Origin of the sequence: Pseudoalteromonas sp. NZS71, assembly GCF_015864715.1 — a bacterium.
Taxonomy (GTDB): domain Bacteria; phylum Pseudomonadota; class Gammaproteobacteria; order Enterobacterales; family Alteromonadaceae; genus Pseudoalteromonas; species Pseudoalteromonas arctica.
In genome coordinates this window covers 57,672-115,342 of the sequence record NZ_JADYWS010000010.1, presented here as the reverse complement: position 1 = coordinate 115,342, position 57,671 = coordinate 57,672, and the positions used below count along the sequence as shown (strand labels likewise).

54 protein-coding genes, 1 other RNA gene, 1 pseudogene and 1 other annotated feature (2 of these 57 cut by a window edge) are annotated in these 57,671 nt (G+C 38.8%); of the genes and pseudogenes, 29 read left to right on the top strand and 27 right to left on the bottom strand.

Translation table 11 applies throughout. The annotated features are described in order from the left end of the window. Positions 1–84: the start of an acetyl-CoA C-acyltransferase FadI gene (gene fadI, locus I6E85_RS08735; protein WP_004335629.1), read on the bottom strand. It extends 1,227 nt beyond the left edge of the window; 84 of the gene's 1,311 nt are visible here — the first part of the coding sequence; the start codon lies at positions 82–84; its stop codon lies off the left edge, out of view. Between the two features lie 306 nt (positions 85–390). Between fadI and I6E85_RS08730 the strand changes: the two genes are divergently transcribed. From I6E85_RS08730 to I6E85_RS08690, 9 genes are all read left to right on the top strand, one after another. Continuing rightward, positions 391–1,347 carry a MoxR family ATPase gene (locus I6E85_RS08730; RefSeq protein WP_004335627.1) on the top strand — a complete coding sequence of 319 codons (957 nt, stop codon included), beginning with the start codon at positions 391–393 and terminating at the stop codon, positions 1,345–1,347. A gap of 3 nt (positions 1,348–1,350) precedes the next feature. Beyond that, positions 1,351–2,295: a DUF58 domain-containing protein gene (locus tag I6E85_RS08725; RefSeq protein ID WP_010554656.1), complete on the top strand. Its 945-nt coding sequence runs from the start codon at positions 1,351–1,353 to the stop codon at positions 2,293–2,295. A 2-nt stretch (positions 2,296–2,297) separates the two neighbouring features. Next, positions 2,298–2,732, top strand: a complete 435-nt coding sequence (locus tag I6E85_RS08720) for a DUF4381 domain-containing protein (protein WP_004335624.1) — start codon at positions 2,298–2,300, stop codon at positions 2,730–2,732. Then, positions 2,725–3,711, top strand: a complete 987-nt coding sequence (locus I6E85_RS08715) for a VWA domain-containing protein (RefSeq protein ID WP_101164078.1) — start codon at positions 2,725–2,727, stop codon at positions 3,709–3,711. Before I6E85_RS08720 ends, I6E85_RS08715 begins: the two co-directional genes overlap by 8 nt. Next, positions 3,711–5,651, top strand: coding sequence for a VWA domain-containing protein (locus I6E85_RS08710; RefSeq protein WP_101164077.1), 1,941 nt, complete (start codon positions 3,711–3,713; stop codon positions 5,649–5,651). The genes I6E85_RS08715 and I6E85_RS08710 overlap by 1 nt, the downstream gene beginning before the upstream one ends. Then, positions 5,645–7,303, top strand: coding sequence for a BatD family protein (locus tag I6E85_RS08705; RefSeq protein ID WP_197236851.1), 1,659 nt, complete (start codon positions 5,645–5,647; stop codon positions 7,301–7,303). The genes I6E85_RS08710 and I6E85_RS08705 overlap by 7 nt, the downstream gene beginning before the upstream one ends. 60 nt (positions 7,304–7,363) lie before the next feature. Then, complete coding sequence (locus tag I6E85_RS08700) at positions 7,364–7,921, top strand: sigma-70 family RNA polymerase sigma factor (protein ID WP_032827217.1); 558 nt, start codon at positions 7,364–7,366, stop codon at positions 7,919–7,921. After that, positions 7,921–8,673 carry a DUF3379 family protein gene (locus I6E85_RS08695; protein ID WP_024608912.1) on the top strand — a complete coding sequence of 251 codons (753 nt, stop codon included), beginning with the start codon at positions 7,921–7,923 and terminating at the stop codon, positions 8,671–8,673. The genes I6E85_RS08700 and I6E85_RS08695 overlap by 1 nt, the downstream gene beginning before the upstream one ends. A gap of 164 nt (positions 8,674–8,837) precedes the next feature. After that, positions 8,838–9,698 carry a Tim44 domain-containing protein gene (locus I6E85_RS08690; RefSeq protein WP_197236850.1) on the top strand — a complete coding sequence of 287 codons (861 nt, stop codon included), beginning with the start codon at positions 8,838–8,840 and terminating at the stop codon, positions 9,696–9,698. Positions 9,699–9,746: 48 nt separating this feature from the next. Here the strand turns inward: I6E85_RS08690 and ggt are convergent, their stop codons facing one another. Together ggt and I6E85_RS08680 are read right to left on the bottom strand one after the other, a co-directional pair. Next, complete coding sequence (gene ggt, locus I6E85_RS08685) at positions 9,747–11,420, bottom strand: gamma-glutamyltransferase (protein WP_197236849.1); 1,674 nt, start codon at positions 11,418–11,420, stop codon at positions 9,747–9,749. Positions 11,421–11,512: 92 nt separating this feature from the next. Continuing rightward, positions 11,513–12,055 (bottom strand): GNAT family N-acetyltransferase, encoded by a 543-nt coding sequence (locus I6E85_RS08680; RefSeq protein ID WP_024608915.1) that lies wholly within the window; start codon positions 12,053–12,055, stop codon positions 11,513–11,515. Positions 12,056–12,106: 51 nt separating this feature from the next. On the opposite strand from I6E85_RS08680, the gene I6E85_RS08675 reads away from it, so the two are divergent. Beyond that, positions 12,107–12,472, top strand: coding sequence for a hypothetical protein (locus I6E85_RS08675; RefSeq protein WP_024591652.1), 366 nt, complete (start codon positions 12,107–12,109; stop codon positions 12,470–12,472). A 103-nt stretch (positions 12,473–12,575) separates the two neighbouring features. Here I6E85_RS08675 and fabB read toward each other — a convergent pair whose 3' ends face one another. Then, a complete protein-coding gene (gene fabB / locus I6E85_RS08670; RefSeq protein WP_007582000.1) occupies positions 12,576–13,787 on the bottom strand; it encodes a beta-ketoacyl-ACP synthase I in 1,212 nt (403 codons plus the stop codon). A 178-nt stretch (positions 13,788–13,965) separates the two neighbouring features. Here fabB and mnmC point away from each other — a divergent pair, with 178 nt between their 5' ends. From mnmC to I6E85_RS08655, 3 genes are all read left to right on the top strand, one after another. After that, the gene (gene mnmC / locus I6E85_RS08665; protein WP_197236848.1) at positions 13,966–15,975 is read left to right on the top strand and encodes a bifunctional tRNA (5-methylaminomethyl-2-thiouridine)(34)-methyltransferase MnmD/FAD-dependent 5-carboxymethylaminomethyl-2-thiouridine(34) oxidoreductase MnmC; all 2,010 of its coding nucleotides are present in this window, start codon (positions 13,966–13,968) and stop codon (positions 15,973–15,975) included. Positions 15,976–16,042: 67 nt separating this feature from the next. Further along, entirely contained in the window at positions 16,043–16,366 is a 324-nt protein-coding gene (locus I6E85_RS08660; RefSeq protein ID WP_197236847.1) for a hypothetical protein, read from the top strand. Between the two features lie 183 nt (positions 16,367–16,549). Then, positions 16,550–17,185 (top strand): NAD(P)-binding oxidoreductase, encoded by a 636-nt coding sequence (locus I6E85_RS08655; protein WP_101164070.1) that lies wholly within the window; start codon positions 16,550–16,552, stop codon positions 17,183–17,185. Between the two features lie 179 nt (positions 17,186–17,364). Here the strand turns inward: I6E85_RS08655 and I6E85_RS08650 are convergent, their stop codons facing one another. After that, a complete protein-coding gene (locus I6E85_RS08650; protein WP_169059928.1) occupies positions 17,365–18,123 on the bottom strand; it encodes a sulfite exporter TauE/SafE family protein in 759 nt (252 codons plus the stop codon). Between the two features lie 186 nt (positions 18,124–18,309). Between I6E85_RS08650 and I6E85_RS08645 the strand changes: the two genes are divergently transcribed. The 5 genes from I6E85_RS08645 (at position 18,310) to I6E85_RS08625 (ending at position 22,583) form a co-directional block, all read left to right on the top strand. Continuing rightward, a complete protein-coding gene (locus I6E85_RS08645) occupies positions 18,310–19,314 on the top strand; it encodes a YHYH protein (protein WP_024591658.1) in 1,005 nt (334 codons plus the stop codon). 35 nt (positions 19,315–19,349) lie between these two features. After that, positions 19,350–19,637: a hypothetical protein gene (locus I6E85_RS08640; RefSeq protein WP_197236846.1), complete on the top strand. Its 288-nt coding sequence runs from the start codon at positions 19,350–19,352 to the stop codon at positions 19,635–19,637. 156 nt (positions 19,638–19,793) lie between these two features. Then, complete coding sequence (locus I6E85_RS08635) at positions 19,794–20,903, top strand: hypothetical protein (protein WP_308807817.1); 1,110 nt, start codon at positions 19,794–19,796, stop codon at positions 20,901–20,903. A gap of 305 nt (positions 20,904–21,208) precedes the next feature. Next, the gene (locus I6E85_RS08630; protein WP_197236844.1) at positions 21,209–22,084 is read left to right on the top strand and encodes a hypothetical protein; all 876 of its coding nucleotides are present in this window, start codon (positions 21,209–21,211) and stop codon (positions 22,082–22,084) included. A gap of 40 nt (positions 22,085–22,124) precedes the next feature. Continuing rightward, positions 22,125–22,583: a hypothetical protein gene (locus tag I6E85_RS08625; RefSeq protein ID WP_197236843.1), complete on the top strand. Its 459-nt coding sequence runs from the start codon at positions 22,125–22,127 to the stop codon at positions 22,581–22,583. Between the two features lie 66 nt (positions 22,584–22,649). Here the strand turns inward: I6E85_RS08625 and I6E85_RS20975 are convergent. Both I6E85_RS20975 and ssrA read right to left on the bottom strand, forming a co-directional pair. Then, a pseudogene (locus I6E85_RS20975) lies at positions 22,650–22,781 on the bottom strand (tyrosine-type recombinase/integrase); the annotation flags it as partial. A 174-nt stretch (positions 22,782–22,955) separates the two neighbouring features. After that, positions 22,956–23,312: a transfer-messenger RNA gene (gene ssrA / locus I6E85_RS08620) on the bottom strand. Positions 23,313–23,575: 263 nt separating this feature from the next. Here ssrA and I6E85_RS08615 point away from each other — a divergent pair. Further along, positions 23,576–25,201: a DUF342 domain-containing protein gene (locus tag I6E85_RS08615; RefSeq protein ID WP_197236842.1), complete on the top strand. Its 1,626-nt coding sequence runs from the start codon at positions 23,576–23,578 to the stop codon at positions 25,199–25,201. On the opposite strand, the gene rnt is transcribed toward I6E85_RS08615, so the two are convergent. Continuing rightward, a complete protein-coding gene (gene rnt / locus I6E85_RS08610; RefSeq protein ID WP_121954295.1) occupies positions 25,185–25,883 on the bottom strand; it encodes a ribonuclease T in 699 nt (232 codons plus the stop codon). The genes I6E85_RS08615 and rnt overlap by 17 nt on opposite strands. Positions 25,884–26,085: 202 nt before the next feature. Here rnt and I6E85_RS08605 point away from each other — a divergent pair, with 202 nt between their 5' ends. Then, positions 26,086–26,964, top strand: a complete 879-nt coding sequence (locus tag I6E85_RS08605; protein ID WP_024589405.1) for an OmpA family protein — start codon at positions 26,086–26,088, stop codon at positions 26,962–26,964. 68 nt (positions 26,965–27,032) lie between these two features. On the opposite strand, the gene I6E85_RS08600 is transcribed toward I6E85_RS08605, so the two are convergent. Then, on the bottom strand, positions 27,033–27,926 hold the full coding sequence (locus I6E85_RS08600) for a DMT family transporter (RefSeq protein WP_197236841.1): 894 nt from the start codon (positions 27,924–27,926) through the stop codon (positions 27,033–27,035). A gap of 215 nt (positions 27,927–28,141) precedes the next feature. Between I6E85_RS08600 and I6E85_RS08595 the strand changes: the two genes are divergently transcribed. After that, a complete protein-coding gene (locus I6E85_RS08595) occupies positions 28,142–29,344 on the top strand; it encodes an aromatic amino acid transport family protein (RefSeq protein WP_197236840.1) in 1,203 nt (400 codons plus the stop codon). 84 nt (positions 29,345–29,428) lie between these two features. Here I6E85_RS08595 and I6E85_RS08590 read toward each other — a convergent pair whose 3' ends face one another. From I6E85_RS08590 to I6E85_RS08575, 4 genes are all read right to left on the bottom strand, one after another. Further along, the gene (locus I6E85_RS08590) at positions 29,429–30,619 is read right to left on the bottom strand and encodes an amino acid aminotransferase (RefSeq protein WP_024593589.1); all 1,191 of its coding nucleotides are present in this window, start codon (positions 30,617–30,619) and stop codon (positions 29,429–29,431) included. Positions 30,620–30,699: 80 nt separating this feature from the next. Then, complete coding sequence (locus I6E85_RS08585; RefSeq protein WP_197236839.1) at positions 30,700–31,359, bottom strand: GAF domain-containing protein; 660 nt, start codon at positions 31,357–31,359, stop codon at positions 30,700–30,702. A 56-nt stretch (positions 31,360–31,415) separates the two neighbouring features. Beyond that, complete coding sequence (locus I6E85_RS08580; protein WP_024589408.1) at positions 31,416–33,065, bottom strand: SpoIIE family protein phosphatase; 1,650 nt, start codon at positions 33,063–33,065, stop codon at positions 31,416–31,418. Continuing rightward, the gene (locus I6E85_RS08575; RefSeq protein ID WP_002962948.1) at positions 33,065–33,370 is read right to left on the bottom strand and encodes an STAS domain-containing protein; all 306 of its coding nucleotides are present in this window, start codon (positions 33,368–33,370) and stop codon (positions 33,065–33,067) included. Before I6E85_RS08575 ends, I6E85_RS08580 begins: the two co-directional genes overlap by 1 nt. A 135-nt stretch (positions 33,371–33,505) precedes the next feature. Between I6E85_RS08575 and I6E85_RS08570 the strand changes: the two genes are divergently transcribed. Continuing rightward, positions 33,506–33,835: a translation initiation factor gene (locus I6E85_RS08570; RefSeq protein ID WP_007581414.1), complete on the top strand. Its 330-nt coding sequence runs from the start codon at positions 33,506–33,508 to the stop codon at positions 33,833–33,835. A 12-nt stretch (positions 33,836–33,847) separates the two neighbouring features. Here I6E85_RS08570 and I6E85_RS08565 read toward each other — a convergent pair whose 3' ends face one another. Further along, complete coding sequence (locus I6E85_RS08565; RefSeq protein WP_024589409.1) at positions 33,848–36,862, bottom strand: EAL domain-containing protein; 3,015 nt, start codon at positions 36,860–36,862, stop codon at positions 33,848–33,850. A 192-nt stretch (positions 36,863–37,054) separates the two neighbouring features. Continuing rightward, positions 37,055–37,172, top strand: a sequence feature (Phe leader region). A gap of 44 nt (positions 37,173–37,216) precedes the next feature. On the opposite strand from I6E85_RS08565, the gene I6E85_RS08560 reads away from it, so the two are divergent. Continuing rightward, positions 37,217–38,374: a chorismate mutase gene (locus I6E85_RS08560; RefSeq protein WP_007581410.1), complete on the top strand. Its 1,158-nt coding sequence runs from the start codon at positions 37,217–37,219 to the stop codon at positions 38,372–38,374. A gap of 125 nt (positions 38,375–38,499) precedes the next feature. Here the strand turns inward: I6E85_RS08560 and tyrA are convergent, their stop codons facing one another. The 6 genes from tyrA to ffh form a co-directional block, all read right to left on the bottom strand. Beyond that, positions 38,500–39,633: a bifunctional chorismate mutase/prephenate dehydrogenase gene (gene tyrA, locus I6E85_RS08555; protein ID WP_101164063.1), complete on the bottom strand. Its 1,134-nt coding sequence runs from the start codon at positions 39,631–39,633 to the stop codon at positions 38,500–38,502. Positions 39,634–39,867: 234 nt separating this feature from the next. After that, the gene (rplS, locus tag I6E85_RS08550; protein WP_007581406.1) at positions 39,868–40,227 is read right to left on the bottom strand and encodes a 50S ribosomal protein L19; all 360 of its coding nucleotides are present in this window, start codon (positions 40,225–40,227) and stop codon (positions 39,868–39,870) included. Between the two features lie 33 nt (positions 40,228–40,260). Next, complete coding sequence (gene trmD / locus I6E85_RS08545) at positions 40,261–41,028, bottom strand: tRNA (guanosine(37)-N1)-methyltransferase TrmD (protein ID WP_007581405.1); 768 nt, start codon at positions 41,026–41,028, stop codon at positions 40,261–40,263. After that, entirely contained in the window at positions 41,028–41,564 is a 537-nt protein-coding gene (gene rimM, locus I6E85_RS08540) for a ribosome maturation factor RimM (RefSeq protein WP_010554631.1), read from the bottom strand. The genes trmD and rimM overlap by 1 nt, the downstream gene beginning before the upstream one ends. A 17-nt stretch (positions 41,565–41,581) precedes the next feature. Then, a complete protein-coding gene (gene rpsP, locus I6E85_RS08535) occupies positions 41,582–41,830 on the bottom strand; it encodes a 30S ribosomal protein S16 (protein WP_002962192.1) in 249 nt (82 codons plus the stop codon). Positions 41,831–42,090: 260 nt separating this feature from the next. Then, complete coding sequence (gene ffh, locus I6E85_RS08530; RefSeq protein WP_007581399.1) at positions 42,091–43,470, bottom strand: signal recognition particle protein; 1,380 nt, start codon at positions 43,468–43,470, stop codon at positions 42,091–42,093. A gap of 252 nt (positions 43,471–43,722) precedes the next feature. Between ffh and I6E85_RS08525 the strand changes: the two genes are divergently transcribed. Then, positions 43,723–44,529: an inner membrane protein YpjD gene (locus I6E85_RS08525; protein WP_024589411.1), complete on the top strand. Its 807-nt coding sequence runs from the start codon at positions 43,723–43,725 to the stop codon at positions 44,527–44,529. Between the two features lie 61 nt (positions 44,530–44,590). Continuing rightward, complete coding sequence (locus tag I6E85_RS08520; protein WP_007581396.1) at positions 44,591–45,859, top strand: HlyC/CorC family transporter; 1,269 nt, start codon at positions 44,591–44,593, stop codon at positions 45,857–45,859. Positions 45,860–45,907: 48 nt separating this feature from the next. Here the strand turns inward: I6E85_RS08520 and I6E85_RS08515 are convergent, their stop codons facing one another. Both I6E85_RS08515 and gshA read right to left on the bottom strand, forming a co-directional pair. Then, positions 45,908–46,519, bottom strand: coding sequence for a transglycosylase SLT domain-containing protein (locus I6E85_RS08515; RefSeq protein ID WP_010554629.1), 612 nt, complete (start codon positions 46,517–46,519; stop codon positions 45,908–45,910). A 144-nt stretch (positions 46,520–46,663) separates the two neighbouring features. Next, complete coding sequence (gene gshA, locus I6E85_RS08510) at positions 46,664–48,241, bottom strand: glutamate--cysteine ligase (protein WP_024589412.1); 1,578 nt, start codon at positions 48,239–48,241, stop codon at positions 46,664–46,666. Between the two features lie 588 nt (positions 48,242–48,829). On the opposite strand from gshA, the gene I6E85_RS08505 reads away from it, so the two are divergent. Further along, entirely contained in the window at positions 48,830–50,377 is a 1,548-nt protein-coding gene (locus I6E85_RS08505; RefSeq protein ID WP_024589413.1) for a PAS domain-containing methyl-accepting chemotaxis protein, read from the top strand. A 52-nt stretch (positions 50,378–50,429) separates the two neighbouring features. On the opposite strand, the gene clpB is transcribed toward I6E85_RS08505, so the two are convergent. The 3 genes from clpB to rluD all read right to left on the bottom strand — a co-directional run bounded on the left by clpB (position 50,430) and on the right by rluD (position 54,811). Beyond that, entirely contained in the window at positions 50,430–53,006 is a 2,577-nt protein-coding gene (gene clpB / locus I6E85_RS08500; RefSeq protein WP_007581388.1) for an ATP-dependent chaperone ClpB, read from the bottom strand. A 96-nt stretch (positions 53,007–53,102) separates the two neighbouring features. Further along, on the bottom strand, positions 53,103–53,834 hold the full coding sequence (gene pgeF, locus I6E85_RS08495) for a peptidoglycan editing factor PgeF (protein ID WP_024589414.1): 732 nt from the start codon (positions 53,832–53,834) through the stop codon (positions 53,103–53,105). Beyond that, on the bottom strand, positions 53,834–54,811 hold the full coding sequence (gene rluD, locus I6E85_RS08490) for a 23S rRNA pseudouridine(1911/1915/1917) synthase RluD (protein WP_002962209.1): 978 nt from the start codon (positions 54,809–54,811) through the stop codon (positions 53,834–53,836). Before rluD ends, pgeF begins: the two co-directional genes overlap by 1 nt. Before the next feature lie 141 nt (positions 54,812–54,952). On the opposite strand from rluD, the gene I6E85_RS08485 reads away from it, so the two are divergent. Then, on the top strand, positions 54,953–55,717 hold the full coding sequence (locus I6E85_RS08485) for an outer membrane protein assembly factor BamD (RefSeq protein ID WP_007581382.1): 765 nt from the start codon (positions 54,953–54,955) through the stop codon (positions 55,715–55,717). A 47-nt stretch (positions 55,718–55,764) separates the two neighbouring features. Here I6E85_RS08485 and glnB read toward each other — a convergent pair whose 3' ends face one another. Continuing rightward, positions 55,765–56,103, bottom strand: coding sequence for a nitrogen regulatory protein P-II (glnB, locus tag I6E85_RS08480; RefSeq protein ID WP_002962211.1), 339 nt, complete (start codon positions 56,101–56,103; stop codon positions 55,765–55,767). Positions 56,104–56,263: 160 nt separating this feature from the next. Between glnB and I6E85_RS08475 the strand changes: the two genes are divergently transcribed. Together I6E85_RS08475 and I6E85_RS08470 are read left to right on the top strand one after the other, a co-directional pair. Then, the gene (locus I6E85_RS08475) at positions 56,264–56,815 is read left to right on the top strand and encodes a GspH/FimT family pseudopilin (protein ID WP_007581379.1); all 552 of its coding nucleotides are present in this window, start codon (positions 56,264–56,266) and stop codon (positions 56,813–56,815) included. Between the two features lie 79 nt (positions 56,816–56,894). After that, on the top strand, positions 56,895–57,425 hold the full coding sequence (locus tag I6E85_RS08470; RefSeq protein WP_024589415.1) for a GspH/FimT family pseudopilin: 531 nt from the start codon (positions 56,895–56,897) through the stop codon (positions 57,423–57,425). Between the two features lie 6 nt (positions 57,426–57,431). Here I6E85_RS08470 and I6E85_RS08465 read toward each other — a convergent pair whose 3' ends face one another. After that, positions 57,432–57,671 carry the 3' portion of a type IV pilin protein gene (locus tag I6E85_RS08465; protein WP_024589416.1) on the bottom strand. It continues 177 nt past the right edge of the window, so only the last 240 of its 417 coding nucleotides appear in the window; its start codon lies beyond the right edge, outside the window — the gene reads right to left on this strand; the stop codon is at positions 57,432–57,434.

Below are 57,671 nucleotides of genomic sequence, written 5' to 3'. Positions count from 1 at the left end.
TTGCTTTGCAAAAGGTGTACGTAAGCCGCTGACTATGGCAATACGGTCGCCCTTTGGTGTTTTTAGTATGTTTTGCTCAGACATTTATGCTCTCCCGCTGACAGGTCTGACCTGTTTGTTTTCCTCGATTCTAAACAACCCGTGTACTAAAGCCAATAGATAAACACAAATTTATATAAATAGTGTTTAATTACGACTATCACAATAGGCTTTTTTAGACGCATTTACAAAGTTTTGTGGTACGCTAAAAATCGTTAAAAAATAACGAACTATTTTAAAAAATACAGTCTAACTCTTGAGTTACCCAATTATAAACCTTATAAATAGGTCAGTATTTATCACCTAACACTATTAGGTACAAACCCAGCTGACGAGGACAGTCCACTTATTATGGCAGCTAACGCATTTTCACAATTAAAAACGTACTTAGATACACAAATCATTGGCCAGCCAGAGCTTACACAAGCGCTACTTATTGCTATTTTAGCTGATGGTCACTTATTAGTAGAAGGCCCTCCTGGGCTTGCAAAAACACGTGCAGTTAATGCACTTGCTAAAGGTATTGAAGGATCGTTTCAGCGCGTACAGTTTACGCCAGACTTATTACCGGCTGATGTAACAGGTACCGATATTTACCGCCAACAAACTAGCGAGTTTGTATTTGAAAAAGGCCCTCTTTTTCACAACCTAATTTTAGCTGACGAAATTAACCGTGCACCAGCCAAAGTACAATCAGCACTATTAGAAGCCATGGCAGAGCGACAAGTGACCGTGGGTAAAAACACTTATCCGCTTAGCGAACTATTTTTAGTTATGGCAACACAAAACCCGCTAGAGCAAGAAGGGACTTACCCGTTACCAGAAGCCCAGCTGGATCGCTTTTTACTGCACCTAAGTATTGGCTACCCTGGCGCAGAGCATGAGCTTGATATACTACGTTTAACACGTGGCGAAGCGCTTAACGAGCAACAACCAGTAATGCAAAAAATTAGTCAAAGCGATTTATTTGCAGCTCGTAAAGAAATATTAGGCCTTTATTTAGCAGAGCCGCTTGAGCAATATTTAGTACAACTTATTATTGCCACTCGTGAAGGCGCTAAATTAGATGCGCAACTAGGTAGCTGGATTGAATTTGGTGCAAGTCCGCGTGCAACAATAGCACTTGATAAATGTGCTCGTGCTCATGCATGGCTTCAAGGCCGTGACTTTGTAGCACCTGATGACATTCAAGCTGTTGTGCATAACGTACTGCGTCACCGCATTATTTTAAGTTACGAAGCCCAAGCCGATGGCATTACTAAAGATCAAGTAATAAGCCGTATAGTTGAACTTGTAGCCGTACCATAAGTTATGCAAAAACAATTAGAATCCCAAGCATGGCTCAAACAGAGCCATAGCCACGGTGTTAATTTAGCACTCAAAGAGCTGATGTATTACAAAGCCAAAGCGCAATTGCTCGAACTTGCCCCTAAGGTAAAAATAAAAAACACCTTAACAGGGCAATACCTTGCACCGCACAAAGGTCGAGGAATGGAATTTGCCGAAGTGCGACATTATCAGCAAGGTGACGATATTCGTTCTATTGATTGGCGAGTTACTGCGCGTACCGGCGAGACTCACACAAAGCTCTTTCAAGAAGAAAAAGAGCGCCCTGTGTTTGTATTTACTGATTTTTCAAACTCAATGCTGTTTGGTTCAAAGTTACTATTAAAGTCGGTGCAAGCTGCGCATATAAGCGCTCTTGTTGCATGGTCGGCGTGTCAGCGCGGCGATAGAATTGGCGGTATTGTGTTTAATCAGCACTCGCATTTGGAGCTAAAGCCCAGCGCCCGTGAAAAAGCAGTCCTTAAGCTTTGTCATAATTTATGCGACAACCACCAGCAAGCGCTCAACAATATTGATAAAACAGCCCCTAACAACTTTAGCGATAACCTAAAGCGCCTTAATCATTTAGCAAAACCAGGCAGCTTAGTGTATTTGGTGTCTGATTTTAATGCTCTGGATGATGCCAGCTTTAAGCAACTCGAAATATTAAGCCGCCACTGCGAGCTGATTGGTTGCCATATAAGCGATCCATTTGAGCATCAGTTACCTGCGTTTAAGCAAGCCGTTACTGTTAATGCAAATGGTCAAGACTTTGCCCTACCATTAATGGATAACAGCTTTAGAGAACGCTTTGCTAAAAATGCTGAGCAAGCATTTAGTACGCGCTTTAATCGCTTAACTAAATCGGGTCTTAATTTAATATCATTCAATGCAGCAACACCGCTTGAGCTGCAATTAGTGAGAAAATAACCATGCAAACCAATCCACTCGATGGCCTGCACGATATAATAGCGCCAAGCCAAGTTAATTGGTGGCCACTCGCCCCTGCTTGGTGGGTTATTATTGCACTGCTGTTTTTAGCACTGTGCGCAGCTATTTATATATTTTACAAAAAACATAAATTTAAAAAGCCTAAACGCTACGCAATACAATTGAGCCAAAGTGAGCAAAATCCTCAGCAACTGCATATTATTTTAAAACGTTTAGTGATTGAATATTACGACAAGCGCCTTGCTGCGCAATCTACCTCTAAATGGTGCACAACACTTAATACACTCACCGGTTTGAGCTTTACAGAACAAGAAATACTAAGCTTGTATAACCCCAGCCAAAAAGATACAACACTGTGCGAAAAATTTCGCCAAGGTATTAAGCAATTTAAAATAAAGGAGTCAGTAAATGTTTGAATTTAGCTGGCCATGGTTATTTTTATTAATACCCTTACCTTTATTACTTTTACTATTAAAACCCGCAGCAAGTAATGCCAGTATGCGTTTACGTATACCCAGTTTTGCAAAGCACAATTTAACCAGTCAAAGCATTGAGCCACACGCACGACGTTTAAATCCTTTCGAGTGGGTAATTTGGTTATTACTTGTTACTGCCGCTGCCAATCCAACATGGTTAGATGAGCCAATCTCATTACCAAATGAAGGGCGCGATATAATGTTAGCAGTTGACTTATCAGGCTCAATGACCGAACAAGACATGGCTTACAATGGCCAATATGTTGACCGCCTTACCATGGTAAAAGCCGTACTCAGTGATTTTATAGAGCAGCGTCAAGGCGACAGGCTTGGGCTGATATTATTTGGCGACACCGCGTTTTTACAAACCCCGCTCACGCGCGACGTTAAAACAGTAAGTAAAATGCTCAGTGAAGCGCAAATTGGTTTAGTAGGACGCGCAACAGCCATTGGTGATGCATTGGGTCTTTCGGTAAAACGCTTTGCCAATAAAGATGAGAGTAACCGTATTGTGGTGCTATTAACCGACGGACAAAATACCGCGGGCAATTTAAACCCAGAAGATGCACTACTGCTAGCCCGCGAGGAAGGTATTAAAGTGTACACCATTGGCGTTGGCTCAGATAATCCGCGCGGCTTTAGCCTCTTTAATATGGGTGGCTCTAGTGGCAGTAGTTTAGATGAAAGCTTACTTAAAAAGATTGCCGAGCAAACTGGCGGATTATACTTTAGGGCCAAAGATGTAGCAGGCCTTCAACAAATTTATGCAGAGCTTGATAAACTTGAACCTATTAGCGCTGATGAACAAACATTTCGCCCACAAAGCTCATTATTTTACTACCCGTTACTTATCGCTATTTTACTTATTAGCTTAAAAGTAATGCTGAGTACACTGCGTGCATTAAAGGAGCCAAACTAATGGATTTTGAATTTATTCGCCCCGCTCTTTTATGGTTACTCATACCTGCTGTGGCATTATTTTTTGTCGCCTTAATTAAGCATAAAAAAACCACCAGTGAGCAGCTAATTGCACCGCATTTAGCACAATTTATAATGAGCGAAGCAAACACTAAAGCCAGCCAGCCACTTTGGTTAGTTGCTTTGTTTTGCAGCCTTGGCATTTTATTTAGTGCTGGGCCTAGCTTTGAGAAAAAACAAGTTCCTGTATTTCAAAGTAAAAGTGCCCGTGTAATTGTTATGGATATGTCGTACTCAATGTACAGCACCGATATTTTACCAAATCGTTTAATGCAATCACGCTTTAAAGCGCTTGATATGATTGAGCTATTTAGAGAAGGTGATACCGCGCTTGTAGCTTACGCAGGCACAGCCTATATAATATCGCCGCTAACAAACGACGCCACAACACTCAGTAATTTAATTCCAAGCTTAAGCCCTGAAATAATGCCAGACAAAGGCTCAAACGTTTTAGCCGGTCTTGATATGGCCAAAGAGCTATTAACGCAAGCGGGTTATATTGATGGCGACATTATTTTAGTGACCGACGGTATTGACCAGCAAGAACAAAGCGACGTGAGTAGCTTTACCAGTAACACCCAATATAGATTAAATATATATGGCGTGGGTACCGCTCAAGGCGCTCCAATTAAGTTACCTGAAGGTGGTTTTTTGAAAGACAGATACGGCCAAATTGTAGTACCTACTCTCAATGCCAGTCAGCTTAAAAATTTAGCATCGAGCAGTGGTGGTAAATTTGCTAGTTACCAGCCTAGTAATAACGACATAAATACGTTTGCCCCAAATGCACAGAGTGAATTATTGAAAGACGAAAAACAAAGCCACGCACTTTGGCGAATAGATGCAGGTATATACGGACTCTTGTTATTACTGCCATTTGGTTTGTATTTATTTAGACGCGCTGCCTTGTTAGGCGCATTTTTAGCTTTTGGTTTTTTACCGCAGCAAAATGCGTATGCCGTAGAGCTCCCTACTCTTTTGCAAAATGCAGATCAACGTGCATTAGAGGCTTACAATAATAAAGAATACGATGCAGCAACACAGGCGCAATCGAGTGAGTTAAAAGGCGCGGCGCTTTACCAGCAAGGTAATTTTGATGCTGCACTTAATGAGTTTAGTAATGATAAGTCGGCTACCGGTTTATACAACTACGGTAATGCCCTCGCCAAAGCTGGCAAGCTTGAGGACGCCATTGAAGCCTACAAACAAGCCCAAACCTTACAAGACGACTTTACACAAGCAACTGACAACCAAGCTTTAGTTGAACAATTACTCAATCAACAAGAGCAACAAAACCAGCAAGATCAGCAAAGCGACGGCGACGACTCTCAAGACCAAGATGATAGCCAGAAAAAAGATGAGCAAAACCAAGGGCAAAATTCTGATGAGTCAAAACAGGATAAGCAACAAAATGGTGATAAAAGCGATTCTGAAAAAGGCGAAAACGAAAGTCAAAGCTCAAGCGATGAAAAATCTGATAAAGAATCAGATAAAGAGTCTGAACAATCAAAAGATCAACAAGGTGAGCCTGGTGAGCAATCAGACAAGCAAAATGAACCTGATATGCAAGCTCAGCCACAAAGTGAGCAAGGGCAAAATAAAGACGCTGACCAGCCTCAAGACGAGCAGCAACAAAGTAAGCCACAAACAATGAGTGAGCAACCTGCTACTGATGAGCAAAAACAAAGTGCTCAGCAACAAGCTATGCAAGCCCAAGCAAGTGAGCTCACTAATGAAGAAAAAGAAAAAGCACAACAGCTTAATCAACTACTTAGAAAAGTCCCGGACGATCCGGCTATTTTATTACGGAATAAAATGCAATTAGAAGCCCAAAAAAGACAATATAAACGTCGCCCTACAGGAGTCGAAAAATCATGGTAATGCGATTATTTTGCTGTTTATTGCTATTAAGTGCGATGCCTTCGTGGGCTGCCACCAAATTAGAAGCCAGCGTAGATAAAAACCCTGTTTTAGCGGGTGAATTTTTTATGCTTAATATATCCGTAGACGATACAGTTAAGGGCGAGCAACCAGACACCTCATCGCTGTTAAAAGACTTTGTGGTAGGCCCAACAAGCTTAAGTTCTCGTACCAACATTATTAATGGCAGCATTAATAAACAAACCACGTGGTCAGTTAAATTAATGACCCGTGCAGAGGGTGATTACACTATTCCGGCATTTAGCGTTGCAGGGTTAACCTCACAGCCTATTAAATTAAAAGTGGCAAAACGCTCAGTTGATGCAGATAAAAATAACGAAATATTTTTAAAAACGTCGCTCTCGAGTAATTCATTGTTTGTCCAAGAAGCCGGTGTTTACACTATTAAGCTTTACCTTGCGAAAGAACTGCTTGATGGCAGCTTAAGCACACCAAGTATGGAAGATGCTCAGCTAACCCAATTGGGTAAGCAAACTGAAAGCTATGAGCTTGTTGATGGTAAACGCTACCTTGTTATTACTCGCGAGTATTTGATTCAGCCACAAAAAAGTGGTGCGTACACTATTGCAGGCCCCGCTTTTCAAGGGCGAGTACAACAAAATTATCGTCAATTAGAAGTATCAGCTCTTGGCGACGATCAGCAAGTAGAAATCAAACCAATTCCGAGTGACTATAAAGGTGCATGGTTACCAAGCGAGCTGGTTAGTCTTGATGAAGAATGGCAACCTAACGACAACACCGTAGAAGTAGGTACGCCTATAACACGTACTATTACACTTACCGCGCTTGGGGTTACAAAAGAGCAATTACCTGAAATCTCTATGCCTACCATTGATGGCATACGCAGCTACCCTGATAAAAAAGAAAATAACAATGCAGTACGTGACGGACGCGTTGTATCGCAGCAAACTGCATCGTATGCATTATTGCCGCAAAAACCAGGTACTTACACTTTACCTGAAATACAGCTGCCTTGGTTTAATACTAAAATGAATCGTATTAGCGTAGCTACATTACCAAAGCGCACTATAACGGTAACGCCAAGTAGTACCGCACCTAATACCGCCGTGGCAAACCCACAATCAAACCCAAACAATTTACCTGCTATTGAAAATATTTCGAATGAAGCGGCAGGCACACAACGTATTGAAACTAAAAGTGATACTCCTCTTTGGTTAATAGTTGTTGCCGCTTTAGGGTATATTTTATGGATTGGTACTGTAATTTTTTACTTAATGACCCGTTCTACTAAAAATACGACTGAGAAATTACAACCAAACAACCGTGATATTTCTCAGCCGAGCTTAAATGAGCTTAAAGCTTTAGCTAAAACGAACGATGTGAAAGCTTTTTACACCGCATTAAATAGTTTTTCTGTAAAGGTGACTCACAAAAATGTTGGCGCTATTGATGAGCTTTGCGTCCGCGTAAACAGCAGCGAGCTTAATGGCCTCATTAGCCAATTGCAGGCACAACTTTATAGTAACAAAGGCGCAAACACGGATCTTAATGCTATTATTAAAATTCTTGAGAACTATCAAACTCAAGCATCAAAGTCGCAACAAGCTGTATTAAAAGACCTTTATGATTAATAACTACGATACTCAGGTCTTTTTTGCAATAAATAATAATTTTTAATTAAAAAAGTGCTTATGCTTGGAAAGAAAAAATCAAACAATCAGGTCTTAATCGATATGGCAGAGAAACAAAAGCGTTATGAAGCCTTGGTCCACGTTTACAATAAAGAGCTTTATCGCTTTGCTTATTGGTTATGCCGTGATCCGCACATAGCAGATGATTTAGTACAAGAAACGTTTTTACGCGCGTGGCGTTCTCTCGACTCTTTACTTGATCAAAAGGCAGCTAAACCTTGGCTGCTTACTATATTACGAAGAGAAAATGCGCGCCGATTTGAACGTAAACAGTTTGATTACAGCGACGTAGAAAACGATACGCTTGTTGATGAAACCAGCCACTCATTAGATGATGAAATGGAGCAAACGGTTATCCAACGCCAGATTGCCCTGCTATCTGATGAATACCGAGAGCCATTATTACTACAAGTTGTAATGGGCTGCTCTGGCGAAGAGATCGCAGGCATACTTAATTTAAATAAAAACACGGTAATGACTCGTTTATACCGTGCCCGAAATCAACTTAAAGAGGCTTTAAGCCGTGATGATGAACAACTTAAAGGGGCATCAAAATAATGGATGAACTTGAGTTTCGTCGCCGCACTATTGCGCAGCCAAACGACATTGACAAGGAGCTCATGGAGTTTGCTAACAATAACCCAGAGCGACAAAGTTTTATTAACGATATGAAAGATTTTGATAAATTTATTCAAGACTCTTTAGATATACCTGTGCCTGAAAACCTTGCAGACCGCATTCTTTTAAACACATCGTTAAAAGAAAAAGCACTGCAAGAAGAGCAAGCAACAGGAAAAAATGTAGTTGATGCCCGCTCGCGTTTTAAGCTTGACCGCGTGCATCTTGCATTAGCTGCATCTTTTGTAGTGGCTATTAGTGCTTTCTTTTTTAGTACAGAGCAAAATATTGCACACGAAGCGGGTGAGCATGCGCTTGCCCATGTGTACTACGAAATTAGTGCGCTTGATAAAAAAGAGCCCATTAGCCTACAAAGCGTTAACGACAAGCTTGCAGTATTAGGTGGTCATCTTGATGAGCTTCCTGGTGATGTAACTTACGCTATGTTTTGTGATTTTAAAGGCGAAAAAGGGCTGCATTTGATATTTGAGTCTGACTTTGGTCCTATGACGGTATTTATAGTGCCTTCTGAAAATAAATCATTTGGTTTTGGCGATGATAATTTCCGCGATGAGCGCTTTGAAGGTCATATTAACCGAGGCTCACAAGCAGATACTATTTTAGTGGCAAGTGTTGGAGCACCTCTAAATACTTATAACGAACGCGTTACTGGCGCTATTCGTTGGCTTTAAAATAAACAAATTTACCGCTTAGTCCCTACTAAGCGGTTTTTTGATTATATACCCACCAATAAACTTTTTCTTTTATACTCAAAACCTCTGATTTTTAAAGTAATTAATTAAATTCCTTAAGAAAGTAAATTATAATCGCGGCTCGATTTTAATTAGGGAATTTCATGAAGAACATCATCGTTATTTTTTCATTATTGGCATTATTATGTACTGCCAGTTTTGATGCACACGCACGTAAAAAGTTTGGCAGTAGCAAACGTGGACAAACTCCTGCAACACAACAAACAGCACAAAAACAAAAAGCAGATACAACAACCCCAACAGCAGCACCTAAAGCCACATCAAATAAAAAAGGCATTATGGCTGGCGTTTTGGGTGGTCTTTTAGCGGGTGGCTTAATTGCAGCAATGTTAGGCGACGATTTTGAAGGTTTTAAGCTATTAGAAATGATTTTATTAGCTGGCGGACTCTTTATTTTATTTAAGCTAGTAACAGGCTTTTTACGTACTGATCGTGCCCCACAACTTGCAGATGCCAGTGCAGGTACAAGTGCTCAGCAAAATGCTTTTAAACAAGCACCAATCGAGCAGCCAATGAGTACAGGCTTTGCTAACAGCGCCCCACAAGGTGAAAGTGTCCCTTTTAATTTACCACCTAACTTTGACGTTAATGGCTTTTTGCAAGGTGCCCGTAGTCATTACCATACGCTACAAACTGCATGGAACAATGCCGATTACACCACAATGGCTGAATACTTAAGCCCTGCACTTGTTGCCGAATTTAAAGCTGAGCGTGAAGCTATACAAAGCGTAGAAACAGAAGTGATGTTTATTGATGCCGAACTTGTGCGCGCAGATACAAACGCGCAATCGTGGCAGGTTAGTGTTCGCTTTAAAGGTAAGTACCGTGATTTAGGCGATAAAAAAGAACAGCCTATTTTAGAAATTTGGCACTTAGAGCGTCTAATTTCAGACGATGCTCCATGGCTAATAGTGGGTGTTGAAGATTTAATTGATACTCAATAAGCTTTTATTATTTTAAACACCGCGCTTTTTAGCACGGTGTTTTTTTATTTAAAAAACAATTGATTTACCGCGCCCTGATGCTTCAGAAGCGGCATCTAATTGCCCATTTTTATTAATAATAACGTGTAAGTCACCAAAGTGTCTCTCGTCTATGGTGTAACCCATTTTTGTAAGCTCTGCTTTTACGCTATCGGTTAAACCAATGTGCGTTCTAATTATATTTTTAGGCCACAATTGATGATGAAAACGAGGGCTATTTACAACCTGCTCTGCACTCATATCAAACTCTACTGCATTTAAGATAGATTCGTACACAGAGCTAATAATGGTTGTGCCACCAGGCGAGCCTGTCACCATTTTAACGGTGTTGTCTTTAAGTAGTATTGTAGGTGTCATCGAACTCAACATACGCTTGTGTGGCTGTATTTCATTAGCTTTACCGCCTATTGCACCAAACACATTCATAACGCCTGGTTTGGCGCTAAAGTCGTCCATTTCATCATTTAAAATAAATCCCGCACCTTCAACAACTACACCACTACCAAACCCTAGGTTTATTGTGGTGGTATTTGCTACAGCGTTACCCATTTTATCAACGATTGAAAAGTGCGTAGTTTGCTCACTTTCTTTAAGGCCCGGTTTAATATTTTCGGTAGTCGAGATAGCGGTTAACAAAATGCCATTACTGCGCTCTTTGAGGTAGTTAATATTAGTTAACGCGTTTACTGGAACATCAAAAAAATCAGGATCGCCTAAATACTCTGCTCTATCTGCAAATACACGTTTACCTATTTCAGAAAGTAAGTGCACATACTGAGTCGAGTTATGCGCTAAGCCTGTATCTGGTTTTTGTAACTCATACATTTTTAGCCACTGTAAAATAGCAATACCACCTGAACTTGGCGGTGGCGAAGTAAGTACTTCATAACCATTCCAACTTGCTTTAATGGGTGTACGTGATTTAGCGGTATAATTTTTTAAATCATCTTGATTAATAATACCACCATGCTGGTGCATAAATTTAGCAATAATATTTGCAGTCTCGCCTTTATAAAATCCATCTTGACCGTTATCACGAATACGCTTTAGCGTTGCCGCTAGCTCTGGTTGCTTAAAGACTTTATTGGCTTTTACATCAGCAAAATATTTTTCAAAGTTTACATTTATTTTTTGCTCTTTTAGATGGGCTATATAATTGCTCACACCTTTTGCTAACTTAGGCGGAACTATAAACCCTTGCTCAGCCAACGTTACAGCAGGCTGTACTAGTGTTTCCCACTTTAAAGTGCCATGCTTTTGATGGGCAAGCCACATACCCGCTACACTGCCAGGTACACCGCTTGCGTGAATGCCATATATTGATTTGTTTGCAATAACATTACCTTGCTCATCTAAATACATATCACGATGAGCCGCCGTTGGTGCTGTCTCGCGATAATCTATAAAATCGCCTTTGCCATCTTTTTGAATAAGCATAAATCCCCCGCCGCCAATATTTCCAGCTTCAGGAAGCGTCACTGCAAGTACAAATTGTGCCGTAATAGCTGCATCAACAGCATTACCGCCTTGCTCTAATATACTTTTAGCAGCATCGGCACTGAACGAGTCTGGCATTGCGACCGCGCTTTGCGCTAAAGGCTGCGCCAAAACACTAAAAGTAGTGAACTGTAAAACCAGTACACTTTTGACGATTAATTTACGTGGTGAAAAAAACAATCCCATACAACATCCTTAATTTATTATTTTTGTTGCCCATATTAATGCACGTCACTTAAGGACAGGTCAATCTTTATGCTGTTGATATTTAATCATCTTCAAACGTTTTTTGAATAAAGTACCGCGGGTAAGTCGCCTTGCTCATCTGTATGTGTATAATTTTTTATAAATTGCAGGCCTAACTTTTTCATTATTGTTATAGAGGCCGTATTATCTTTTAGTGCAGTTGAGCTCATCGCCTTAACGTCATCTTGCTTAATGAGTTCATCACATAATGCTAAAGCCGCCTCGGTTGCATAACCATGCCCCCAACTCGCTTGTTTAAAGCGCCAACCTATTTCAATATCGCTGTAATTTGGTGCATCACTAAAGAAATTCATAGGTCTTATTAATACCCAGCCAATAAATGTATTGGTTTGCTTTAGAGTGATACTCCACAGCCCCCAGCCTTTTAGCTCATTTCTATATGCGAGCATACGAGGCACTCCCTCATTTTTTATTTGCTCTAAAGAGGTAGGTACACCTCGCGTTAAATACTGCATTACGGCGGGGTCTTGGTCGAGTTCAAATAATTGAGGCCAATCGTGCTCATTCATTAATTTAAAATTTAATCGTTTTGTTACGGGGGCGTTCATTTTCATTGTTGTATAGTCTGCCTCGAATTAATTATCAGTCTCTAAAGGAGATAGCACATGAATAAATTAGCAGGTTTAGCTTTATTAGGCACTTTAATTACATTAACTGGTTGTGAAGATGCCAACGAAGTAAAAGAAGATGCAAAAGATAAAAGCGCACAAATGCAAGAAAAGCTTGGTGATGCATGGAACGACGTTAAAGAGACAACTAACGATCTTAAAAATGATGAGTCTTTAAACGAGCTATTAGAGCAAAGTAAAACAATGGGCTTAGACATGTACGACGACGGCAAAGAGATTGCGGTTGATGCATGGATTAAAAGCAAAGAAGCTGCTGGCGAGTTAACTGAAAAAACTAAGCAGAAAGCGCAAGATATTGCTGACGAAATTGAGCAAGCGCGTAAAGAACATAACGAAGGTTAATTTAACTTTCGATAATAAAAAAGGAAAGCCTCGGCTTTCCTTTTTTGTTTTAAGCTATTTAGCCCAGATATGTGTTTACATATTTAGGGCTTATAAGCTCAAATTAACCTTTGTACTTACTCATAACTAAAGTCGCGTTTGTGCCACCAAAGCCAAAGCTATTAGACATTACAGTATTTAACTCAACGTCACGACGCTCAGTAATAATATCTAAACCTGCCGCTTGCTCATCTAGCTCATCAATATTAATTGAAGGCGCTACAAAGCTGTGCTCTAGCATCAATAATGAGAAAATAGCTTCGTGAACACCTGCAGCACCGAGGGCATGACCCGTCATTGCTTTAGTTGCGCTGATCATTGGTGACTTACCACCAAACACTTCTTGAATCGCACCAAGCTCTTTAACGTCGCCTACAGGTGTAGATGTGCCGTGCGTATTTAGGTAATCAATACTGTCTACATCTTGCATAGCTTGGCGCATACAACGTGCTGCACCTTCGCCAGATGGAGCAACCATGTCGTAGCCATCTGATGTTGCACCGTAACCAACAATTTCAGCGTAAATATGCGCGCCACGTGCAAGTGCATGTTCAAGTTCTTCAACTACAACAATACCGCCGCCGCCAGATATAACAAAACCATCGCGATTTGCATCGTATGTACGAGACGCTTTTTCTGGTGTTTCGTTGTACTTAGTAGAAAGTGCGCCCATAGCGTCAAATTCCATTGCCAATGTCCAGTGTAGTTCTTCACCGCCACCAGCAAATACAACATCTTGCTTACCTAATTGAATTTGTTCTACTGCATTACCAATACAATGCGCAGATGTTGCACATGCAGAGCTAATTGAGTAGTTAACACCTTTAATTTTAAAGGGTGTTGCTAAACAAGCAGATGTAGTGCTCGCCATAGTACGTGGAACCATATAAGGCCCTACACGTTTTACGCCTTTTTCACGTAAAATATCAGCAGCTTCTACCTGCCATTTAGACGAACCACCGCCAGAGCCAACAATAATACCCGTGCGCTCATTTGATACTTGGTCGTCAGACAAACCTGAGTCTTCAATTGCTTGAGTCATCGAAATATAAGAATATGCAGCAGCATCACCCATAAAGCGCATTGCTTTGCGGTCAACATGTGCTTTAACGTCAATATCAATTTTACCCGATACGTTACTACGTAACTTATAATCGGCAAATTCTTGGTTAAAAGCGATACCGCTTTTGCCCGTTTTTAACGATTCTAATACTTCTTCTTTGTTGTTACCAATGCTTGATACAACACCGATACCTGTAATTACAGCTCTTCTCATGGGTAATTCCCTTAGCTTAATACTTAATTGCATTCTATTTTACGCGAATTTAATCACCTAAGTGGTCAGCTTTCTAGCGTACACTTGTACTCTGAACTGCTAGCTTATAAATAACGCCAGACTATTACAAAGAAAACCCGTAAAATAATTAAAAATATATCTATAAATTTAAAAAATTATGATTAAGAACGCACATAGTCACATTAATAATTTAGGTACACCTTTGACTAATGACTCCGGTGATATTTATTTTTCTAATGACGATGGCTTAGCTCAATCGCATTATGTGTACTATGAGCAAAATAATATAGATGTACGATTACAAAATCATGACCAATCACATTTTGTTATTGCCGAAACCGGTTTTGGCACCGGTTTAAACTTTTTAAATACGTGGCAACGCTTTAAAGACCACCTTGAGCGGATGCAAGTTCAAAATGAATGTGAAAAAAGCGTAAAACGCCTTCACTATATTTCGTTTGAAAAGTCCCCCTTAACATTAACAGACTTAAAACAAGCATTAACCGCTTGGCCTACCTTAAGTTATTTTAGTGAGCAATTAACAGTAAACTACCCAATTAATTTAGAAGGATGCCACCGGCTCGAATTTAATAATGGCAGTGTTGTTCTCGATTTATACTTTGGTGATGCGCTTGAATCAATACAAGCAATGAGCTACCCGCAAACAGGAATTGTTGATGCTTGGTATTTAAATGGGCCTGAGCCAAGTAAAAATCCTGATATGTGGCAGCAAAGTTTATTTAACTCCATGGCTGATATAACAAGAGCTCATGCAACCTTATCGACTTTTACTGCCGCTGACTTTGTTCAACGAGGATTAATAGAGGCTGGCTTTAGTACTAAAAAAGCCAAAAATTTTAATCAAAAAGAAGATATGCTTACTGGTCAACTTAAACATGTTAATAACGCTCAATCAACCCCCGCTTATTTTAATCAAGATAGCAGTACTTTAAAAAATGTAGCGGTCATTGGCGGTGGTATTGCCAGTAGCTGTATTTTATACAGCTTGGCTAAACGAGGCATAACCAGCCAATTATTCTGCCAAGATGAAAAGCCTGCAATGGGGGCATCGCACAATGTGCAAGGCGCTATTTACCCTCACCTACAAGCTAAAAACTCGCCGCACAGCGAATTGTTTGCACATAGCTTTTTATACGCAAAACGTTTGTATAACCAGTTACTCAAAAACGGCTTTAGCTTTGATTACGATTGGTGCGGCGTATTACAACACGCAGTAAAAAAACCTCTCGCTGATAAGCACGAAAACTTAGCACAAAAGCAACTGTGGCCAACCCAGCTAATGCACAACGTAACCGCAGAGCAAGGCGATGAAATAGCCGGCGTAACAACAGGTTATTCAGGCGTATTTTTTGAACAAGGCGGCTGGGTTAACCCGCCGCAATTAGTAAACGCTATGCTAAGCGCTGCAAATAGCATAAGCCCATTTAAAAGCCTATTTAACTGCAATATAAAGCAGCTTAAAAAAACTGATAGCGGTTGGTTTTTATTAACGAATGATGAGCAGCTAGGCCCTTTTAGCGATGTAATTATTTGTGCAGGTGAGCACAGCGATGCATTTGAGCAAACAAAAGCGCTACCTATAGTAGGCGTACGCGGTCAGGTTTCACATATTGAGGCAAGTGAGCAATCACGCAAACTTAAAACAGTGCTATGCCATAAAGGGTATTTTACCCCGGCTTATTTAGATCATCACTGTATGGGTGCCACATTTGAAAAAAACACTAAAAGCCGCCAAGTTACAGCGCTCGACAACCAATTAAACCAAGAGCAACTACTTAGCTTTTACCAGCAAAGTGAATTTGCCTCCACCCTTGGCAATATAAACTCGGCAAAAGCGGCTGTTCGCTGCACATTTATAGATCACCTACCAATGGCAGGGCAATGGTGCGAGCAAAGTGATTACATAATGGCTTTTGCTAATCTACGTTTAGGTAAACGCTACCAATATGAGAAACTTAATAAACCACAACAAGGCCTACATATTTTTACCGGTTTTGGTGCACGCGCATTGTGTAGCGCACCGCTAAGTGCAGACCACCTCGTAAGTTGTTTAAATAACGAGCCCCGCCCATTAAGCGAACGTGTAAGCCAAGCTATTCACCCTGCTCGGTTTATAGTGCGAGACTTAATTCGTAATAAAATTTAAATGACATTGGTGCTTATTGAGGTAAAATAAGTACCAATAAAAGGAATTTATTACTCAAAGGACTCTAATGAAAACTTTAGCATTTTTAATAATATTGCTATGCACTCTATCGTTTAACGTACTCAGCCAAAACGTCACTGAAATCCCACTTCCTGAAGAGTTTGTTACAACGATGGATGTAGCAAGCGAATACCCAATGGTACGTACTGGTTATTTAACCGATTCAATTTCTGATATCACTCGCTTTTATCAGCAAAAATTAGGTGAACCTTTAAAAATAAATGGCAATAGTACATATCGCACTTTGTTTTATAATTACCAAGAACATAAAGTTCGTATTAGTCTATACCGTCGTAGTTATGTGACCGAAGTGAGTATAATGGTTGAATAAAAAGGTCTAAAAAAACACACCAAAAGCAGCTGATTTTAATACTCAGTTAAGTATTGAATTTTAATTAAAGTATTTTTTGAAATTAGCTCATTTAAACTCTTTTTTACCCTTTAAAAATAATCCCCTACCCCAAGGTCTGTTTGTAAGCACATTACTTTTACTATTTATTGGAAGGAGTTAATTATGAGTAAGACCCTAATTATTGGCGCAAGCGGACAAATAGGTAAAATGACAACTGAGCTACTTTTAGAAAATGAGCAAAATGTTGTGGCATTAGTGCGTGACAAAAATAAGTTAAGCGATTTAAACAGCTCTTTTTTAACTATTGTTGAGCAAGATCTTGAAGGCGATTTTGGTGATGCAATGAAAGGCTGTGACCAAGTGATTTTTGCTGCTGGTTCTGGTGGAAGTACAGGCGATGATAAAACTGTACTCATTGATTTATGGGCTGCAGCAAAAGCAGCTACATTCGCTAAAGAGCACGGCGTTAACCACTTTATTATGGTCAGTTCGATTGGTGCTGACGATCCAGATTCGATTCAAGGTGATTTAAAACCTTACTTAGTTGCTAAGCACATGGCTGACGAGCACCTAATAAATAGTGGTTTAAATTATACCATTGTTCGCCCTGGTACATTGACTGACGATAGTGCTTCAATGCAAGTAACTACGCAACAACCAAGTGATCGTTCAGAAGCTAAAATTAGCCGCGAAAACGTAGCCAATGCATTATTACATATTGCGACCAACTCATTTATTAGTAACCGCATTTTTAAGTTGTTTGATGGCGACAAGCCAATTAAAGCCGCTGTTAAATAAGCTTTAATACCAATTTAATTAAACGTATGAACAATTATTACAAAGAATATGTAATTCATCGATAAGGCAAAAAATTACAGTATAGTCGCTCTATATCAGTAACTTTTTGGCGCAATGAATTATTTAATCCTCTTAAATAATTTATGTTTAATAAAATTAAATTTACTCCACTAAGCAAATTAGTGGAGTAATATTTTTATACCTTGCCAACCAAGTTGTAGCGTTAATAACGTTAAAACTATCCTAAAAATATGCTTAAATTTATCCCCAGACATCCTTTTAAGTAATTTAATTCCGAACCAAGTTCCTACAGCGCCACTTATTACCATGGCAATTACAAGCGGTATCCATTGCCAAAAACTAAAGCCAACAGCGCCATAAATTATCGCTTTTAATAAATGCTGCACACTCATAACGCTCGAAAACGTTGCCGTAAATTTTAACTTTTCGTAATTATTTATATATAAACAGCTACCAACTAATGGACCACTTGCCCCCACAAACATAGAAATAAAAGTAGTTATTCCACCGGCGACCATACGCCACACCTTAGAGGTTAATTTTATAGGTGGCGTTTTACCCCACAGTAAATAAATAACAAAAATAGCGACCACTAACTTCATAGCATCAAGCGATATATCATCAATAACAAAACTTGATAACCCCGCCCCTACTAAGCCGCCTAACGCAAAATATACAAACATGCTTTTATCAATATGCTTAAAACTGAGTAAAAACCTATTTGCATTAGAGCCAAGCTGTACTAAACCATGCACAGGCACAACAACTGCCATTGGCATAAACGACGCCATAACAACAAGCAGCATTAATCCGCCACCAGCACCAAATGCAGCAGATATAAAAGAAGTAAAGCCAGCGGTGATCATTAACAATAAAAACAAAAATAAAGACATGCTGTCAGGAAATAAAAAATCCATAAAACTCCACTGCCTATTTAAGTACTTTTAAGTCGCAGTATTTAAATAGTAAAAAAGGTACTAAACGCATTTATAGCAACTTTATCAGCTTCTATCTCGTGCTATGTACTATGTTGCGTTGTTTTTGCACTTTGTTTGCACATTTAACAAATATTATACATTCAACTTCATTACCGGATATTTTTGATGAGAAGATTTAACACACCAATTTTGACACCGCTTGCAGTGTGTATACTCGCACTGGGTTTAGCTGCCTGTAACGGTAGCGATGCTGAAAGTACAGTTGTAACTGAAACAACCACCGATGAGGGAACTACAACAGATACTTCAACCGATTTTGTTGTAGAAGTTGACCCTTTTAACTTTGAAAGCGATGCGCTCATTTCATCAATTACCACTCAAACATGTACGCTAAGTAATGGCGATGAAGCCTCATGCTACAAAATTGATATTGCCGGTGCGCCTTCAAATTACGAGATTGGTGTATTTTGCCCTCAAAATATCACCTCAACAGCAGACGAAGCCGGTATTTGGTTTGATGGCACCGGTGAGGTTTACGATATAACCGGAGACTTTATTTTAAATCTACCTACATTATATAACGATAGTCATTGGCAGCTATACGACGAAGGTACAGGCCTTGTAAATGTAACCGACACACAAGAATCGTGTGATGGCGCTGCACGTCCAAACGTAGAAGAACAATACCAAAACCACTGCGTAGAATGCTCTATTGATTATGTTGATGGCGGTATATCAGAATCATTTTTAATTCCAATAACACCTGTTGCAACCACTCAAAATAGCAGTATTGGTAACGCCAATGTAGGTGTTGCTCTCAATGGTGTTGTACTTGCTGCACCCGCGCCTGTTGAGGCTATTTTAGGCGCATACACTATTGCAGCCTTTGATGATTGCGCTGGCCATATTAACTTAGTAGCAGGCTATCACTACCACGGTGAAGCAGGTTGTAGCCAAACACAAATTCAATCAGACGGTCATGCCGCCATGATGGGTTATGCACTCGATGGATTTGGTATATTTGGCATGCTTAACGAAGATGGATTAGAACCCACTGATTTAGACGAATGTAGAGGCCACACCGACGATACACGCGGATACCACTACCATGCAGCCGATGTATCTGAAAACATGTTTATTGGTTGTTTTAAAGGTGCTACCGCAAGATAACTCGCATTCTGGCCAAATAATTAACTGAGATACTAATGAAAATATTTAACGTGATAAAAGCACTAACCACTGGCTTTTTACTTGCTGCCTCATGCTCAGCGCTAAGCCATTCAGGTCATGGTTCAAACGCGCCTTGGGAAGCAAAAGCCATTAATGAAGATTGCAGCTACACAAGCCATGATAAAAAAGCGACAGGCACATGCCAAGCAATGAACAATGTGCTTATGTGCGTTCGAAATAAACCACTTGAAACATTAATAGACAAAGCAACCCAACCAGCAAGTGATCAAAAGCAATCTGTAAAATCACTCGCTAAACGATAAAGTAACAGCTACACGCCAAAGCCTTAACGCTGTTTGTTAAGGCTTTTTTAATCGCAAATCATTAGAAAGCATACCCTTTATCTGTTAAGTTAGTTTTGTGTATCAAATAATAAAAATAAAATTCCAAAAATGGAATTACACAAGCAAGGTACTAACGTGAGCGCTACATTTAAAATTGTTTTTAATGGTCAGTTATATCAAGATACTGACCTTACCTCTGCCCAAGAACAACTCAGCCAACTTCTTAATATTCCTCATAATATTGTTGTTCAGTTATTTGATGGAAAAGCTTACGCTTTAAAAAAAGACTTATCGAGTATTGATGCTGTTAAAACAGAATCCTCACTTAAAAAGCTAGGTTTGATTACTAAAGTAGAACCTCAACTCATTACTGTAATCTCTCAATCTCAAAATAATCAAATAGCACTCACTGAGCACAGTAAAAATACAGATAAACACATTAGTGAAAGTACTAACGACAAAAGTATCTCAATACAAAATGAACGCCTAGATACAGACGAAGCCCCAAATACAGCGGCAGCTATTAAGCAAAGTTATAATAAATATAAACTACTGCGTAACACTTTAAAAAGCGCATTGTACTTTTGCTATTGCGCACTTTGTATTATTACCTTAGTAGGCGTAGTGATCAGTGTTAATGCACTTAAAAACAACTTTGGCACTCTAAATAATGGAACTACAAATAACACAACTACAAACAACTTAAGTTACCAAAACTATAAACAATATTTGATTGATCAAAATAGCCTAAATCAACCAACACAAAAAGTAACAAACGAGCGAACAGCTAACCCTACACAGCAAAAAAGTAATGAGTACTTTAGTCGCTTTTCATCGCTAATAAATAGCTACGCGCAAAGTACAGGACAAACTGATATAAAAACGATGGGGAGTGATAAATTACAACAGCACCTACAAGAAATAGACGACCTAGGCCCTAAAAATGAATTTTGGCAGCAACTGATACAACTTTCAAAAAGCTTAGATAACGATAAGCACGCAATAGGGATGCTAAACAACACTGACCCCGCCAAAGTACAATGGATAAACGCGGTAGATTGGATCAGCCAAAGCTATATTAGGCAACAGCAAAACACACAAGCTACCAACACCTCCCCAGCCAATGCGGATGAGCAAAGCAGCAACCCAATACTTAATCTAACGTTGTTAATAAGTATGTTGTCGTTATTCAGTATTTTTATAATTTCGATAAAAATGAAGTTACGCGCAATTATAAATACTTAAACTTTATTTTATAAATTCCATAAAAAAACCCGCAAATTTGGATTAACAAATTTTCGGGTTTTTTATGGTTTTCGAATAACGAGTTCAAAAACCTTTATTGGTGGGCTTAGATATTTGAATTCCCTCCTAAAAGCCTCGATTTTTATAGGCAACCAATAAAAACAATGACTTACTTTAAAATAAAAAACTTAGTTTCTTATGGCCCCTCCTAAAGTCTTGTGTAATCTTTTGAGTTTGGGCATTATATCGACATAATAAATTAGCATAGTTTAAAATACTTTGATGCTAATCCAAAAGGATTGTAAATGAAAATTAGGTACTTTAATTACTTATTTAACCAAGACGGTAAAAATATAGCTCCATCACTACTTAACCTTTTTAATGAATACACAAGCAAATCAAACAAAGGTCCGATTAAACCTATTGAAATCGCTGAACAACCATATTATTTAATTAGTTCAGAAGAAGCAGATGGTTTATTTTATTTAGTAAGCATTAATTCGAACAGTTCGCAAAGGTATATAAATAAGAAGAGCTTTAATGTATGCGAGTTACATGAAAGACTGGAGGAAGATGAATTATTAGGCTCATTAACTTATATATACATCGATAAATCTAGTCCATGCGTATCTATCCTCTCAACCCTTGGCTCTCCAAGATATGGTTGTTTAGAAACGTTTGTTAATTGTATGATGGAAAGCCTAGACAACGCAGAAGCCCTTGAAAATTTTCAGCTTGTTGAAATGAGTGAAGTTGTAAATAAGACAAAACTTAAAAATTTAGAAATGGTTGTAGATGCAGGTTTTACCTTAAACAAGGATTCATCTAAATTTGATACTATATGTAACATGTTAAAGCTAGATGACAACTCTGCAGAGGAGGTAGGCAGCTTTAGAGTTATTATAGAAAGAGCACCTAAAACAACATTAAAGGGCTGTTTAAAAAACTTATTAGACGATAACGATATCACAGAGCTTACGGCTAGGGGTAAAGATGATTTACTCAAAGGTGCTTTGACTGAACTAGCACTGGATGCGTCCAAGTCTTTATCGGAAAATATTGGTCACCGAGTAAACATCACCTTAGATCAACAAATTGCAGCTAAATTTGAAGAAAATAAACATGTAGCTAGATTGACTAAAAATTTTATCAAATTACACGATGTTGAATTAGTTAAATAAGCATTTTTTCTTTTTAAATCATTATTAAAGGGGGTAAATCATGGCACCTATACAGCGTTCCGTTACCCAATATCATGGTAATTCAGTAAAGTTTTTAGAGAAAGCAGCTGTATTCACAATATTTCTATGTCCTATTATTTGGTTTATTTACGAGTTTACCGGCATTAGCCTTAAAATAACTGAAGTAGAAACATTAGCCACCGTATCTGGTGCTTTTAGCTTTACTATGATGGGCTTCCTTGCTGCTATGGCAGCAATACTATTAGGTGTAAAGGATAAAAAAAGTAACAGGGAATGGTCACAACGTTACAGTAAGTTTTTCATTATTTTATATACAGTTAGCCTTTTGTCTTTATTTATAACTTTTTTCGGAAGTGTTGCTGTATATGTTACAGAATATCAATTTATTGCTTTGAAGCTGGTTCTGTCTATGCTGGTTACAAACTTTATTCAGGTTAGTCTGTGTACAATTATAGTTTTAAGACAAGCAGTATCCTAATTTTATAGCTCAGAGTTGAGGCCCAAACCTAATAGCAACTTCCAAATGACTCGGTGCAAAGTGCGCTTAAACCATGGTTTACTCAATCTTTGCATGACCTAGTATTTGTTGTAACACTAAAATATTACCTCCGTTCACCATAAAATGGCTTACAAAAGTACGCCGTAAAACATGCCTACATTGCCTCTTTGGTAAATTAATATCGCTTTATTTACTGCACTGTAAAACGCTGAAATAACAGCTAAAGCTTAGTTGCTACAAACGTTAAACGATCATTAATAATTAAATTATAAGCATAAAAAAACCCGCAACGTGATTGCTCAAGTTGCGGGTTTCTTATGGTTTTCGAATAACGAGTTCAAAAACCTTTATTGGTGGAGCTGGGGGGATTTGAACCCCCGTCCGAAAAGCCTCGACCGTCGGTACTACATGTTTAGTATTGTCATTTAATTAACCTTTAAGTCCCGGACAAACACGGTAAATAAAGGCGAGGCCGCTTAGTTTTAGCGCTTCAACCCCGGCCAGGGTTTCCGTCGCGATCAGGTGTTAGGGTGACACTCCAAAATCCAGTCCACAAGAATACATGGAAGGAGCGCTAGCCAGCCTAAGCTGCTAGAGAGTAGTTATCGTCGTTTGCGATTACTTTAGGTTGCGGCTGTTTAACGAGGCAAACCGCACCTCGACATGCACCTTGGGCTTCTTGAATTCCGTCGAATCCTAATCAGCCCCTGAATTAGTAACTCAATTCAGAGCGTGCAAACAGTATAACTGAGTAAAGTACTGATACTCAAGGCCTAGTAACGCTTTATTTTAATTGTATGTGCCAATCGCGTGTTAAGTAACCAAAATTTAGTTTATGCAAGCCTATATAAACATTTACTTAACAATGTGTTTAACCTGTGTTCAAATGAGGAGTTAAGGTTTTTGCTATTTCTAAACCTTTAGTTGTAAAAAATAAAAATAATAACAGGCATAGAGTAGGGAATTAATAAATGTCGGTTTTTTCATTTGATAAAAGTACAGGGTTTGTCTCTTTAGAAAGTCACCCTATTGATAGTGGTTTTCCTGTTACAAGTACTCAGTTAACGCAAATGCTAGAGCAATCTGAGTTTAGTGAGTACGAAGGTGTCATTGCCAATATTGGAAAGCTTTTTGCGCCAACTAAAAATTATCAGGAAGTATCGCTTGTCGTTGCTAGAGCTGTAGATGCGTCGCTTGTCATTAATATTGATGAAAAAAACATGGTCGCAGAAGCAACATTAACTACCGCTAAAGGTGGCGCACTTTTGTCTATGGAAGGCGCGCAAAAAGCACTTGCTGATGCAGGTGTTAAAAAAGGAATAAGTCCTCGTGCGCTTGATACCTTTTTAGGCCAGCAGTTTGAGCAACCAGCAGGAAGCTCTTACAGTGCCATAATTGCACATGGGCGCAATCCAAAAGAAGGCAGCGATGCTAAATTTGTGCGTTTATGCTCAACAGCTCAAGACCGAGTACTCAGCCCACAAGCTAAAGAAGGCGGTAAGGTTGATATGAAAAACCTTGGCGCTATTATCACCGTAAAACCTGGCACTCCCTTAATGCAGCGTATTGCAGCGACCCCTGGAGAAGAAGGCTATACGGTATTTGGCGATTCAATTAGTGCAAAACCAGGTAAAGATCACCAACTCCAGCCTTTCGAAGGTACAAAAGTAGATCCTAATAATCCTAATATGCTTATTGCCGACTGCAAAGGTGTGCCCGTTGCCCTACCCCGTGGTATGCGTGTAGATGATGTTTTATGCTTTGATAACGTAGATGTAAGTACAGGCCATGTTGATTTTGATGGTAGCGTAATTATTACTGGCGATATTAAAGACGGCATGCGTGTAAAAGCCAACGGTGATATTACGGTACTTGGTTTTGTGGAATCAGGAACTGTTGAAAGTAAAAGTGCGGTAACCATTATGCTTGGCGCAATTGGCCGAAAACGTGAAGGCGAGGAAGCATTTACGTGCTGTATAACCGCTCAGCGAACTATTTCGATTGGTTATGCCCAGTACTGCAACATTAAATCCGAACAAGATTTATTTATTGAACGCCAAGCTCTACATTGTGATTTAAGTGCTAGGCGATTAATACGTGTAGGCAAAGCAAATGATCCGCGAGGTAAAATTATTGGCGGTAATATTTTAGATGCTATGCGCATTGAAACGGGTGAGCTAGGCGCGCCAGCCGGTACTAAAACACGCGTATTTTTAGCGCAGCTCTGGTTTGAGCTTCGCCAAAAGCAAACACAAATAACCGATTTTGAAAAAGTACTTGCGACTAAAGTAACCGCTTTACAACAGGCTCGTGAAAAAGCGAGTAAAATTGCGGGGGCTGCTCAGCGTCAGCAATTCATGAATAAGATAACTGAAAATGAAAAGCATATAAAAATACGCTCTGCGCATATTCATCGTCAAAAACTACTTATTAAGCAAAAAATAGTGCAATTACTTGCCAGTAGTCGTTTAAAAGTAAATGAATTAATGCACCCTGGTGTGGAGCTTAAAATAGCGAAAGATTCTAAACAATTTTCGCGTATTTACCCGCCCCACCTAGTTAAGCTAACTGAGGGTAAAATTACTCAGACGTTTTAGTTTCTTCGTCATTTTTTGTTTCAACTTCAGCATCAGCATCAGCGTCATCTAGTGGCGCTAATGGCCAACCACCTAATTGCTGCCAGCGGTTTACTATTAAACAATAAAGCTCGGCTGTACGTTCTGTGTCGTAAAGTGCTGAGTGCGCTTGGCTGTTATCAAACTCTATACCAGCCGCTCTACATGCTTTTGCTAATACAGTTTGCCCTAACGCTAAACCCGCTAAAGATGTTGTATCAAAGCTTACGAACGGGTGAAATGGCGTACGCTTAATGTTATTACGCTCTATTGCTGCATTTAAAAAGCCATGATCGAATGCGGCATTATGCGCCACAATAACTGAGCGTTGGCACCCAGCAGCCTTTTGCGCTTTGCGTACTACTTTACATATTTCTTTAATGACTTCATCTTCAGGTACTGCGCCACGTAATGGTGAAAACGGGTCTATACCGTTAAAGTCGATGGCTGCTTGTTCTATATTAGCGCCTTCGAATGGCTGAACATGAAAATGAACAGTATGATCTATGCTGAGCAGTCCTTCGTCATCCATTTTTAAAACAGAGGCTGCTATTTCTAACAAGGCATCTGTTTCTTTGTTAAAACCTGCAGTTTCAACATCAATAACAACAGGAAAAAATCCACGAAAGCGTTTTGCGAAAGGTGTTTGCTCAGTATTTGCCATAGTCTTCTTTGTTTATACGTGTAAGCTGACTATTATGTCAAAATTGATGCCCCCTAGGCTAGGGGATTTAAGTATTTATTGCTTTAAAATTGTAGGCACATAACTTGCTTTAACTTATAAGTTAGTTATATAGAGAACAAACTAATCATTGCAGTCGTTAATTTGCCAAATTATTGGCATTCCCGGATAGCTGGAGAGCACCATGAAGTATAAGTTGTTATTTATTAGCCTTAGTATAAGTGCAGTGCTTTGCAGTACTCACTCGCAAGCTGCTATGCGCCAATACACAGCAACCCAAGACAACTCCAACTGGGAAGTCGTTAAAACAACGCGCTTACAATGCCAATTAAATCATGAGGTTCCTTATTACGGTGAAGCTATATTTAAAGCTTCAGCAAGTAAAAATAAAAACTTAACATTTAATTTAGATATGGTTGTACGCCCAGATAACTACGCAATTGCAGGTTTAAAAGCAGTGCCACCTACATGGCGTGCAGGATTGCCCGCTCGTGATATTGCAAATATGAAATTACTTAAAAAGTTTGATGGCGAGCTAGGCAATAAAACCGCATGGGAAATGCTTACCGAGCTTGAAAAAGGCTACTACCCTACTTTTTATTATCAAGACTGGCAAAACAGTGCCGATAAAATTGCCGTTGGTATATCGAGCGTAAACTTTAAACAAGCTTACTGGGCTTTTTTACAATGCCGTGATGAGCTACTCCCTTACAGCTTTGAAGATATTTCGTTTACTGTAATGAACTATCAATCTAACAGCAGTAAATTAACTAAATCCTCGCAACAACGTCTTGATAAGATTGCTGAGTATTTAAAAAATGATGCAAGCATAGAGTCCATTAGTATTGACTCATACACCGATAGTTATGGCGGACGCTGGAATAACTTAGATTTATCGCGCAAGCGCGCCAAAACTATAAAAGATTATATGGTGAGCTTGGGTGTTGATGAAACAAAAGTACAAACCACCGGTTTAGGCGAAAAACGCTTTGTTGATAATAACGATAACATTTTAAGCCGAGACAAAAACCGTCGTTTAATTATTCAAATTGAAAAAATGTAGTAAAGCTAATTTGCGCTTACTTTCTTTCGCTTTAAAACTTATCACTAAATTGAAAAAATGTAGTAAAGCTAATTTGTGTTTACTTTCTTTCGCTTTAAAAACTTATCACCAAATTGGAAAAAACCTAGACTAATTAAAATAATAACCGCACCAATTATTAGTTCTTGGCTTAATGACTCATTATTTAGCCAAGCTCCCAAACCTAACGCAAAGCTAGGAGTTATAAGTGTAGTAAGTGATACCGTGCTTGCATTTAGGTTTTGCAGCACATGAAAATACGCCAAAGCCCCTACTAAAGATCCAAATATTCCTAGATAACCAATAGCCCACAATGATTTTGCACTCCAGTTTTGTATATGCAACTCACCATCTAATAACCACCAAGCAATAAAAAAGAGTGGGGTTACAAAAACTAAGGCACCAAATGTTGTTGCCATAGGGTGAATCGCAATCTGTACACGCTTGATCATCACACCACTTAAACTAAAAAAGCAGACAGCCATAAACACATAAAGCAACCCAAGCCCTTGAGTTTGCGAGTTTTGTACTTGGTTATAACTAACAAAATATAAGCCAATTAAGGCGCACGCTAACGCAACTAATTTAATCGGGCTAAATTTAGGTTCATTTAATAATTGCTGAGCAAGCAACCCCGACAAAATAGGTGCAAGGCCAAACATAAGCGAAATAATACCAGAAGGGACTGTTTTAGCTGCCATATAGCTCAACAACATACCGCCAAAAATACCTATACTCGAATAAAAATAAAGTAAGCATGCATTTTTGCTCCAAGGCACTCTAATATTTGTAATAGCAACAATTAAGCCACCTAAGAATAGTCCCACCAGCATCCGCATTAACACAGCAAGTGTTGGCGATACAGTTTCACTACTCCACACTATACCCAGTGGTGTAGTAGACCATATAAGAACCATTAAAAAATACGATACTTTAACTGGCACGTGCCATCCCTACGCTTTATATGAATCAATAAAACAAAGAATAAATTATACGCTCACTACCGTGTTTTAGTACTTTTTAAACACTAAAGTCCTTAATAAATACAGTTGTAAATTGTAAGTTACATTTTAATACTGCTCTTTTATTACAAAACTATTTGAGATTTGAGCAACTAGTTATATGGTGCATCAATATTAATAATAATTAAGGTAATTAAGTGCTTAAAAATAAAACAACTGGAAGCATGTTAATTGTTGCAGGCACCACTATTGGTGCGGGTATGTTGGCATTGCCAATTGCATCTGCCGGGCTTGGGTTTAGTACTGCACTTGTATTAATAATTGCTAGCTGGTTACTAATGACCTATACCGCACTACTCATGTTAGAGCTACACCAATATGCACCACGCGATGCAACGTTAAATACATTGGCTAAATTATGGCTTGGAAAGCGCGGACAATATATTGCGAATTTTTCGATGGTTTTTTTATTTTACGCTTTATGCGCTGCTTATATTGCAGGTGGTGGTGCACAACTTCAAGCGCGTATAAATATAGGCTTTGATGTAAATATAGCCCCACAGTTTGGCTCTGTGATTCTTGCTGTTATTATTGCAAGTGTGGTAACGCTAGGCACTAGCAAGGTAGATAAACTAAACAGAGTGTTATTTACAATAAAAATTATTGTATTAGCTAGTTTGTTTTACATGCTTACCCCTTATGTGCAGGGTAAGCACTTATTAGAGATGCCTGTAGAGCAAGGATTAATCCTTTCAGCTATACCGGTTATATTTACTTCGTTTGGCTTTCATGGCTCTATCCCCTCTATTGTTAAATATGTTGGTGTTGAAATAAAAGTACTGCGCAAAGTAATGATTGCTGGAGCCGCCCTACCTTTAGTTATTTATATTTTTTGGCAACTACTTAGCCAAGGTATTATGAGCCAAGCTGATTTACTCAACAGCCAAGGTCTTAATGGGTTTGTATCTAGCGTGGCAAGTATTGCGCATAACCCAAGTGTGGCAACGGCCGTTAAGTTATTTGCTGATTTAGCACTTGCGACATCATTTTTAGGGGTGAGTTTAGGGTTATTTGATTTTTTTGCTGATGCATTTAAAAAGGGTGACAATAAAACGGACCGAATTAAAACGGCTTTAATTACGTTTATTCCGCCGCTTGGCTTTGCATTGTTTTATCCTCAAGGCTTTATTATGGCCTTAGGGTACGCAGCAATAGCACTTGTTGTACTGGCAATATTTTTGCCTGTAGCAATGGTTTATAAACAGCGTACAACATCAAATAAAACAGGCTACCAAGTTAAAAGTGGGAATGTTGGGCTTGGTATAGCAGCTATATGTGGCATAACTATTATTGCTGCGCAGTTTATGCAAATGGCGGGGCTTATTCCTGCTATCGGTTAAAGGTTGCTGCTAATTGTTTAAATTTAGATAATAAAAAACCGCACATCATTAGTAATGATGTGCGGTTTTTTATATTAACTGCGTTTATTTACAAACGTCAGCTACAGCATTTGAAAAGTATTCAATATTTGAATGACTAACACCTGCAACATTTACGCGGCTAGAGCCAACTATGTAAATGCCGTATTCTTTTTGTAGGCGAGCAATTTGCTCTTTATTAATACCTAAGAAAGAAAACATACCGTTTTGGCGTTCAATAAATGAGAAGTCTTGAGCAATATCTTTAGTTGCTAAGCTTTCTTTAATTAAGCTACGTAAGCCATTTATACGACTACGCATTTCATCAAGCTCAGAGTGCCACAATTGTGTAAGCTCTGTACTGCTTAAAATAGTATTAACAATGTCAGCACCATGCGCTGGCGGCATTGAGTAAATACTACGTACAACGCTTAGCATTACAGAGTTTGAAATATCTGCTGTTGCGCTGTCTTTTGCAATTAGTGAACATGCACCAATACGCTCGCGGTATAAGCCAAAGTTTTTAGAACATGAAGAACAAATAATTAGCTCTTCTACTGCATCGGCTAAAATACGTAAGCCACGTGCATCGTCTTCAAGTGAAGCACCAAAGCCTTGGTATGCAATATCAACAAGTGGTGTAAAGCCAACTTCTTTTGCCAGTTCGGCAACCGTGTTCCACTGTGTTTCGTTTAAATCCATACCGCTTGGGTTATGACAACATGCATGCAGTAAAACCACATCACCTTTAGGCACTTGTTTAAGTGTGTTGATCATTTCATCAAACAATAAATCTTTATTTTCGTAATCGTAATATGGGTATTCTTTTACTGTTAAGCCTGCAGCTTCAAACAAGCTAATATGGTTAGCCCATGTTGGGTTAGTTACCCAAACAGTCGCGTCTGTATTACAACGCTTAATAAATTCAGCTGCAACACGAAGTGCACCCGTACCACCAGGAGCTTGCGCGGTACGTACGCGGTTAGCTAGTAATACTTGATGCTCACCTAATAGTAACTGCTCCATTTTTTGGCAGTAATCTAAATTACCCGCTAAACCAATGTAAGATTTGCTCATTTCGTTTTCAAGACGAAACGCTTCAGCCTTTTTAACCGCTTTAAGAACCGGTGTATTGCCTTGCTCATCTTTGTAGACACCTACACCTAAATCAATTTTATTAGGGTTTGTATCTTGTTTATAGGCCGCCATAAGGCCAAGAATAGGATCTGTTGGTAATGGTTTTAATACTGAGAACATTGGCTATCTCTTATCGTTATTTAGGGGTTAGCTGTTAAGCTAAGCTTAACATAAAAGCACATCATATTGACTAGCGTTATTTACACTAGAAAGTGAGGAATTTTAATACAACATGCAATTAAAACGGCAAGCGTCTTTTCATCAAAAAAATCATTTTTAAAGGCTTCTGAATCTACAATACCAACGCATTCATTTTGTGTATTAAATAAAGGTAGGCAGGTTTCTGATTTAACTTTAGGATCACATGTGTAGTATTCACCACCTTGTGATAAATACGCCTCAACGTTATTAATAATGCGGCCCTCGTGGGATAGCGCAACCTGTACGTTGTTACTGCCAGCCGCAAATGCTTGCGTTAAAGGAAACAACGGACGACTAGGCGCACCATGATAAGCCAATTTTAATAGTTGATTACCTTCAGGGGTATTAGTTGATTGATAAATACCATACCAATCAACGCCCGTTTGCTGCTCAATGTAGCTTACAATACTTTGTAAAGTAGCCAGCTTAAACTGTGTTTGCTCATCATTTTTAATATAGTCAGTTAATTTGAATGGCTCATCTTGTAAGTAACCAAATAAACTACATGCACCGCCCTCGCCAAGCTCAGGTATTTGATACTCCCAACACACATCAGGCAAAGCAGTGTTTGCTAAATGTAGATCAAGCTTTTCAAGCTCTGTTGAAATCAAAGCTGGATTAGCACTAAGTTGTGCTTGTTTTAAGTAAGAAGAAATCATTTGGCCATCCATACATCTAAAGTTTCGAGAATAATAGCATGGATATTTTTACAGAGCTAGCTCAACTTGTAGCACATTTCAACTTGGTTACCACTGGCGTTATAAGTGACTTTTTCGGCTATTTCTTCTAATAAAGACACCCCTCTGCCAAATTCGTTATTAGCCTTTGCCAACTCATCGTGCTTACTACTAAACCCTCGACCTGAATCACAAATAATAAAATATAAACTGAGCGTGTCGGGGCAATAGCGCATATCAATAATAATCATGGCATCTGTAAGTTTAGCAAGGGCAGCCTCTCTCAACTCGTAATATCGAAAAAAGCCGTCCTCTTGTTTTTTAATTTCTGAGTTAAGTCCTAATACACCATGATCAAGCGCATTGTTGTAAGCCTCAGACAACAGTAAAAATATATTAGAGCGATGGGTATTTAACCCCTCCACACTGCTTAAAATATTAACGACGTCGTAAACGGGGTCTGTTTTTTTTATTTGCTCTGAGTTTAAGCTCAAAGACAAATTAAAAGCTAAAGTAGAAAATGCTTCTCGCTCTTGTTCCACAGGAATTAAAGGCAAGCAGTTTAGTAAAACAATGCTTAAATCGTCTTGCTGTTTCGTACCATCAGCAAACTTAGTAACATTAGCAACTATGTCTTCACTACTAATCATCGATTTATTTTTTAAGGTTTGTAAAAATCGCTCTTCCCCAAAAAATATATCCTCTTTGTTTGCCGTTTCTATAATACCGTCGGTTGCTAATACTAGGCGTGTATTACTATTTGTTTCAAAATGGATAACTTCATATTCAAATTCTTGTTCATCTAAAATCCCCAGCGCCATATGCTGCGATTCTAATGTTTGTTTTACATTACCGTCTTTATCTATTAGGTACGCATCTGGCAGGCCGCCCATCCATGCAGAAACACTTTTACCTGATGCACTAAGCTCTATAATGGTTGCAGCACAAAACATATGCCCAGGTAGGAGGTTGTACAGTAGTGTATTTAGCTCGCTGGCAATATCGTTAACCGCCATGCCTTTTTGTACCATAGTATAAAACACACGAGAAGTTGGTAATGCACCAATAGCGGCTGCAAGGCCGTGCCCCGTAAAATCTCCCAGCATGCAATACAAATTACCGATTGGACTTTGCGCTACTAAAAACATATCGCCATTAAACATAGAGGCAGGTGATAAATTAAAATCTAAATACTCTTTAAACTTACCTTGGTTTTCTAATGAGTTATTAAAAATATGCTCAATTATTTCGTGTTCACGTTCAATTTGATTGTGATGATATTCAAGCAATTTTTTTTGCTGGTTTGCTTTTTTACTCAGCTCTCTGGTGCGAATATGTGCTTTAATTTTTGCATGCAAAATAACTTTTTCAAATGGTTTATGAATAAAGTCATCACCGCCTACCTCGAGGCAGTGCTCAAAACTTGCTTGATCGTCTAAGGAGGTTATAAAAATAATTGGTAAGTAAACTTCACTATATTGCTGCTTTATTTTTTCAGCGGCTTCAAAACCATCCATTACAGGCATTAAAACATCGAGTAAAACAACGTCTATTTGCTCTCCTTTAAGTACATTAAGCGCATCTAGCCCGTTATAAGCCACTGATATTTTATAACCCTCTTGCTCAAGCATTTTACTTAGTAAAATGCGATTGAGCGCCTGATCATCTACAATTAACACATGTATCATTAGCTAATATCAAACTTTTTATCAAAACGTGAAATTTGTAGAATTTTTCTAAGCTGAGGTTGGCAATTGCTTATTTCAATAGTTTTCACTTGGCTATCAATGGTTTTTTTCATGTTAAGTAACATGCCAAGTGCTGAGCTATCCATGTAGTCAGTCTCTCTTAAATCAATAATAACCTTTACTGTTTTTTCGCTCATTTGGGCATAAGCTTGGCGAAAAGATTGCACTAAATTAAAGTCAAATTTACCTTTGATTTGTATTGTTAATGTAGTGCCATCGACTGATTCATTCTTAGTTAAACTCATATTAAACTCCAATAATATTTCCTTTGAACTAAATATAACCTGTTAAAAGTATTTAGCAAAAAGAAAAACACACAACTTCAAATTTGCTATCATTTACGCCAATATTTAATTAATTTTTATCCATAAAGGTAAGGTATGAGTGATAGTCACTTAGTATATTCAACAAGTACGGGTCGCATTGACCAGCCAAAACCAGAAAAAGAGTTAGAAGCTAAGCTTTTTAAAGATGGTTTTATTCGCATTGAGCGTCAAACAAAAGGACGTAAAGGCAAAGGCGTAATGTTAGTTGTAGGCATTGATCCAAAAGATCATGATTTAAAAAAGTTAGCTAAAACTATAAAAAGCAAAATGGGCCAAGGCGGCGCAGTAAAAGAAGGCATTATTGAAGTACAAGGTGATGACCGCGATAAACTAAAAGCCATTTTAGAAGCGTTAAAATTTAAAGTTAAAATTGCGGGTGGTTAACCCGCAATTTTATTAACTACTTACTTCGCTATTCGAGAGTTCATTTAACCTTTCATACAATTTTGGCAGTTCGTGCTCAGCAATTGGTTTACTAAAATAATAGCCTTGTACAATGAAGCAATTATTATTTTGTAAAAACTGCATCTGCTCTATTGTCTCAACCCCTTCTGCGACCACGTCTAGCTTTAACTTTTGCGCCATGGCAATAATAGCGGCAGTGATTTCCATATCATTTGTATCCTCAGGGATATCTTTTACAAATGAACGGTCAATTTTCAATATATCAACCGGGAATCGTTTTAAGTAACTGAGTGACGAATAGCCAGTACCAAAATCATCAATAGAGATAGATATACCTAAGGCTTTAAGCTCGTGGAGTTGTGTAATTGCAGCTTCTACATTTCCCATTAGCATACTTTCAGTCAGCTCTAAGTGAAGGCGCTTAGCCGAAACACCCGTTCTAATTATCATTTTACTCAGTGTTGAGACTAAGCTTGAGTCTTTGAACTGGCGAGCCGATAAGTTTATCGATATATTATTTTCTAAGCCTTGCTTTGTTAATCTTACGGCAAAATCACAAGACTCTTGAAGCACCCATTCGCCTAATTCAACTATAAGGCCTGTCGCTTCTGCAATAGGAATAAATTTATCTGGAGGGATTGCGCCTTCAGTTGGGTGGAACCATCTTAATAACGCTTCATAGCCAATGACCTGATGAGTACGACTATCAACTTGAGGTTGGTAGTAAACTACAAACTGTTTTTCTTTTAGACCTATACGTAGCTCATTTTCAATAAATAAACGCTCATTAGCGGCTGCGTTCAATTCTTGGCTATAAAAATGGAATGTATTACGCCCTTTTGCTTTTGCTTCATACATTGCTAAGTCAGCATGTTTTAATAACTGATCTTCTTCTAGGCTATCGTACGGAGCCATTGTAATACCAATACTAGCGCTCACAATAACTTCATTACTACCTAGTTTTATAGGCACATTCAGTGTTTTTTGAATTGTATTGGCAACATCAGTCGCGTGAGCTTGGCTTTCTATACCACTGAGCAACACTGCAAATTCATCACCACCTAAGCGCGCTATGGTGTCCTCGGCTCGTAAACGTTTTTTAAGTCTGTTTGCCACTTCAATTAATAATTGATCGCCAGCATCGTGACCTAATGTATCGTTAATACGTTTAAATTCGTCTAAATCAAAGTAAAACAAAGCAAATGCATAATGCCCGCGTTCTGCTAATGCCATTGATTTACGTAATTGCATTCTAAAAAACGTTCTGTTGGCAAGACCAGTAAGGGTGTCAAAGTAAGCAAGCTGCTCCATTTTACGCTGGCTTTCTTTGACAAACGAAATGTCTTGTGCAGATGCTACATAGCTGGTTATTTCACCGCCCTCTTCACGAATTGGCGAAACACTTAAAGATACCCAAATTGGCTCTTTATTCAAGCCTTGAATTAATGTATCACCGCGCCAGTAATTACGGCTGCGTAAATCTATGTCTATATCTTCAACTAAAATAGACATTTCTGAGGCAATAATATTAAGTAATGGTGCTCTATTAAAATGACTTTCTGGGTAGCCTGTCATTTCGAGCATTTTTGGATTTACGTATTCAATTACAAATTTCTCATCGGTGATCACAACGCCTGTGCCCGAGAATGCTACCGCTTTAGATAAACGGTTAGCTGCTTTTTCAGCAATTTCTTTTTCTGTAATTCTCTGGTTTAAGCCATCGATAAGTTTGCGAATTTCTACCGTCATGTCTCTAAATGAGCCATTAAGCGTGCCAATTTCATCTTTGTTTTCTGGTGGGAATTCTGTAGTTAATTGACCTTTGCCAAAACTTGTAACTGCATAAACCAAAGTATGTAAACGGCGAAGGACTAGTTGATAAAGCGCTTGATGCAGCAATAAGGCAACTAATATTGCGTATAAAATAAAGAGACCAAAAAACTTCAGTTTTAAATCTTGTAATGCAGATAACGTCGATGAACGCTTTTTATATACCCCTATGTACCAATCTAAGTCATCAATCTTACGAATATTGATAATATGAGCTTCGTCATTTTTTTCAAACGAATTTGCGTATTCAGGTAACTTCACCGCAATTACATCGTCAATAATCGACTGCAGCGCTGGGTTTACAAATTCGTTAGTAGCGAGTGCTTTATTATCACTACCATAGTCAGCTAGTAAGGTCGGATTTAAATCTGGGTGTGCTAACAATTGCCCTTTACTATCAAACACAAGTAGGTGTTTTTCTTTATCACCAACAGGTAAAAACGAAATAAGTTTGTTGAGGGAAATATCGCTCCCCGTCACACCTAAAAACTCATTATCGACATAAACAGGCACTAGTAAGCTAATAACCCATTTGCGCCATACTGTATCGTAATAGACTTTTGACCATGCAGGCTCTCTTACTGTTTCAAGCGTACTTTTAATCGATTTATAAGTTGAGCCATTCGTTGCTCTAAAGTCGGCAGGTGCGTTTAATGCCCAATTTGGAGGAGAAACACGAATAAAATCATCATCTGTTATTAGATAAAAGTTAAAAAAGTCGTGTACCAGTGTAGGAGAAATTATACGCCACAGCATCTCAGAATCATTAAATAGGCGTTTATAAAAAGGAGAGTAATTTTGCTGTGGTAAAAATGCTGCTGATAAACCATCAGCCGAGGCACTTCGAATCGTACCGTCACTATTAAATTGTAACTGTGATTTATTGCTTAAATTAATTGGTGAATTGGGTTGAAAAAGTTGTTGTGTTACTACGTTATTAGCTTGCTGAGCAATATTTACTTTTGTTTTAATGCGCTCATTAAATTGCTTTACTAATAAATCTGTCGAGCTTTTTAAAACTTCGTGTTCTTCAAAAACGAGTTGTTTCTCTTCAGATTTAAGCATTAAGGCAGCCGCACATACCCCAGCTATTAAGCAAATAGCGGATATGAGTAGCGATAGTTTTACACTTAAAGAATTCAATCCAAAACGCGATGGAGGGCGTCTGTAAACCACGGGTCAACCTTAATTATTAATAATTGTTATTATTTGAACCAGTTAACGAAATATACCAGATCCGGATTCATATTTATAAATTATTTGTAAACTTTCTATAAAAACTAATATAGTGAAATAAATAGTACTCCAAGCTTATTTAGATCTTTATTGACATTGGTAGCAACTCTCCATACATTAACTGCATGAACATATTTATCTCTCGCACTTTTTTTTCGTTTTTTAGCTTCTTTATATAGAAGAGGCTTCCCTGTTTGTGAGATAAAATCAATCGAATAGTAAAGCCTCCCAACCGGGAGGCTTTTTTGTTTTTGCTGTGTAATAACAGCCTACTTTTGGAATGAGGATACCAAAATGACAAATGATGTATTAAATGCACTAAGACACGATATAAATGAGATAGACTCCGATTTACTCGTGTTATTAGCTAAACGTCGTCGTATTAGCCACGGTGTGGTTGAGTATAAAATTGCTAACAACAAGCCAATTCGCGATGAAGCACGTGAACTCGCACTTTTAGAGAAACTGATTGGTTATGGTAAATCACTAGGTTTGGATGCTTACTACGTGAATAATGTTTTTCAAACTATTTTGGAAGACTCAGTTTTACACCAACAAGCAATGCTACAAAAAAACCTGAATCCAGATGCCCTTAGTGAAACACACCGTGTAACTTACTTAGGTGGTCAGGGTTCTTATAGTCAACTAGCGTGCCATAAATATTTTAGCCGCCGCCCGGGGAAATTAGTTGAAATTGGCTGTACATCGTTTGACGAAATAACAGGTAAAGTAGAAAACGGACAAGCTGATTTTGGCTTATTACCCATTGAAAACACAAGCTCTGGCAGTATTAACGAGGTGTTTGACTTATTACAGCACGCGCAAGTGTCTATTGTTGGAGAAGTAACTCACAGTGTAGAGCATTGCTTACTCGCCAACCCTGATACTGAACTTAGTCAACTAACAAAAATATTTGCACACCCACAACCATTTGCGCAGTGCAGCCGTTTTTTACAGGGCTTAGGTGATTTACAACACGAAACATGTGACTCAACATCAAGCGCGCTACAATCAGCTCTGAACACTCCATACAGTGCTGCAATTGGCTCTGCACAAGCGGGGAAAAACGTAGGGCTTGAGGTTATTAAATCAAACCTAGCTAATCAAAGCGAAAACCATAGCCGCTTTATTGTTGTTGCACGTAAGCCTCTACAAGTGTCTAACCAAATTCCAACTAAAACTAGTTTGATCATGTCGACAAAACAACAAGCGGGCTCACTAGCCGATGCGTTAATGATTTTTAAGCAGCATAAGATTAATTTAGTAAAACTTGAATCTCGCCCTACTCCGGGCAATCCGTGGGAAGAAGTTTTTTATGTTGACCTAGAAGCAAACTTAGCTGAAAGCCAAGTAAAAGAAGCGCTAGAAGAACTTAAAGAGCACACCCAATATGTACGTATTTTAGGATGCTACCAAAGCGAGTCACTACAGGCAGTAAGCGTTAATACTTAATAAGCAATTTTACAAATCAAAAAGGGCCGATATCGGCCCTTTTTCGTTAACTAGTACCAGTCTGCATAAATATTTTAGCAATTTAACGAATTAAATCCCCACTTAAGCAAACGGTATAACAAATATTAATCTAAAACTTTTGAATCATTCGCTTTATTTAATAAGCTTCGGCTTTGCGTTAAAAAGTGTTCTGTCGAGTCAGAAAAGTAAACTTTCGCCTCAGCAAAAGAATCAATAAGCGCGGCTTTATCTCCCGCTTTTAATTTTGCTAATGTACTTGCAAAGGTATCTTGGTACTGTGCAAGTAAGGTTTCTACATCATCGAATTGTGCTAGCATAATATCTGAGTACAGCTCAGGCGACTGTGCAAATAAACGCCCTACCATCATCAGTTCTAATTGATATATAGGTGACGAGCAGCTACGTAATTCTTCTAGTGTATGACTTTGTTTTGCTAGAAATTGTCCGTACACAAATGTCGTTAAATGGCGCATTACCTGAATAATTTGCATTGCTTCATCATGCTTTTTAGCATCAAGCTCAACAAGCTGACAACCCCATACTTGTAACTGTTGTAGCAAGCCTTTTGCCGCTTGGTGCTCTCGTCCTTCACATACAACGACTGTTTGTTTTACCCAGTGTGATATATCAGGCCCAAACATAGGATGTAAACCAACCACAGGGCCACTATGCGCAGCTTTTAGTGCTTTAATAGGCGATTGCTTTACCGATGTAATATCTACAAGTAAACAGTCATCATCTAGTTTAGGTAACTTAGCAACGACAACGTCCAATGCATTAATAGGTACGCTAATCATTACCAGCTTGGCACCTTTTAAAATACTTTTCGCATCGTTTTGCTGATCTTTATCTAAAATTTTAACTTCGTAACCTGAGCGAATAAACTGCTGTGCAAATAACTGGCCCATGGCGCCTTGACCACCCACAATTACAATTGGCGAAAGCTCTGGCGCTGCGCATGCAAGTTTTGCTTGTTGGTTTTGATAGGCTTCTCGCATCATGCGTCTAAGTATATCTTCAACGAGATCTGGGCTTACATTTTGATTTATTGCTTCTTGTCGTCTTGCCGCTAATAGCTCTGCTTCACGGGCAGGTGCATGTAAAGGTGCGCCTGTTTGTTGTTTTATCTCACCAATTTTTTGCGTAATACCATTACGTTTAGCGAGTAAGGCAACAAGTTGTGCATCGCATTCATCTATACCTTCTCTTAGCTGTGCTAAATCACTTATGTCAGCCACGTTCGTCCCACCTTAAAAAACCAAATAACGTAAATATAAATTTACATAAAAGTAAACTAATCAATACGATAAATACTAACAGGATCAGCTAACTGAGAAAAGGCTAAAGCGGAAATTTTACTAATGAGGAATTGAGAATTGAGAATTGAGAATTGAGAAATAATATTCTAAAACCAAAACGGGTTGCAACCCGAAGGATGCAACCCGTTTTTTTGCGTTGATAAACAGCGCGTATTAGTTAAGTTTTTCTCTAATACGTGCAGATTTACCAGAACGCTCACGTAGATAGTAAAGCTTAGCACGGCGAACTGCACCGCGACGCTTAACTGTTACGCTATCAATAAGAGGGCTGTGCGTTTGGAATACACGCTCAACGCCTTCACCGTTCGAGATTTTACGAACTGTGAATGCTGAGTGAAGACCACGATTACGCTTAGCGATTACAACACCTTCAAAGGCCTGTAGACGCTCTTTAGCACCTTCTTTTACTTTTACCTGTACAACCACTGTATCACCAGGGCCAAATGCAGGTACGTCTGTTTTAAGCTGCTCATCTTCAAGCGCTTTAATAATATTTTGGTTTACTTTTGCCATTATGTTTCTCACTTTCCTAGGTGTAACTGTCTTCTAGCCACAAGCTTTTTGGTACTCTTGCTGAAATTTCGCGAGTAATACCGCTTGCTCCTCAGTCAGAGCTAGGTTATGCAACAAGTCAGGACGTCGTAACCAAGTTCTGCCTAATGACTGCATAAGCCGCCATTTTGCTATCTCTTGGTGGTTACCACTGAGTAATACAGCAGGAACCTGTTTGTCGTCCAATGTTTCTGGTCGTGTATAGTGTGGACAATCTAACAAGCCATCCGAAAACGAATCTTGTTCTGCTGACTGGTTATGACCTAACACACCTGGCACTAATCGCGCTACTGCGTCAATTAATGTCATGGCAGGTAGTTCACCACCACTCAAAATAAAATCACCAATTGACCATTCTTCGTCAACATATGATTCTATTATTCTCTCATCTATACCTTCATAGCGACCGGCAATCAAAATCAGTTTTTTAGAGTTAGCGAGTTCGCTAGCACCTTGCTGATCAAGTTTGCGCCCTTGCGGGGACATATAAATTACTTTAGCACCATCACCAGCTGCTTTTTTAGCTTCGGCAATCGCTTTTTTTAATGGCTCAACCATCATTAACATACCAGGTCCGCCCCCGTAAGGACGGTCATCTACGGTTCTATGCTTATCTAAAGCGTAGTCTCGCGGATTCCAGCAGTTAAAATCAATTAAGCCATTTTTTACTGCGCGACCGGTAACACCTTGGTCTGTAATAGCGTCAAACATGTCTGGAAAAAGGCTTATCACCCCTACCCATAATGAACTAGTTTGCGTCATTAAAAACCAGGATCCCAGTCTACGGTAATTTCTCTTGCATCGTATTTAACTTCTTTAATAACTGAATCAGTTAAAAAAGGAATCAAACGCTCAGCTTGACCAAATGCGTCTTTACTGTTTGCTTTAACAACCAGTACGTCATTTGATCCTGTCTCCATCAGGTCATCAACAATGCCTAAGCTATAACCTTTATCGGTTACAACAGACATGCCAATGAGATCTCGCCAATAGAACTCACCTTGCGGGAGTTCTGGTAAATGCGCTGCATCCATTGAGATTTCAGCATGGGTATAAGCCATTGCTTCGTCTCGGTCGTTTACCTGCGCAAATTTAGCGATAAAGCCTTTGTTGTGGCGACGCCAGTCGACCACTTCTAAGGACTGCCATTTACCTTGCTGCCCTATCAACCACGGGCTGAAATCGAAGATCCCTACGGGATCATCAGTAAATGAATGTACCTTAAGCCAGCCCTTTATACCATATGGGGCACCGAGCTTTCCTACGACAATTATTGATGAGGTGTTCTCTTGACTCATGGTTACACTTACGCCTATTAAGCCGCTTTACGAGCGTCTTTTACTAACTTAGCTACGCGATCTGAAAGAGATGCGCCCTGACCTACCCAGTGTTCAACACGTGGTAAATCTAAACGAATTTTTTCTTCTTGACCTGAAGCAATTGGGTTAAAAAAGCCTACTTTCTCGATGAAGCGACCGTCACGCGAGAAACGGCTATCCGCAACCACAATTTGATAGAAAGGGCGTTTTTTAGCGCCACCACGTTGCAAACGAATAGTTACCATACCGTCCTCTATAAAGATTGACTGTTTTCATTAATAAGATTTACTCCCCAGAATGGGGAGCTGGGGAATTGTACGAGTTTTTGGCAATAACGCAAGTAAGAAGTGAACCAAAAAGGCAGTTTAGTAGGTTAAACCGTGATCTCAACGACAAATAAGAGTTAAAGGTGTATTACATGCATAATTTATTCAACAAAAAAGGAGCTATTTGCTCCTTTAAATATGATTCGCTATTATTTTAAAAAGTAACTTAATGGTACTTTTTAAAATTTAGGACCGCCGCCGCCCATCATTCCAGGTGGTAACATGCCTTTCATACCGCGCATCATTTTAGTCATACCGCCTTTACCTTTCATTTTTTTCATCATTTTTTGCATTTGCGTAAACTGCTTAAGCAACTTATTAATCTCTTGTACTTGTGTACCAGAGCCAGCTGCTATGCGTTTTTTACGCGAACCTTTAATGATTTCTGGGCGTGCACGCTCTTTTTTAGTCATAGAGCTAATAATAGCTTCCATTTGAATAAATGTTTTATCACCCATTTGACCTTTAACAGCATCTGGTAAGTTAGACATACCAGGGAGCTTATCAAGCATTGACATCATGCCACCCATGCTTTTCATTTGCTTTAATTGGTCAGCAAAATCATCAAGAGTAAAACCTGCGCCTTTAAATACTTTTTCAGCAACTCTAGCAGCTTGCTCTTTATCTACTTTCATCTCGACTTCTTCGATTAATGAAAGTACGTCACCCATGCCTAAAATACGCGACGCTATACGGTCTGGGTGGAAAGGTTCAAGTGCGTCAGTGCGCTCACCCACACCCATAAACTTAATAGGCTTGCCAGTGATGTGACGAATAGATAAAGCAGCACCACCACGCGCATCACCATCAGTTTTTGTTAATATAACACCGGTAAGTGGTAATGCTTCGTCGAATGCTTTAGCTGTATTCGCCGCATCTTGACCTGTCATTGCATCAACAACGAACAAGGTTTCAATTGGATTGATTGCTTTGTGAAGATCTTTAATTTCATCCATCATGTTGCTATCAACATGTAGACGACCTGCAGTATCAACAAGTACTACATCTATAAATTTCTTTTTAGCATGAGAAATTGCAGCGGTTGCAATATCAACTGGCTTTTGCGAAATATCACTTGGGAAGAAATCAACATCAACTTCTGCTGCAAGCGTTTCTAGCTGTTTAATAGCCGCAGGGCGATAAACATCGGCACTTACTACAAGTACTGATTTCTTTTTTCGCTCTTTTAAAAACTTAGCAAGCTTAGCTACACTGGTGGTTTTACCCGCACCTTGTAGACCCGCTACCATTACAACGGCTGGCGGTTGCGCATTTAGACTTAGCTCTTCATTAGCCTCGCCCATTGCTTTTTCTAGTTCTTCACGCACTATTTTTATAAATACTTGGCCTGGGCTTAAGCTTTTTGTAACTTCAACCCCAACTGCGCGTTCTTTAACTTGTTTTACAAAGTCGCGAACAACAGGCAATGCCACATCGGCTTCTAAAAATGCCATACGCACTTCGCGAAGTGTGTCTTTTATGTTGTCTTCCGTCAGACGGCCACGGCCACTGATATTTTTTAAGGTTTTACCTAATCGTTCTTGGAGGTTCTCAAACATGTAACGGTTCCGATAAGACGTTTATATCAATCCATTTATATTTATGATTAATTTGATTTTTCAATTAACCTAGATTGACTTATTAAGTTTCAATTAAAAGTAGTATACCGTATATGGCGTCTTACAATATAGTGTTCAAGTGCACCTTGATGAGTTTCTTTTTTTAAGGTCTATGCATTTGCTTTGCTATAAAATACAATGGCTGTATAACAACAAGGATTATTTTGTCTCAAATTAAGTGGCCCAAGCACAATGCTGATTATTAGTTTAACTATTATTGCCAGTTTATTTTATGTGTTAGCAACGTCTCACGTGCTTTCACGGCTGTTTCATCAACAAGGCCCTAGCCAAAAAGTAACCGTTATTTTAAGCACGGTTGCTATAGTGGCGCACATGCTGCTATTAGTTAACTCTGTTTTTAGAGCCGACGGTCAAGATTTAAGTATCGTAAACGTCGCTCTTTTGACGTGCTGGGTGATTGTGGTCTCGGTGACGGCTGTCTCGCTAAAATTCCCTGCAACTTTATTGTTGCCCGTTGTTTATGGTTTTGGTGCCTTACTAACCATTGCCAGTTTATTTATTCCTCATCATATTTTATTGCAAAGTATTAATATTGAGGTGGGTTTAGTAACGCACATCTCTTTATCTTTGTTAGCCTACTGTATTTTAATTATCGCCACTTTATATGGTGTACAGTTTTACTTTATTGATAAACGTTTAAAACGTAAAGATTTAGCAATTGTGCATAGCCATCTTCCGCCTTTAATGGTTGTGGAGCGCCAGCTTTACCAACTTCTTAATTTAGGCACTATATTACTCACATTTGCATTACTTTCAGGGTTTGTATTTCTTGATGGAATGTTCGCTAAAGAGTTCATTCATAAAACAATATTATCGTTAGTTGCGTGGGCTATTTTTACCGTTGTAGCTATCGGGCATATGAAAAAGGGTTGGCGCGGTAAACCGGTGGTTATTACAATCATGGTCGCTGCATTTGTCCTCACACTCGCTTATTTTGGCAGCCGTTTCATACAAGAAGTGATACTAAATAAGTTTTAACTTGACTCTGCTTGCTCACTCTAGCTTAATACGCATTGATTTATAAGAAAAGGATCCATCGTTGGACGACATATCGACAAGTACCCTATTTATCATTTTAGGTTTTTTGGTGCTTTTTTCTGCTTATTTTTCTGGTTCAGAAACCGGAATTATGTCAATCAATCGTATACGCCTGCGACACCTCGCTAAAGAGGATCATCGTGCAGCTAAACGAGTCAGTAAATTACTTAGCCGTCCAGATAGGCTCATCGGTTTAATCTTAATCGGTAATAACCTTGTTAATATTGCAGCAGCCCAAGTTGCAACCATTATAGGTATTCGTCTTTATGGTGACCTCGGTATTGCAATAGCTACAGGTGTGTTAACTTTAGTCGTGCTTATATTTGCTGAAGTAACCCCTAAAACCCTTGCTGCTCTTTATCCTGAAAAAGTTGCCTTTCCAAGCTCTATTATTTTAAAAGGGCTACTTAAAATAATGTTTCCTTTTGTCGTGGTTATTAACTGGATGACAAACGGTATACTGCGGTTATTTGGTATTAGTGCTGCTCAAATCGACGAACACAGCATGAGTAAAGAAGAATTAAAAACAGTACTCAATGAGTCAGGCGCACTTATTCCTGCTCGTCATCAAAGTATGCTGACTTCAATTTTAGATTTAGAACAAGTAACCGTTGAAGATATTATGATCCCACGAAACGAAATTGTGGCCATTGATATAAATGACGATTGGAAACTAATTAGTCGCCAGCTTACCCATGCACAACATACTCGTGTGTTGTTGTATCGCGATAATATAGATGATGCAGTAGGTTTTATTCACTCACGTGATGCGCTTCGTTTACTTACAAAAGAGCAATTTGATAAACCATCTTTGCTACGAGCTGTACGTGAAATTTACTTTATCCCTGAAGGAACATCACTAAATACTCAGCTATTAAAGTTTCAGCAATCTAAAGAACGCATAGGCTTAGTGGTAGATGAGTATGGCGACATCCAAGGCCTAGTGACCCTAGAAGATATTTTAGAAGAAGTTGTTGGCGATTTTACAACTACGCAAACTCGTACGCCGAGCGAAGAAGTAGAAACACAAACTGATGGCTCATGTATTGTGGATGGCGGCGCTAACGTACGCGATTTAAATAAAGAAATGGGTTGGGATTTCCCGCTCGATGGACCTAAAACTTTGAGTGGTTTAATTGTTGAATACTTGGAGAATATTCCTGATGCAAATATTAGTTTGCGTATCGCGGGATATCCTATTGAAGTACTCGAAGTAAAAGAAAATATGATAAAACAAGTGAAGATACTGCCGAATAAGCGTTCTCGCTAAATAAAAAAGGAGCCAATTGGCTCCTTTTTTATATCCATTAATAACTATCTAGCCAAATATAAGACGTTCAAACCAACCTTTATCAAGCTCTTCTTCGCAGTGTTTTAATTGAGCGCCATAGCGGCTCGCTCTGTGCTTAACTTTGTTCGCAACACCCATTAGCCACTTTTTCTTTTTGTACGTGCCACGCTTATAACCACCCCAGCCTTCATGATAATTAAGGTATTGTGCGTAAGCATCCCATTTAGATATTTTATTTACTTTATGGGTTTTATAAACAAACCACGCCATAAAGTCGATTGCATCGTCAAAGTCGTCTCTATCAGCACCGTTGTTGCCTGTTTCACGAATATAATCAGACCATGTTGGTGTTTTAGCTTGCGAGTAACCATAGGCATCACTTGCGCGACCGGTAGGAATTATCCATAAGAAGTACTCCATAGGCGGAGCGGCATCATGCTTAAATGAGCTTTCTTGGTACATCATACTCATGAGTACATGCTTGGGAGAACCCCATTTTTCTTGTGCATCTTTTGCGTCGAAATACCAATCTGGCTTTTCTTCAAAAATTTTACATAAATCGTTAGGTTGCTTTGGAGGCGCTGTAGCACAACCGGCTAAAGTAATGGCGAGAGATAGGATAATTGCATTTTTTTTCATTTTTCTAAGATCTCACAGAACTTTTTTAAAAAGTGTGGGTCTGACTCAATGAATGCAGCAGTACAGCATTAATTCATCCCTGAATATATTTACGCAGCCAACTTAGGCTGCGTTTTTTTGCTTAAATTTTGCTAAATACCAAGGTTATTTACCGTCAAAATACGCATCTAAAAACGCGGTAAATGACTGGGTATCTGCTTGCTCAATTGCAGCTTGTGCTTCGTTAGACTCTACAACTTGTTGTTCCAGCCAAGGCTTTAAAAACTCGCTGTAGTCAGTGTCTGCGTGGCTTTGCTTATATTTACTAGCCAATGCTAGTGCAAAGTGGCCGTTGTCTAAACCAGACTCTTTCAATTGTGACACGTAACGTCCAGAGTAAGTAAGCTCTGGATTATGTATCCACGTTGCCATGCGCTTTATAGTATCTGAGTAATAGTTAACACCATAAGCATTATCCATCCATTTAGCGACATCAGTAAGCTGGGTAAATATTTCATCGCCCCACGACTGAAGGCTACGCTGTGTGTTATTAAAGTTAAGCATTAGCCCTTCTTCTCGACCTTGGTTTACTACTGTGTCGAGATTTTCAGTACTACGTGCTTGTTCTTTCCAATCCATTGGAGCTGAATCTTTTAATAAACAATACGTTAAAAACACATCTAAAAAGTGAATTTGCTCAATATCAATACCAACTTCGCTAAACGGGTTAACGTCTAATGCGCGAATTTCTACGTATTCAATACCTGCTCGAAGCAATGCATCCGTTGGCGTTTCGCCACTTTTCGCATTACGCTTAGGACGAATTGGCGAGTAAAATTCGTTTTCAATCTGCAGAATATTTTTATTTAACTGCTTAGGGTTTTCACTCTTGTAGTCATCAAGATCACCATAAATTTCTGATGGTGTGTTGATTGCTTTTTTAAGGCCCGCTACATATTCATCTAACGAGTTATACATTACGCGTAGTGACGACTGAGCGCTATTTGTATAACCTAAATTACCTAAACGCAGTGCTGTACCAACTTCTAAGTAAAGCGTGCCTTTACCTAGTTTTTTAAATGGTAAGTCGGTTTTTCGACCTTGCAAAAATGAGTTACACAATGCTGGCGATGCGCCAAACATGTAACTTATTAGCCATAGTTCGCGTTTAAAGTTACGAATAAGGGATAAGTAACCTTCTGAAATAAAATCTTGAAGGCTTGCATTACTTTGTTGTAACGAATGAAGTGACTGCCAAAGCGTATCTGGGAATGAAATATTAAAGTGAACACCCGCAATTGCTTGCATCATACTACCGTAGCGATTTTTTAATCCTTCACGGTATAGTGTTTTCATTTGACCAGTATTTGAACTACCAAATTGAGCTAGCACTATATCGTCTTGGTGCTCAATAAAACACGGCATACTAATGGGCCAAAGTAGTTCATCGCCCATTTTTTCTAGAGTGAACTTTTGAAGGTCTTTTAATTGCTTAAGCGTTTGCGTTGACGATTCACTAACTGGAGTAATAAATTCAAGTAAAGACTCAGAAAAATCAGTTGTAATATGGCCGTTAGTTAACGCACTGCCCACACCTTTTGGGTGACCTTGAGGTGATATAACACCATTATCTTGTATTCTTAGCGACTCTCGCTCTATGCCACGTTTAATGCCTTTAACTGCATGTTGGTGCTCATTTACTGATAACGCTTCAAGTGCGTTAGCTAAATCATGTGTTGTCAAAAAATCTTTCCTCGGGCCACGTGGCTTAATCATAAGGTTATGGGGGCTAATTACTTAGACTCAAGATTAATACCAATTTTATTGAAAATATGATCATTCTATCGCATTAAATAGCGCACTCACTGCGTTAAAAATTATTCATATAGAACAACTACATGTCATAATTTTTGCCTTGTTATTGTGCTATTTTCTTAGCGCTATAATAGATCACTTATTTAATGCAACTGGTATAAATTGCTAAGAACAATATAATTTCTCTAAGTTAATAATTATTTACCCACTCTATACATGCGCTTAATATGACCAACATCATTATATTAAGTCGTAATATTGCCATTGCTCTGGGCATTATACAAATGCTTTAAATGCGTATTTAAGTATAAATTAAATACGCAAAATATAAGCCCAAAATAATAGACCGGAACTTATTTAAAATGAGTTCAATTTAGCTACTCGATATTTAAATTTGATCTAGATCAATAAAAACAATTATTTGTCTTATGAGCATAAAAGGAAAGACGCTATTTTTTGCTTTGTAGTGTGTAACCAATATAATGACAGCAACAATAAAGGATGATAATAAACATAATGCACAATGATAAAAGCTTAAAAAATGAAGAAGTATACTTTGATGAGTCACAAGAGCTTGTTTCTACTACCGACCTCAAGGGTGTAATAACATACGTCAATCAAGAGTTTTGCTCTGTAGCAGGTTATAGCGCACAAGAGCTTATCGGTCAGCATCATAATATTGTTCGTCACCCTGATATGCCAAAAGCGGCCTTTAAAGAAATGTGGGCAACATTAAAACAAGAGCACTCGTGGCGCGGCATGGTTAAAAACCGCTGTAAAGATGGCCGTTATTATTGGGTAGATGCCTTTGTAACCCCTATTTTTGAGCATAGCCGACTTGTTGGTTATCAATCAGTAAGAACTAAAGCAAGCTCTCAACTTAAGCAACGTGCACACGCTCTTTACAACAAAATAAATGCCAATAAGTCATCATTTAAACTACGAGAACACACCACAATAAGACAAGGCATTACTTTTATATGCCTATTACTTTGGCTGATTTTTATTGCTGTTACGGGATCAATCTCTTTAGCTGTAATTAGCCTATTGATGTGCGCCTTAGTTATTGGGCTAAATTATGACGAACTGCTTGTTACCCCTAAAATATTACGCGAACAAAAAGCAAAAGCCGATTCAATCTCTCGCTATATTTACAGCGGCCATACACCGCATAGCGTAAGTGATTATAGAGAGCAAATGCTAAGCGCAAAATTGCGCACGGTTCTTGGCCGTATGAAAGACTCCACATTAAGCTTTAATGGCATCGCAACTGATCTAGATAAACAATCTACGCTTACTGAAAAAGGTATTGCTTCGCAAGGTGAGCGTTTAGAACAAATTGCATCAGCGATGACTCAAATGAGCTCTACCATTGGTGAAATATCAGTAAATACCGCTCAAACAGCTGATAAAGTGAATAACACCCATCAAAGTTGCTCTGAAATAAAAGACCATATTGCAGATAATAGTAAAATGGTATCTGATTTAGCTTTTCAAGTAGAAAAGGCTGCAACCACAGCCACCAGCTTAGCCTCTGAAGCAGATAAGATTGGTAAAGTAATGAGTGAAATAGAGGGAATTGCCGATCAAACTAACTTACTTGCCCTCAATGCAGCGATTGAAGCAGCTAGAGCGGGAGAGCATGGTCGAGGCTTTGCTGTAGTAGCCGACGAGGTAAGGACCCTTTCGTCACGTACTCAAAATGCTACAACACAAATCCACAGTTCTATTAAAGAAATACAAGATACTTTATTTAGCTGGTCTAAAGTAATGCAAAGCACTAAAGCACAAGCCGATAATTGTGTGCTGACAACCGATAAAACTCAAGTTGAATTAGAGGGGATTTTTATCCAAATCAGTGAAATATCTCATTTAGCAATACAAATATCATCTGCTGCAGAAGAGCAACAAATGGTTAGTAATGATATTAGTAATAATGTTTCGCAAATTAAAGACTTTGGAGATAACAACTTAAGCTTAAGCTTTAATGTGGCAAAAGGAGCAGCTGAACTTGTTGAAGGTTCACGTAGGGTGAACGATTTATTACTAACTTTTAAAGTTTAACAAACATAAAAAAGCCGCTATTTTAGCGGCTTTTGAGTTTAATTATTTACAATTAACGCTTGGAAAATACCAGAGAGTCGTCATTTGCATCAATAACGATCACGCAACCTGGTAAGTAGTCTCCATTGAGTAACTTTTGTGCCAGCGGGTTTTCAATCGTTTGTTGAATAGCACGCTTAAGCGGACGTGCACCGTAGACAGGATCAAACCCACTTTCTGCAATTCGCTCAAGAGCAGCATCGCTTATTTCAAGCAGATATCCCATCTCAGTTAAACGCTCACGTAATTTCATTAACTGAATATCAGCTATTTCTTTTATATGCTCGTTTGCTAACGGGTGGAACACGACAGTCTCGTCTATACGGTTAATAAATTCAGGCCTAAACTCATTAATTAATACTTCCATTACTTTAGCTTTAAGGGTCGTGTAATCATTATTACCCGCTTGCTCTTGGATAATATCTGAGCCTAGATTTGAGGTCATGATAATAACGGTATTTTTAAAATCAACGGTTCTACCCTGCCCGTCAGTTAATCGGCCATCATCTAATACTTGCAGTAAAATATTAAACACATCAGGATGCGCCTTTTCTATTTCATCAAGCAATATCACTGAGTAAGGTTTACGACGAACAGCTTCTGTTAAATAACCGCCCTCTTCGTAACCCACGTAACCTGGAGGAGCCCCTACTAGACGTGCGACTGAATGTTTTTCCATAAACTCAGACATGTCGATACGCACCATGGCATCTTCGGTATCAAACATAAAACCAGCCAGTGCTTTTGTCAGCTCGGTTTTACCCACACCAGTTGGACCTAAAAATAAGAAAGAACCAATAGGACGATTAGGATCTGCAAGCCCGGCACGTGAGCGTCGTATTGCGTTAGAAACAGCAACAACCGCTTCATCTTGCCCTATTACTTTACTGTGTAACTTATCTTCCATTTGCAGCAGCTTTTCACGCTCACCTTGTAGCATTCTTGCAACAGGAATTCCTGTCCAGCGAGACAGTATTTCAGCAATTTCATCCTCACCTACTTGGTTTTTAAGCAGAGTCATTTCTTGCATTTCGGCTTGTGAGGCTAAATCAAGTTTTCGTTCAAGTTCTGGAATTCGCCCATATTGCAGCTCTGACATACGCTGTAAATCACTTGCTCTTCGCGCTACATCTAAATCTAATCTTGCTTGTTCAAGCTCGGCTTTAATTACTTGCGTGCCTTGAAGTGATGCTTTTTCAGCATTCCATATCTCGTCTAGCTCACGATATTGCCCATCAAGGTCGGTGATCAACTCTTGCATTTCAGCTCGGCGTTTTTGACTTGCTTCGTCTTTTTCTTTCGCTAGCGCATTATCTTCTAACTTTAGCTGGATGATACGGCGTTCAAGCTTGTCTAACGATTCTGGTTTGGAGTCAATTTGTAATCGAATTGAAGAACCCGCTTCATCTATTAAATCAATCGCTTTATCAGGTAATTGACGGTCACTAATATAACGATGAGATAACTGCGCCGCAGCAACAATCGCGGGGTCAGTAATTTCTACTGAATGATGTAACTCATATCGCTCTTTTAAGCCACGTAATATTGCAATGGTATCTTCAACAGATGGCTCTTCAATAAGTACCTTTTGGAATCGACGCTCAAGAGCTGCGTCTTTTTCTATATATTTACGGTATTCATCAAGCGTGGTTGCGCCAACACAGTGTAATTCACCGCGTGCTAATGCTGGCTTTAACATATTGCCTGCATCCATGGCACCGTCACTTTTTCCTGCACCTACAATAGTATGTATTTCATCAATAAATAAAATGACTTGGCCTTCTTCTTTAGCCAATTCGTTTAATACTGATTTTAAACGTTCTTCAAATTCGCCACGGTATTTAGCACCCGCAACTAACGCCCCTAAATCAAGTGATAGTACGCGTTTATTTTTTAATCCTTCAGGTACTTCACCATTAATAATACGCTGTGCTAACCCCTCGGCAATTGCTGTTTTACCAACACCTGGTTCACCGATTAATACAGGGTTATTTTTAGTGCGGCGTTGTAGTACCTGAATCGTGCGGCGAATTTCGTCATCGCGACCAATAACGGGGTCAAGCTTACCTTGCTCTGCTCGCTCAGTTAGATCAATCGTGAACTTTTCAAGCGCTTGACGTGTTTCTTCGGCATTTGGGTCATCAACTTTTTGACCGCCGCGAATCGCTTTAATTGCAGTTTCAATTTTAGTCGAGGTAATATTTAACGACCTAAATATATCGCCAAGTGGACCTTTATCATCGCATGCCGCCAGTACAAATAATTCACTTGAAATATATTTGTCTTTGCGTTTTTGCGCGTACTTATCACATAGATTAATAAGTGATGCCATATTGTTTGATAGCTGGACGTCGCCACCTACACCTTCTACTTTAAATAATTTTTCTATTTCTTGTGAAAGCTTGGTGTTGAGTTCGTCAGCGCTGACACCCGTTTGTGCAAATAATGCACGTACACTAGAGCCACTTTGCTTTAGCAATGAATACATTAAATGTACGGGTTCAATAAATTGATGATCGCGACCAAGGGCTAGCGATTGCGCATCAGAAAGCGCAGATTGAAATTTACTTGTAAATCTATCTAAACGCATGGTGTTACCTATTAAATAATCTAATTGCTTAATTAATGGGTATGTTTAGGTGTTTGTTCAAGGTGTAGGGGGAAATATAATGATTAAAGATACTAATTACTTGCGCCAGATCAAACTTGCCATACGTCCAGTTTGTCCATCTCGTCGATAAGAAAAAAATAAGTCACTTTGGGAGACGGTACAATAGTCGCCGCCTTTAATATTTTTAACGCCTAGCTGGGTAAGTAGAGTACGCGCAATACCATAAATATCAGCAAGATATTTGCCATTAGTTTGTAGTGTAAATGCTTGAATAAATGAAGGGGACCTTTTTTGAAATAACTCAAACACTTCAGCCCCAACCTCAAATCGGTTTGGTCCAATTGCAGGCCCTAGCCACGCACTTATATTTTCATATTTGGTACTAAAGCACTCTAATGTATTTTCAATAACTCCCTGCTCAAGTCCTCGCCAGCCGCCATGTATAGCTGCAATTTCTTTTTCATCATCACTCACTAATAAAATAGGTAAGCAATCGGCGGTCATTATAGCCAAAGGCTGATTTAATAACTGAGTATAAAGCGCATCAGCATCGTGTAACTCATCAAAATCAAAATATTCATCAACAATAACAACATTAGAGCTATGAATTTGATTTAGCCACACGGCAGGTTTAGGTAGAAGGTTTGTTAATAATGAGCGGTTTTTTGATACATGATTTTGATTATCACCAACATGGAATCCCAAATTAAAACTTTTAAATGGGATTTTTGAAACACCACCTCCACAAGTAGTACTTAACGTTCCTACTTTATGAAGGTTTTGCCATGTCGCTGACAATAAGTGCATTATCTATCGATATCAGGATTAGCTTTAGTATCTTCACGTAGTGCATGTGTCATAGCAACCATATCATCAGGGATAGGTGCTTGCCATGTCATCATTTCACCGGTGATTGGGTGCGCAATGCTCAATTTTACAGCATGTAGTGCTTGGCGTCTAAAGCTACGAAGTAACTCAAATAACTCAGGTGTTGCACCTTTAGGTGGACGCGGACGGCCGCCATAAGATTGATCGCCAATTAGTGGATGATTTAAATGTGCCATGTGCACGCGAATTTGATGCGTACGACCTGTTTCTAAGCGCAGGCGTAAACGAGTATGAGCACGGAATTTTTCAGCAACACGGTAATGTGTAATTGCCGGTTTACCCAGTTCATGTACTGCCATATGCGTACGCTGAGTCGGATGGCGGCCAATTGCTTTTTCAACCATACCACCTGCGGTCATAGTACCATTACACAGTGCTTCATATTCACGCGTGAAGTTTTCACGCTTTTGTAGCGCTGTTACTAAATGCGTTTGTGCTGGAATCGTTTTAGCTACAACCATTAAACCGGTCGTGTCTTTATCTAAACGATGCACAATACCCGCGCGTGGTACGTTAATTATTTCAGGGTAGTAATGTAGTAATGCGTTTAGCACTGTTCCATTAGGATTACCCGCACCAGGGTGAACCACTAGGCCCATTGGTTTATTAATTACCAAAATATCATCATCTTCATAAACAATGTTTAATTTGATATCTTGTGCTTCGTATTCGCGTGGTGCTTCAATTGTTGTCTCAACACTTACAACTTCACCACCTAGTAGCTTTTCGCGTGGAGTGTTGAAAATTTCACCGTCTACGGTGATTTTATCATCCAATATCCACGTTTTTATACGAGAACGTGAATAATCAGGGAACAATTGTGCTAATACTTGGTCTAGACGTTTACCACCTAATTCGGTTGGAACGTCGGCTTGAAGAGAAATTTGCTCTGACATTAGTAACTTTACCCAATTTACCAGTGCAAGCTTTGCTCGACTGGGTTAGAATCGCTTTTAATAAAAGCATAATATAATACGCATAGTTTACTCGGTTTTACCGACTTGGCCTAGCCGAAGACATCGAAGGTAACAAATAAAATGATAAATAAAATAGGGAAACGTGCATTTGCCATTGTTTTTTCAGTTTCTGTACTTAGTTTAGGCGCTTGTTCGTCTGCTCCAGACCAAGAAGACATTCAACGTGTACCGAATAAATCTGCACACGCTTTATATGAAGATGCAAAAGAAACACTAGATTCTGGTTTATATGCTCGCGCAATTGAACTTTTGAGTGCAATAGATTCTCGCTACCCGTTTGGCCCATTCTCTAAACAAGTACAAATGGACTTAGTGTATGCACATTACCAATCAGGTAATACTGAACAAGCACTTGCAACCATTGACCGCTTTATTCGCTTAAATCCAAACCATAAAGACCTAGATTACATGTATTACATGCGTGGTTTAGTAAACATTAAAGCAGATAAAAATGCGTTCCAAGAGTACTTTGGTGTAGATAGAGCCGACCGTGATGCTAACCGTACACGTGTTGCATTTACCGATTTATCGACACTAGTAAAACGCTTTCCGAAAAGTGATTACGCGCCTGAAGCTAAGCGTCGTTTAGTATGGCTTTTAAACCGTATGGCACGTTATGAATTAAAAGTAGCCACTTACTATTATGAGCGTGAAGCTTATTTAGCTGCTGCTAATAGAGGTAAGTTTGTTGTTGAACACTACTCACAAAGCAGTTACTTAGATCCCGCGCTTGAAATGATGGAAAAAAGTTACGACCAATTAGGTTTAACTGAGCTTAGTGAGCACGCAAAGCAAACACGAAGACTAAATAAAAGAACTAAATAAACAAAAAGGCGCTTAGTAAGCGCCTTTTTACTGCGTAGAAGAAAATCTTAAATCGCCTCTTCATCTTCCTCAGCAGTACGAATACGTATTACACGCTCAACATCAGTGACAAATATTTTACCGTCACCGATTTTTCCTGTTTGTGCCGTTTTTACAATAACTTCAATTGCACGGTCTACATCTTCATCAGTCAATACAATATCAAGTTTTACTTTAGGTAAAAAATCAACCATATACTCTGCGCCACGATATAACTCAGTGTGACCTTTTTGACGTCCAAAGCCTTTAACTTCGCTTACCGTCATACCTGTTATACCTACATCCGACAACGCTTCACGCACATCGTCTAACTTAAAAGGTTTGATAATTGCTTCTATTTTTTTCATATTAATTACTTTTGAAAGCTCCAGTTGCCTCGATTTTAGACAATCATGATGTTCATAGCAAACAAAGCGATTGAATTACGGTGATAAAACAACCGATCATGGTATAATTTATTGTATAAAAATAGCTATACTTAAATGACTAGCAGTAAATGAGATTAATATGAAAAACAAACAAAACGGATTCACTCTTTTAGAACTCATGGTAACCGTTGCTATCGTTGGGATCATTGCATCAATTGCGATTTGGAATAGCAGCGATATGTTAGAAGAAAATAGAGCTGAGAATTTTTTGTTGGAGTTAAAAAGAAATATTAGCTATGCACGCTCTCAAGCAGCAAGTACAGATGAAATAGTCGTTATATGTGCCGCGCAGCATGGTGAAGTAAAAAATCAAAATGACACAATGCAATGTCGTAATCGATGGGACAGAAATAAAATTATCATTGTATTCATTGATGGTGATAATAGCGGTCAATACAACAGCTCTACAGACTCTTTACTACGAGTTATGGAAAAAATAAGCCTTAATGACAAAATAAAATATACTGGTAATGATAGGAGATTACGGTTTAATACCAGTGGTCGAATAACAACGAACCCCGGTGATTTTGTATTTTGTCCTAATAATGGCAGTGAAAATAATAAAGCTTTAACAGTATCTCAATCTGGTACTTCTTTTTATACCGGTGATACAGCTCAGACTTGCGGTTAAAAAACATACAAATTCATCTTGTCATATTTGTATCATTTACTAGACTGAGTTAATCATTTATTAACTCAGGTCTTCAAGGATGAGATTATCAATATCAAAAAACAAGGGAGTGACACTTCTTGAATTAATGGTTTCAATTGCTGTTGTCAGTGTAATCAGTCAATTATCGATGTGGTTTTATCCAGACTTCTTGGCTAAAAACCGATTAGATAACCATGTGAATCTACTACACCGAAATATAAATTATGGCCGTCTTTACGCAATTGAAAATGGTACTTACGTCACGCTTTGCGCACTAAAAGGCAGTCAATGCACAAAGGACGAGTGGGATGGTCAAATGTCACTATTTATCGACAAAGATAAATCAACGACTCTAGATGATGATGAGTTACTCTTAAGCACTTTCGAGGATGTTCATGATGCTGATACTTTAGAGTATCCGCGCAACGCCATTACATTTCGTCCAGATGGTTCTTTAAATGGTTTTCAAAATGGGACTTTTATATATTGCCCCAATAGCGATAAAGCCAATCTCGAAGGATTGGCTTTATCTGTAAGTCAAACGGGTAGAATTCGCATCAAATCAACTGATAAGTGTCAGAAGAAGTAATCTAGGCTATCGACCCCAACAATAATCAATATCAGAGTTACCTTTACTTCCTTTTGCACCTTTAAGGCCTGTGTCAGTAATTGTAAGCTCTTTACAATCGTTATCCCCCTTTACAGCACCGGCTATAGGCTTAGCTGTAATAGTGAAGGTATTGCTATCGACTACCTTTATGGATAGCTCAAAATGGCCATTTTCGGTTTTACTTTGCAATCCTAAATCAGTAAATGTCTCTGTATATTCCCTATT

Excerpts from the sequence above, each read along its gene's own strand:
- I6E85_RS08730 (WP_004335627.1), top strand. The coding sequence starts at position 391 with ATGGCAGCTAACGCATTTTCACAATTAAAAACGTACTTAGATACACAA.
- I6E85_RS08725 (WP_010554656.1), top strand. The coding sequence starts at position 1,351 with ATGCAAAAACAATTAGAATCCCAAGCATGGCTCAAACAGAGCCATAGC.
- I6E85_RS08720 (WP_004335624.1), top strand. The coding sequence starts at position 2,298 with ATGCAAACCAATCCACTCGATGGCCTGCACGATATAATAGCGCCAAGC.
- I6E85_RS08715 (WP_101164078.1), top strand. The coding sequence starts at position 2,725 with ATGTTTGAATTTAGCTGGCCATGGTTATTTTTATTAATACCCTTACCT.
- I6E85_RS08710 (WP_101164077.1), top strand. The coding sequence starts at position 3,711 with ATGGATTTTGAATTTATTCGCCCCGCTCTTTTATGGTTACTCATACCT.
- I6E85_RS08705 (WP_197236851.1), top strand. The coding sequence starts at position 5,645 with ATGGTAATGCGATTATTTTGCTGTTTATTGCTATTAAGTGCGATGCCT.
- I6E85_RS08700 (WP_032827217.1), top strand. The coding sequence starts at position 7,364 with ATGCTTGGAAAGAAAAAATCAAACAATCAGGTCTTAATCGATATGGCA.
- I6E85_RS08695 (WP_024608912.1), top strand. The coding sequence starts at position 7,921 with ATGGATGAACTTGAGTTTCGTCGCCGCACTATTGCGCAGCCAAACGAC.
- I6E85_RS08690 (WP_197236850.1), top strand. The coding sequence starts at position 8,838 with ATGAAGAACATCATCGTTATTTTTTCATTATTGGCATTATTATGTACT.
- ggt (WP_197236849.1), bottom strand. The coding sequence starts at position 11,420 with ATGGGATTGTTTTTTTCACCACGTAAATTAATCGTCAAAAGTGTACTG.
- I6E85_RS08680 (WP_024608915.1), bottom strand. The coding sequence starts at position 12,055 with ATGAAAATGAACGCCCCCGTAACAAAACGATTAAATTTTAAATTAATG.
- I6E85_RS08675 (WP_024591652.1), top strand. The coding sequence starts at position 12,107 with ATGAATAAATTAGCAGGTTTAGCTTTATTAGGCACTTTAATTACATTA.
- fabB (WP_007582000.1), bottom strand. The coding sequence starts at position 13,787 with ATGAGAAGAGCTGTAATTACAGGTATCGGTGTTGTATCAAGCATTGGT.
- mnmC (WP_197236848.1), top strand. The coding sequence starts at position 13,966 with ATGATTAAGAACGCACATAGTCACATTAATAATTTAGGTACACCTTTG.
- I6E85_RS08660 (WP_197236847.1), top strand. The coding sequence starts at position 16,043 with ATGAAAACTTTAGCATTTTTAATAATATTGCTATGCACTCTATCGTTT.
- I6E85_RS08655 (WP_101164070.1), top strand. The coding sequence starts at position 16,550 with ATGAGTAAGACCCTAATTATTGGCGCAAGCGGACAAATAGGTAAAATG.
- I6E85_RS08650 (WP_169059928.1), bottom strand. The coding sequence starts at position 18,123 with ATGGATTTTTTATTTCCTGACAGCATGTCTTTATTTTTGTTTTTATTG.
- I6E85_RS08645 (WP_024591658.1), top strand. The coding sequence starts at position 18,310 with ATGAGAAGATTTAACACACCAATTTTGACACCGCTTGCAGTGTGTATA.
- I6E85_RS08640 (WP_197236846.1), top strand. The coding sequence starts at position 19,350 with ATGAAAATATTTAACGTGATAAAAGCACTAACCACTGGCTTTTTACTT.
- I6E85_RS08630 (WP_197236844.1), top strand. The coding sequence starts at position 21,209 with ATGAAAATTAGGTACTTTAATTACTTATTTAACCAAGACGGTAAAAAT.
- I6E85_RS08625 (WP_197236843.1), top strand. The coding sequence starts at position 22,125 with ATGGCACCTATACAGCGTTCCGTTACCCAATATCATGGTAATTCAGTA.
- I6E85_RS08615 (WP_197236842.1), top strand. The coding sequence starts at position 23,576 with ATGTCGGTTTTTTCATTTGATAAAAGTACAGGGTTTGTCTCTTTAGAA.
- rnt (WP_121954295.1), bottom strand. The coding sequence starts at position 25,883 with ATGGCAAATACTGAGCAAACACCTTTCGCAAAACGCTTTCGTGGATTT.
- I6E85_RS08605 (WP_024589405.1), top strand. The coding sequence starts at position 26,086 with ATGAAGTATAAGTTGTTATTTATTAGCCTTAGTATAAGTGCAGTGCTT.
- I6E85_RS08590 (WP_024593589.1), bottom strand. The coding sequence starts at position 30,619 with ATGTTCTCAGTATTAAAACCATTACCAACAGATCCTATTCTTGGCCTT.
- I6E85_RS08585 (WP_197236839.1), bottom strand. The coding sequence starts at position 31,359 with ATGATTTCTTCTTACTTAAAACAAGCACAACTTAGTGCTAATCCAGCT.
- I6E85_RS08580 (WP_024589408.1), bottom strand. The coding sequence starts at position 33,065 with ATGATACATGTGTTAATTGTAGATGATCAGGCGCTCAATCGCATTTTA.
- I6E85_RS08575 (WP_002962948.1), bottom strand. The coding sequence starts at position 33,370 with ATGAGTTTAACTAAGAATGAATCAGTCGATGGCACTACATTAACAATA.
- I6E85_RS08570 (WP_007581414.1), top strand. The coding sequence starts at position 33,506 with ATGAGTGATAGTCACTTAGTATATTCAACAAGTACGGGTCGCATTGAC.
- I6E85_RS08560 (WP_007581410.1), top strand. The coding sequence starts at position 37,217 with ATGACAAATGATGTATTAAATGCACTAAGACACGATATAAATGAGATA.
- rplS (WP_007581406.1), bottom strand. The coding sequence starts at position 40,227 with ATGGCAAAAGTAAACCAAAATATTATTAAAGCGCTTGAAGATGAGCAG.
- trmD (WP_007581405.1), bottom strand. The coding sequence starts at position 41,028 with ATGACGCAAACTAGTTCATTATGGGTAGGGGTGATAAGCCTTTTTCCA.
- rimM (WP_010554631.1), bottom strand. The coding sequence starts at position 41,564 with ATGAGTCAAGAGAACACCTCATCAATAATTGTCGTAGGAAAGCTCGGT.
- rpsP (WP_002962192.1), bottom strand. The coding sequence starts at position 41,830 with ATGGTAACTATTCGTTTGCAACGTGGTGGCGCTAAAAAACGCCCTTTC.
- ffh (WP_007581399.1), bottom strand. The coding sequence starts at position 43,470 with ATGTTTGAGAACCTCCAAGAACGATTAGGTAAAACCTTAAAAAATATC.
- I6E85_RS08525 (WP_024589411.1), top strand. The coding sequence starts at position 43,723 with ATGCTGATTATTAGTTTAACTATTATTGCCAGTTTATTTTATGTGTTA.
- I6E85_RS08515 (WP_010554629.1), bottom strand. The coding sequence starts at position 46,519 with ATGAAAAAAAATGCAATTATCCTATCTCTCGCCATTACTTTAGCCGGT.
- I6E85_RS08505 (WP_024589413.1), top strand. The coding sequence starts at position 48,830 with ATGCACAATGATAAAAGCTTAAAAAATGAAGAAGTATACTTTGATGAG.
- clpB (WP_007581388.1), bottom strand. The coding sequence starts at position 53,006 with ATGCGTTTAGATAGATTTACAAGTAAATTTCAATCTGCGCTTTCTGAT.
- pgeF (WP_024589414.1), bottom strand. The coding sequence starts at position 53,834 with ATGCACTTATTGTCAGCGACATGGCAAAACCTTCATAAAGTAGGAACG.
- rluD (WP_002962209.1), bottom strand. The coding sequence starts at position 54,811 with ATGTCAGAGCAAATTTCTCTTCAAGCCGACGTTCCAACCGAATTAGGT.
- I6E85_RS08485 (WP_007581382.1), top strand. The coding sequence starts at position 54,953 with ATGATAAATAAAATAGGGAAACGTGCATTTGCCATTGTTTTTTCAGTT.
- glnB (WP_002962211.1), bottom strand. The coding sequence starts at position 56,103 with ATGAAAAAAATAGAAGCAATTATCAAACCTTTTAAGTTAGACGATGTG.
- I6E85_RS08475 (WP_007581379.1), top strand. The coding sequence starts at position 56,264 with ATGAAAAACAAACAAAACGGATTCACTCTTTTAGAACTCATGGTAACC.
- I6E85_RS08470 (WP_024589415.1), top strand. The coding sequence starts at position 56,895 with ATGAGATTATCAATATCAAAAAACAAGGGAGTGACACTTCTTGAATTA.